This window comes from Sinorhizobium sp. GQ132 (genome assembly GCF_059758575.1).
Genome location: NZ_JCAXDX010000008.1, coordinates 55,419 through 110,263 on the forward strand (window position 1 = coordinate 55,419; position 54,845 = coordinate 110,263).

A 54,845-nucleotide genomic window follows, 5' to 3' on the forward strand; every position below is an offset into this window, starting at 1 on the left:
GTAGACCGTCTCGATCTCTACCGGACGGCCGGCGCCGCGTGGGGGAAAGCGCAGCAGCCACTTGCGCGTGCCGTCGCCCGAAACCTGCTCTTCGACGATCTCCGGCCGTGCGATGGTGAAATGCTCCTTGAGCATCTCGCGCATGTCCTTGGAGACGTTGGACATTTCGTCGAAATCCGAGACGCCGCGAACATAAAGCCAGTGCCAGAGCTGGCTGACGCGCATCTTCACCTGCCGCTCCGGCACGCCCTTTTCGGCGAGCAGCTTCGCGATGTCTTCGCGCAACAGGCCGATCAGCGACGGCTTTTCCGGCTGTGGCGCAAGCCGCACCTGGGGCGCCTTGACGATGTCCGCCCTGTTTAGAATCTCGGTGGCTGCCATGCTCATCTGGTCCTGTCGTAAAGCGACGGCTCGTCCGGAGACGTTTCCGGATCCTGTTCCGATGCTCGAATTGAAATCTGGCGAGCCTCGGTCACGCGCTCAACGGGGGCGCGGGGGCTCCGAATTTGGGGGCGCTTTAGCATTCTTTTGGCGGCGAGTCACCATGGGACATTATTCTGCCCCTGGTCCGCCTGAACACCCGACGCAAAAAGGCCGACCTCATGGCCGGCCCTTGCATCGTCAAGCGCGCTTGGCTCTTACTTGCAGGCCTCGATCTGCTTCAGGGCGGCCGAAATGCCGGAGAGCGAATAGGAGTAGGAGGTTTCCGTGCCGCGCCGCGATTTCGCGTTGACCGACATGGCCTTGCCCGATTTCATCGCAGCGACCAGTGCCGGCTCCTCGGCGGCGTTTTCCACCCAGGCGGAATTGCCCTTGGTGAACATGACGAAGGTGCGGCCGTCGACCACCACGTTGACCTTGGAATTGTCCTGCAGCGGGTACCCCATCATCGCCTGCGGCTCATAGCTGATGTTCTGTCCCGGACGCTGCGAAACGAGGAAGAAGATATCGCCGTGATCGACACCGGCCGGGGCCTTTTCCTTCGGCACGGACAGCACATAGCAGACCTTGCCGTTGCCGGCCTGGTAGGAATATGCGCCCCAGGCGTTGAACTGCTGGATTCGCGTCGGAGATTGAGCGGAAGCCACGCCGGATGCAGCCATTACGAGTGCGAGTGCAGTTGCGATCTTTCTTACAAACATGAGTTCCTGCCGCTTGTCTTGCTTACGGTCGCCCGAAACCGCGTGGGATGGGCAACGCATAATCACGATTTAAGTTTATTTTGACTTAATCCGGGTTACCAAACCGTCAACGATTCGGGAAAACGCCCCTTTTTGCGCCCGAATGCGCCTCAAGGCCCATTCGCACGCGGATTGCCGATCCGGTCGACGTCGATACTGGAGAGCCGCCCCTTGCCTCCCTCTATGTCACAAAGAATCGGGCAAGAGTTTGACTTTCCGGGCGGGATTGCGGCAAGGCGCCTCCGGGGCGGGCGGTATGATCAGACGCGCAAAGGCCGTAGTAGCGGGACAACTCACTGCTCGGCGCTGTCTCGCAGCACTTCGTCGGCCTTCTGGTAATGCCGTTCCTTGATCTGGCCGCTGATCGCGGCGAAGGCGGCCGTCAATACGGCGATGTCGTCGGAGAAGCCGATCATGGCCAGCATGTCCGGTACGAAATCGAGCGGCAGGACGAAATAGCCGAGCGCCGCGAGCAGAATGCCGCGCGTGCGCGTCGGCGTCGCCGGATCCACTGCGCAATAATAGGCGGCGACGAGGTCGCGGCTGAAGGGAATCTGCCGGGCCGCGCGCCGGAAGGTCGGCCAGAACCGGCGGCGCACCTTGTGTTCCTTGCGCTCCTGCTCGGATTCCTCGCCGGGGAGGAGAATTTCACCGATCTTGATATCGTCCATCGCGTCGATTCCGGTCGTTCAGGGTACTGCGCGGCATTGTAGTGCCGCAGCCTGATATGGGAACGGTGGCCGCTATTTCAAATGGCCGGGCATGCGCCTCTTATTCGATATGGTCGGGCATGAGGCCCTTATTTCATATGGTCGGGCATGCGGCCCTCGGCCGCCCGGTCCATCTTTGCCGCCAATTTGAAATCGAGTTCGGTCAGTCCTTCCGCGTCGTGAGTCGACAGGGTCACGTCCACCTTGTTGTAGACGTTGAACCATTCCGGATGATGATTGAGCTTTTCGGCGGCGAAGGCGCATTGCGTCATGAAGGTGAAGGCCTCGGCGAAGGTCTTGAACCGGAAGGTCTTCCATATAGAGCCGCCGTCCTCCGCAAGGACCCAGCCCTCCATCTTGTGCAAATGCTCGGCGATGGCCGCCGCGTCCAATTTTTCCGGCCGCATGCTGTTCCTCCTTGTGCATCCCGTCCTTATCAACGAACTTGCCCGCGACAATGTTCACGCGCAAGCCCGCCGCTCGACGAGGACGTTCCGATCCCTGTCCGGGAGCCGGCGGAGGCCTTCGGGCGCTTTACCAGACGCTCGAAGCAGGATGCTCCTCATTGCTCGCGAGGTTCGAGCGCTCTTCGTGAAGCGGGAAGACCTCTTCCGTGAGATAAGGGCCGCCGCCGACCGAATCGCGTGACGACAGGAGCACGAAGCGGGAGACGGTGAAGGGAGCGGTGACGAAATTACCGCGCCCGGAGAGATATTCGACGACATCCTCGACGCGCGAGGAGCGCAGGCGCGCCAGCGTCACATGCGGGGTGAACTTTCGCGGATCCGAGGGCAGCCCTATGCGCTGGCAGATGCGCTCGATTTCGGCCTGAAGGGCGAACATTTCGGAAGCCATGCTGACGCCGGCCCAGACGGAGTGCGGTTTCTTGGAACCGAAGGCGCCGGTGCCCGACAGCTGCAGCTGAAACTCGGGCCGTTCGATGCGGTCAAGCCTGTCGATGATCTCGTCGGCGGTTCGCCAGTCGACGTCGCCGATGAAGCGGAGCGTGATGTGGTAATTCTCCACATCGATCCAACGAGCTCCGGGAAGACCTCCGCGCAGCAAGGAAAGACTCATTGCTGCATTGCGCGGAATTTCGAGGGCGGTGAATAGTCTCGGCATGGCGAGCTCCCCGAATCTCTTGCAGATGCTTGAAGCGAATCACGCATCGCATCTGCACGCAACCATTATTTGTCCCGTCGGAACGTTTACTTTCCCTTAACTGTGGATGCGCTGTCATTCTCCTTTCGCAAGTGAGCGGACGAAAAGCTCCGCCGTCGGCAGGAAGCGCTCTACCATGACGCCGACACCCCCGCCGTTCGGATGCATGCCGTCGTCGAGCTTAAGGCCGACCTCGGTCACGACGCCGTCGAGGAAGAAAGGGTAGAAGACGAGATTGTGTTCCTTTGCGAGGTCGGGATAGATCGGATTGAAGCGCGCCGCATAATCCGGCCCCATGTTCGGCGGCGCCATCATTCCCGCGAGCAGGACGGCGATGCCGCGCTCCTTGAGGCGCGCGACCATCGCCTCCAGATTCTTGCGCGTCTCTTCCGGCGGGATGCCGCGCAGCGCGTCGTTGGCGCCGAGCTCGAGGATTACGCCGTCTGTTCCGTCGGGGATCGACCAATCGATGCGGGCAAGACCGCTGGAGGTGGTGTCGCCGGATACGCCGGCATTGGCGATCGTGACGGCGAGCCCCTTGTCCTTAAGGGCCTTTTCGAGGCGGGCGGGGAAGGCATCTTCCGGGGGGAGTTGGTAGCCGGCCATCAGGCTGTCGCCGAAGCCGACGAGGCTGACGGGCTCGGCGCGAGCCGCCGCCGATAACACGATTGTCATTGTCAGGCCGAATAAAATGGGCAGAAAGTCTTTTAATGCCATAGGCTCGTTCCTAAATCGGCGGACAATTGTTTGATGATCCGTATCAAATTTCATATAGGGCTCTTTCGCGTGGCAAAAACCATCATCGAGTTGAAAAATGCGGATCTGACGCTGGGCGAAGCCGCGGCGTCCGTGCATGTGCTGAAGGGCGTAAGCCTCGCGATCGATGCCGGCGAATCGGTGGGTATCGTCGGCCCCTCGGGCTCGGGCAAATCGACTCTGCTCATGGTCATGGCCGGGCTGGAGCGGCTCGACGGCGGCGAAATCATCATTGACGGCACGGCGCTCCACCGCCTCGGCGAGGACGCAGTCGCCGATTTCCGCGGCCGCAATGTCGGCATCGTTTTCCAGTCCTTTCATCTCATCCCGAACATGACCGCGCTCGAGAACGTCGCGGTGCCGCTCGAGCTCGCGAATGTCCGCAATGCATTCGACATAGCGCGTAAGGAACTGATCGCCGTGGGGCTCGGCGAACGCCTGACGCACTACCCCGGGCAGCTTTCCGGCGGCGAACAGCAGCGCGTGGCGATCGCCCGGGCGCTCGCGCCCTCTCCGAAGCTGCTGATCGCCGACGAGCCGACGGGCAACCTCGACGCGGAGACCGGCCGACAGATCGCCGACCTCCTCTTTGCCGAACAGCGCGAGCGTGGCATGACGCTCGTTCTCGTCACGCATGATGCGGCGCTCGCCGGACGCTGCGAAAGACAGATACGCGTCCGCTCCGGTGAAATCGTCCCCGACGCTGAACGGCTCTCCGCCTCGGCCCGGCAGGGAGCCGTGTCCGCATGAGCGGGACGGTTGCCGTCCGGCGGCTGCTCCCGACGATTTCCCTGCGCCCTCTGCTCGCGCTTCGCCCGCTGTTCGCGCTTCGTCTGGCGCTCCGGGAAATGCGCGGGGGCCTGAGGGGCTTCTATATTTTCCTCGCCTGCATCGCCCTCGGTACGGCCGCGATCGCCGGGGTCAACTCGCTGTCCCAATCGATCAGCGAAACGATCGCCTCGCAAGGGCAGGAACTGCTCGCCGGCGACATCCGGTTCGAGCTCAACAATCGGGTGGCGACCGCGGACGAGCGTGCCTTCCTCCAGGGTCTCGGCGAGGTTTCGGTATCCGCGGGTCTGCGTTCCATGGCGCGGCTCCCGGACGGCTCCAACCAGGCGCTGGTGGAGCTCAAGGCCGTGGACGGCGCCTACCCGCTTTACGGCAAGCTCGAAAGCGAGCCGGCAAAGCCGCTCCCTGAATTGCTGGCGAAGGACGGCGAGGTGTTCGGCGCAGTCGCCGCACCGCTGCTTCTCGAGCGCCTCGGCATCTCGCCGGGCGCGGAAATTCTCATCGGCAATGCGCGTATCCGGGTCGGCGCGGTACTCGCCAGCGAACCCGACGCTCTTTCCGACGGCTTCGGTTTCGCGCCGCGGCTGATGATTTCCTCCGATGCGCTTGCCGCTTCCGGGCTCGTGCAGACCGGCAGCCTTGTCGAACACACCTACAAGGTCCGCCTGCCGGATCCCGCAGACGTGCCGCTCATTCGCGTGCAGGCCGAGACGCGCTTTCCCTCCGCCGGCTGGTCGATACGGACGAGCGGCAATGCCGCACCCTCCCTCAATGCAAACATCACGCGTTTCTCCCAATTCCTGACGCTCGTCGGGCTGACGGCGCTGATCGTCGGAGGCGTGGGGGTTGCCAACGCCGTACGCTCCTATCTCGACGGCAAGCGCAGCGTCATCGCGACTTTCAAATGTCTCGGCGCTCCGGCGTCGCTGGTCGCGATGATCTACCTTGCGCAGATCCTGATGATCGCCCTCATCGGCATCGCGATCGGCCTCGTGCTCGGCGCTCTCATCCCCTTCGTGGCAGCGCAGTTCCTTGCCGGCCTGCTGCCCGTATCCACCGCATTCGTGCTCTATCCCTCGGCCCTGGGTCTTGCGGCGCTTTTCGGCCTTCTGACGGCGCTGACCTTCGCCATCCTGCCGCTCGGGCGGGCGCGCCGTGTGCCGGCAACCGCGCTTTTCCGGCAGCAGGGTTTCGAGCCGGCCGGCTTGCCTGCGCTGCCCTATCTCGCCGGCGCCTTCATCTGCCTGGCAGGACTTGCCGGGCTCGCGGTCTGGGCCGCCTATGACCGTTCCATTTCGCTGATCTTTCTTGGCGCGATCGCCTTTGCCTTCATCGTGCTGCGCGGGGTTTCGCTCCTCATATCCTGGCTGGCGCGGCGCAGCCCGCGCGTCAATTCGCCGGCGCTGAGACTGGCCATCGGCAACATTCACCGGCCGGGTGCCTTGACGCCGTCGGTGGTGCTGTCGCTCGGCCTCGGCCTCACTCTTCTGGTGACGCTGGCGCTCATCGACGGCAATCTGCGGCGCGAGCTCACCGGCGACATGGCCGAGCGCGCGCCCAACTTCTTCTTTGTCGACATTCAGGGCAGCGAGATCGAAGGCTTCCGCTCCGTGCTCGCGGGAGCGATGCCGGAGGGCAAGATCATCGAAGTGCCGATGCTGCGCGGGCGCATCGTCGCGCTCAACGGCGAGGATGTGAACAGCCGCAACGTTCCCCCCGGCGGCCAATGGGTGCTGCGCGGAGATCGCGGCATCACCTATGCCAAGAACAGGCCGGAAAATTCCAAACTCACCGAAGGCAGCTGGTGGCCCGAGGACTATGGCGGCGAGCCGCTCGTCTCCTTCTCGGCGGAGGAGGCCCGCGAGCTCGGGCTGAAGCTCGGCGATACGGTGACCGTCAACGTGCTCGGCCGCAACATCACGGCCCGGATCGCCAATTTCCGCGAGGTCGAGTGGGAGTCCCTTTCGATCAATTTCGTCATGGTCTTCTCGCCGAACACCTTCGCCGGCGCCCCGCATGCCTGGCTCGCGACCATCATCGATCCCGACGCCTCGGCCGAGGAGGAGGCGGCGGTGTTGAAGAGAGTGACGAATGCCTACCCGACGATCACCAGCGTGCGCGTGAAGGACGCGCTCGACATCGTCAATACGCTGCTCGGGCAGCTTGCAACTGCGGTGCGCGCGGCCGCGGCGGTCGCGCTTGTCGCTTCTATCCTCGTGCTTGCCGGCGCACTTGCCGCCGGCAACCGTGCCCGCATTCACGATGCCGTGGTCCTGAAGACGCTCGGCGCGACGCGGGCGACCCTGATCCGCGCCTTCAGCTACGAATACGTCATTCTCGGCCTGGCGACTGCCGTCTTCGCGCTTTTCGCCGGCAGCGTTTCGGCCTGGTTCGTCGTCAGCCGCATCATGACCCTGCCGTCGAGCTTCCTGCCGGACGTTGCGGTCGCGACCATCGTTCTTGCGCTGGTCGTGACGGTCGGGATCGGCCTCGCCGGAACCTGGCGCGTCCTCGGGCAAAAGGCCGCTCCGGTACTGCGGGAACTCTGATCCTGCCATGCCTGATGCGCGATTTCGGCCATGACGGCCGAGTTAACCGTAAATCACTCCAGTTTGATGGTCCGGCGGGCCGACTTTGTTCGATTCCAAGCGCTTCGCCCTTGTGCATGACGGCGTTCACCATCATATTTGTCCACAGGCATGCTGGAGCCCCGCAGCGGCGCCTGGGCGCGCAAAGGAACGACAAGGTTCGCCGCCCGACACCGTAACTTCAACCGGGGCTTAAATGAGGAAACAATGGCTGATCTGAGAAACTACCAAACCCGAATGTCGCCCGCCGGCGCTCAGGCGGGTGCCGTGATCGACGAAGGCCTTCGCGCTTATATGCTGAAGGTCTACAACCTGATGGCCCTCGGCCTGGCGATTACCGGCGTGGCAGCTTACGGAACCTATGCGCTTGCCGCCTCTAATCCGGCATTCGCCCAGCTTATCTACGGTTCTCCCCTGAAGTGGGTCGTGATGCTGGCGCCTCTTGCGCTGGTGTTCTTCCTGAGCTTCCGCATCAATTCCATGAGCGTTTCCGCGGCGCAGACGACTTTCTGGGTCTATGCGGCGTTGATGGGCCTGTCTCTGTCGTCGATCTTCCTGGTCTTCACCGGCCAGAGCATCGTGCAGACGTTCTTCGTGACGGCTGCTTCGTTCGGTGCCCTGTCGCTTTACGGCTATACGACGAAGAAGGACCTTTCGGGCCTCGGATCGTTCCTGATCATGGGCCTCTTCGGCGTGATCATCGCATCCGTCGTCAACATCTTCCTTGCCTCTTCGGCACTCGGCTTCGCGATCTCGGTGATCGGCGTGCTCATCTTCGCCGGCCTGACCGCCTACGACACGCAGAAGCTCAAGGAAATGTACTTCGAAGGCGATGACGCCTTGGTCGCCGGCCGCAAGGCCATCATGGGTGCGCTGACGCTCTACCTCGACTTCATCAACCTGTTCATGTTCATGCTGCAGTTCCTTGGCAACAGGAACGAGTAGTAGCGAACCGGTTTGACGGAAAAGGCGGCTTCGGCCGCCTTTTTGTTTGCCCGAAACCGGACTTGATCGATCCGGCGCATCCATGCGAGACAGTACATCTCCAGCCATAATGCGCGAAGAATTCCATGACCGCCACGCTCCGCGACGCCGTTGCCGCCGACCTCCGCTCGATCACCGAGATCTATCGCGAGTCCGTTTTGAACGGGGTCGCGACCTATGAGGAGACACCGCCATCCGAAGCCGAGATGGCGCTCCGCTTCTCCACGATCACCGGCAACGGCTACCCCTATGTGGTCGCGCTGGACGAGCGTGGCGCGGTTATCGGCTATGCCTATGCCTCCGCCTTCCGCAACCGCACCGCCTATCGGTTTCTGGTGGAGGATTCGATCTATCTTTCGCCGGAAGCACGGGGCAAGGGCATCGGCAAGGCGCTGCTTTCCGAACTGATCGGGCGCTGTACGGCTCTCGGCTTCCGCCAGATGATAGCGGTAATCGGCGGGGCGCACCCCTCATCAATCGCCCTGCACCGGGCGCTCGGCTTCGAACTGCAGGGGCTGATGAAGGCAACCGGCTTCAAGCATGGCCGGTGGCTTGATACGGCCTTCATGCAGCGGCCGCTCGGAGAAGGAACCGCAACGAAGCCCGCCGAGGGCGTCTATCCGGATACGCTTTATAGGAGCTGAGCCTGCGCAGGTGAGCTTCAAGCGTCAAATTCAGCGCCCAACTCCCGTTCGGTGAGGATGCGGTCGATCAGACCCCACTCCAGAGCTTCTTCCGCCGTCATGAAACGGTCGCGATCCATCGCGCGCTCGAATTCTTCATATGTTCGCCCGCAATGCTCGGCATAAAGCCGCGTCATGCGGTGTTTGGTTCGCCTGATTTCCTCGGCATGGATGAGCATATCGGAGGCCTGTCCCTGAAAGCCGCCCGAAGGTTGATGGACGAGGATGCTTGCATTGGGCAGGGCGGTGCGCTCGCCCGCTTCGCCTGCCATCAGCAGGAACGAACCCATCGAACGGGCCGTCCCCATGCAAAGCGTATGCACGGGCGCCCGGATGTAACGCATCGTGTCGTACATCGCGAAGCCGCTGGTAACGACACCGCCGGGCGAGTTTATATAGAGTTGGATCGGTTTTCTGGGGCTTTCGGCTTCCAGGAACAACAACTGTGCGCAAACGAGAGCAGACACTGCATCGTTCACCTCGCCGTTCAGAAAGATTATTCGCTCACGCAGCAGGCGGGAATAGATGTCGAATGAGCGCTCGCCACGGCTGGATTGCTCGACGACCATAGGGACGAGTTGCATCGCTTCGCGCATAGGCGAACTCCTGTCTGATGAGCTTGTTTTGGTAGAATGAGGCGTCAGGCGGCGCGCATCAGCCAAAGCCGGTTGCTGTTCGCCGCCGGCGGAGTTCGCGGAGCCAGCCGCTCATCCTCCAGCCCATGGATAATTCTCAGAATCGTGCCGCCGTCATTGCTGGGCCTGACCTGGAACGCCACGAGGCTTTCGAGAAAGGGAGGTTCGTCGTCGCGCATTCTGTAGCGAATTTCCTTGCCCGGTGCGGTGGAGACAGGCTCAGCCCCAGCCAGTTCCCGCCTGGGCAGCCATCGCTCACGGAACTCAGGCATGCTGATTGCCCGCCACACCTTTTCGGGCGATTCATCGAGTTCGTATTCGAGCACCAGATTCCTTGCCGGCTCGTTCAGTTCCACATCGTTCATTGATCCATATCCCTCAGCAAGACCTTCAACGCATCGATCCGCGCCGGCCAGTAGGCGCGATATTTCGCCAGCCATCCGGCAACGAGCGCCAGCCCCTCCGGGTCGACCTCGTAGTTCACGAAGCGCCCCTGCCGTTCCTCCCGCACCAGCTTTGCATTACGCAACACGTGGAGATGTTGGGACATGGCCGGCTGGCTGATGTCCATTCCGTTGCGCAAGGCACTGGCGTTCATACTTCCGCTCGCCAGCTTCTCGAAGATTGCACGGCGTGTCGGGTCGGCGAGCGCTTTGAATATGTCGTTCTCAGTCATGACGTCAGATAAGCATACACTTATCTGATTCGCAACACGGATGGCGCGCTTCGATGCAAGCGATTTGGCGCCGCCAACCGATTCAGGGATAAATCCGCACGCGGGAAGAGGGGACCGAGGCGAAGCGCTGCCGCTTGTCCCTTCGCCCCGCCTGCGGGGAGAAGGTGCCGGCAGGCGGATGAGGGGCGGCTCCGAGTGATATGTCGGTCAGGTTTTGACGAGCTTCAGCACCTTGTCGAAGGCCTTGAGCACCTGGGCGAGCTCGTGGCCTCGCTTCAATATCGTCCCGTGAGCGTTGAGCACGCTGAAGGCGCCCTGTTTCGCGGCGAGCTTCGGGTTTTTCTCGATGCGGTAGAGAGGCACTTCTCCGGCGCGCTTGAACACCGAAAAAACGGCCCGGTCCCTCAGGTGGTCGATCGCATAGTCGCGCCACTCCCCTTCGCCCACCATACGGCCGTAGACCTTGAGAATCAGGTCGAGTTCGCGGCGATGGAAGGTGACGGGCGGGGGGTTCTTGGCTTGCTTGTATTCGTGAAGATCGACGACCACATCGGAGGTGGTCCGGCCGTAGTGACGTGCTTCGCCTCGCGGCAAATCCGTTTCATCAGTCATCGGCATTTCGGCCTTCTAATGTGACAGGACCACGACAGTGTGCCTCACACGATCGGAAAAGCAAGCCGGAAGCTGTTGATCAATGTCAGCAATTCTTGGGGCTGCCGCAATTCAGTCAAAACGCCGCCCCAATTCGCCGCAACACTCCGACCGCTGCCGGACAGAGTCGTTGCCACCGTATGTCCGGCCAGCCGTCATGCTGCGGGAGGTTCTCGAACGCAGACATGGCTGGTTCGGTCCGGTAACTTCGAACCCTCAGCCCCAGCCCCTCGATGCTGCCGGGCCGAACCATCCCCTGTTCCGCCGCAAGCGATGCGGAACATTTCTGTCATCAGAGCTTTCCCTGCGGCCCCGCGAGAACCGTTGCGGCGCCGATAATGGCTCCCGGCGTTTCCTTGTCCTTCATCGATTGCAGCAGCACCGCGCAACCGCTGTTGCCCTGGCCTTCGAACAGGACGGAGGCCGGCAGCGTGAACTCCGCGGGCTTGCCCTCCCACATGCCGATGGTCTGGATGTCGCGCACGGCATGCCAATACGCGATCTCCTTGCCGCTGTTCTCGCCCTTCTCGACCTTGACCACCCTTGCCCGGTCGAAATAGACGACGACGACATTCGCCCTGCCTTTGCCGGCACCGACCTTGATCGAGATTTCATCGCCGCCGATCGAGGCGGCGATCGGCACCGACAGCCCCTTGCCCTTCTCGTCCATCAAGGCAAGCCGGTTCCTGATGGCCGGCAGGTCCGCGCCGTTGGCGTGGTCGCGCCCGTTCAGGATCGCCTGCGGCGTATAGACGCCGTAGCGGCCGAGCATGCGCGCATAGGCATATTGCCGCTCGGTATTTTCCTTGGAAGCGAGCGTGTCCGCCCATCCGAGATAGTTCCAATAGTCGACATGATAGGCGAGCGCGACGACCTCGCCTTCATCGACGAGCTTCTTGAGCGCCGCGTCCGCCGGGGGACAGGAGGAGCAACCCTGGCTGGTGAAGAGTTCGACGACGCCTTTGAGCGCCCCGTCCTTGACCGCTCCATCCTTGACCGGCCCGCTCTCGGCCGTCCTGCCGTCATCCGCTGCGGAAGCTCCGCAGAACGCACCAAACAGCCCGATCGCCAGGGCGAGACGTCGGATTGTTGGTGTGCAGGCGGATATCATGGCGTCTTTGTTCGTGCTCGTTAGAGCACTTCCGGGAAAATGTGGAACGTTTCCATCCGGAAGTGCGTCGCTTCAACGCGTTTGCCGCGCGGGGAGACCCCTACATACGACGGGTATTCTTCAACGAAAAGTCACGTTGGAGTGACTGCCGCAAAGCCGGGCAAAACCCTGTGGACCGGACAATAAAAAGCCGGGGCGTCGATGTGGACGCCCCGGCCTTTCTGTTCATACGTCGCCGATCAGGCGGCGAGATCGCGCAGAACCGTCTGCAGGATGCCGCCATTGTTGACGTAGGTGACCTCGTCGAGCGTATCGATGCGGCAAATGAGCGGGACCTCCTTCACCGAGCCGTCGCCATAGGTGATCTTCGCCACGCGCTTCTCGCGCGGCTGGACATTGGCGAGATTCTCGATCGTCACGACTTCGTCGCCCTTGAGAGCCAGAGATTCCCAGGTCGTGCCTTCCTCGAAGACGAAGGGTACGACGCCCATGCCGACCAAGTTCGAACGATGGATGCGTTCGAAGGACTGGGCAATCACGGCCTTGACGCCGAGGAGGTTGGTGCCCTTGGCCGCCCAGTCACGCGAAGAGCCGTTGCCGTATTCGACGCCGGCGAAGATGACGAGCGGAACGCCCTCCTCCTTGTACTGCATGGCCGCGTCATAGATCGACATCTCCTCCTTGGAGGGATAGTGGATCGTATAACCGCCTTCCTTGCCGTTCGGGCCGAGCATGTGGTTGCGGATGCGGATATTGGCGAAGGTGCCGCGCATCATCACCTCATGATTGCCGCGGCGCGTGCCGTATTGGTTGAAGTCGGCAATCCCGACGCCGTGCTCGAGCAGATAGGCGCCGGCAGGCGAGGCCGCCTTGATCGAACCGGCCGGGGAAATGTGGTCGGTGGTGATCTTGTCGCCGAAGAGACCGAGGACACGGGCGTTCTTGATGTCGGAAATGCCGGCGCCCTTCTTGCCCATGCCGACGAAGTAGGGCGGGTTCTGGACGTAGGTGGACCCCTCGTCCCAGGCATAGGTCTGGCCGGCCGGAACCTGGACAGCCTGCCAGTTGGCGTCGCCCTTGAACACGTCCGCATATTTGGTCGCGTAGAGCTCGCGGGTGACGTATTTGAAGATGAACTCCTGGATCTCCTGCGAAGTCGGCCAGATGTCCCTGAGGTAGATGGGCTGCCCGTTCTGATCTTCGCCGATCGGCTCCTTCGTCAGGTCCTTCTGGACTGAACCCGCCAGCGCGTAGGCGACGACGAGCGGCGGCGAGGCGAGATAGTTCGCCTGTACGTCCGGCGAGATGCGGCCTTCGAAGTTGCGGTTGCCGGAAAGCACGCCGGCGGCGATCAGACCCTTGTCGTTGATCGTCTTGGAGATCTCCGTCGGCAGCGGGCCGGAATTGCCGATGCAGGTTGTGCAGCCGAAGCCGACCAGGTTGAAGCCGAGCTTGTCGAGATCTGTCTGGAGGCCGGATTTCGACAGGTACTCGGCGACGACCTGCGATCCGGGCGCCAGTGACGTCTTGACCCAGGGCTTCGTCTTCAGGCCCTTGGCGACCGCCTTGCGGGCAAGCAGGCCGGCGGCGATCAGCACCGAGGGGTTCGACGTGTTGGTGCAGGAGGTTATCGCGGCGATCGCGACGTCGCCATGACCAAGATCGTAGTCGGTGCCCTCGACCGCGTAGCGGTTGGCGAGCTGGCCGGGCTTCTTGTAGTCGTTGTCGAGCGCCGCCGCGAAGCCGGAGGCGATGTTCTCGAGCGCGATGCGGCCCTCGGGGCGCTTGGGGCCGGCCATCGACGGCACGACGTCGCCGAGGTCGAGTTCCAGCGTGTCGGTGAAGACGAGCTCGGAACCATCCCCTTCCCGCCACATGCCTTGGGCCTTGGAATAGGCTTCGACCAGCGCGATGCGGCTCTCTTCACGACCCGAGATGGTGAGATAGTTGATCGTTTCGGCATCGACCGGGAAGAAGCCGCAGGTGGCGCCGTATTCCGGGCCCATATTGCCGATCGTCGCGCGATCCGCGAGCGTCATGTTGTCGAGGCCGGAGCCGAAGAATTCGACGAACTTGGAGACGACGCCCTTCTTGCGCAGCATCTGCACGACGGTAAGCACGAGGTCGGTCGCGGTCACGCCTTCCTTGAGCCTGCCGGTGAGCTTGAAGCCGATGACTTCCGGCAGGAGCATGGAAACCGGCTGGCCGAGCATCGCCGCTTCGGCTTCGATGCCGCCGACGCCCCAACCGAGCACGCCCAGCCCATTGATCATCGTCGTGTGGCTGTCCGTGCCGACGCAGGTATCCGGATAGGCGGTGACTTCGCCGTCCTCTTCCCTGGTCCAGACGGCCTGGCCCAGATATTCGAGATTGACCTGGTGACAGATGCCGGTGCCGGGCGGCACGACGCGGAAGTTCTTGAAGGCCTGCTGGCCCCATTTGAGAAAGCGGTAGCGCTCGCCGTTGCGCTGGTATTCAAGCTCGACATTGCGGGCAAAAGCGGTCGGCGTGCCGAATTCGTCGACGATCACCGAGTGGTCGATGACGAGATCGACGGGAACGAGCGGATTGATCTTTTCCGGGTCGCCGCCGAGCGAAACCATCGCGTCGCGCATTGCCGCGAGGTCTACGACGGCCGGAACGCCGGTGAAGTCCTGCATCAGCACGCGCGCCGGGCGATAGGCGATCTCGTTCTCGGCCGTGCCCTTGTCGCCGAGCCATGCGGCGATGTTTTCGATGTCCTTCTTGGTGACCGAGCGTCCATCTTCATTGCGCAACAGGTTTTCCAGCAGAACCTTCATCGAATAGGGAAGCTTCGAGATGCCGGCGAGGCCGTTCGCCTCCGCCTTCGGCAGGCTGTAATAGACATAGTCCACGCCGTTGACCGTGAGCGTGGAGCGACAATTGAAGCTGTCTAGGGATTTGGACACTGGATGATACCCCGTTCCGTCTGATCGCCAAAAACTGACGTACGAACGCCCGAGCACCTGTGAGGCGCGAAGTGGGATGCGGGTACGGTCATTTCCGCTGTCCGTACGTGGAAGCTCGTTCCATGTTCGGCGCTAGGATGAAATTCACGCCGACCGCTGGCGTGTTGGCCGCCTTATAGATAATTTCTCCAAATCGTGCCAGACCAACCAAGGTTCAATCGGAACTTTTTTTGCTCCGCGAAAAGACACGTCAAGGGAAGCTGGAAATTCATGCGCCTCATGGCTGAAGGTTTGAGTGCGAGGCGCGGCGAGGACCTGATTTTCAACGATATTTCGTTCGCGCTGGCTGCCGGCGAGGCGCTTGTGGTAACGGGTCCGAACGGTGCCGGCAAGTCGACGCTCCTGCGCGTCCTGGCGGGGCTTCTCGAGCCGGAATCGGGCCGCGTCCGGCTGGAGGACGGCCCATCGGGATACGAACATCCGCGCGAACTCAGCCACTATCTCGGCCACCGCAACGCGATGAAGCGCGAGCTGACGGTGGAGGAAAACCTCACCTTCTGGCAGCGCTTCCTTGGCGATTCGCCGGGCGGCTCCGGCATCGGCCTCGTCGAAGCGGCGGAGGCAGTGGGGCTCGCCGACATCATTCATCTGCCCTTCGGCTACCTTTCCGCCGGCCAGCAGCGGCGCATGGCCATGGCGAAGCTCATTGTCGCCTTCCGGCCCATCTGGCTTCTCGACGAGCCGACGGCGGCACTCGACGTCAGCGCCGACAGGCTTTTTGCCGGCCTGGTCGCCGCCCATCTCGACCGCGGCGGCGTCGTCGTCGCGGCCACCCACCAGCCGCTTGGATTCGCGGGGGCGAAAAGCCTTGAAATGACGGGGTTCGTCCATTGATCGCGCTCTTCTTCCGGGATCTCAAGCTTTCGGTGCGCGCCGGCGGCGGCGCGATGATCGGCGTGCTTTTCTTCATGACCGTCGTCGCGGTCATCCCCTTTGGCGTCGGCCCCGATCTGAACCTGCTCGCCCGCATCGGCCCGGCGATCCTCTGGATCGGCGCGCTGCTCGCGTCGCTGCTTGGGCTCGACAGGCTCTTTCAGGCGGAGCGGGAAGACGGTTCGCTCGACCTCATCATGATGCAGGAGACGCCATTGCTCCTGGCCGTCCTCGTCAAATGCGCCGCTCATTGGACCGCCACCGGCCTGCCGCTGGTGATCGCCTCGCCCTTTCTCGGACTGTTCATGAACATGGACGAAGGCGCCATCGGGGCCACCATGGTCACCCTGCTCGCGGGCACGCCGGCGATAACCTTCATCGGCGCGGTCGGCGCTGCGGTCGCGGTTGCGCTGCCGCGCGGCGGGCTGCTCGTCTCGATCCTCGTCCTGCCGCTTGCGATACCGGTGCTCATCTTCGGCGTCAGCGCGGTCTATGCGGCGATCGAGGATCCGGCCCCGTTTCTGCCGCCTTTCATGATATTGATGGCGATAACCCTGTTCTTCGCGGTGATCGGACCGGTGGCGGCCGCGGCGGCACTCAGGCACTCGGCCGACTGACGAGAGCCGGCACCTTAGGATGAATTGCGGAAGCCGGCCTTCCGCGTTAAAGAACCGTCATGAGTGAAAGCAGCCTGGCCATACGGAAATTCAGCGATCTCGCCAACCCCACCCGGTTCCTGGCGCTGACGGATCGCGTGCTGCCCTGGCTTGCTGCTCTCACGCTGCTCGTCTTTGCGGCCGGGCTCTGGCTCTCCTTCACCACCGAGGGCGACTACCAGCAGGGCGAGACGGTGCGCATCATGTATGTGCATGTGCCTTCGGCCTGGCTTTCCATGATGTGCTACACGGTCATGGCGATCTCCGCACTCGGCACGCTCGTCTGGCGTCATCCGCTCGCCGACGTCTCGGCAAGAGCCGCAGCGCCGATCGGCGCCTGCTTCACCTTTCTGGCCCTCGTCACCGGCTCGCTCTGGGGCAAGCCGATGTGGGGCACCTGGTGGGTCTGGGATGCGCGGCTGACCTCGGTCTTCGTGCTCTTCCTCATGTATCTAGGGCTGATCGCGCTGAACCGCGCCATGGAGGAGCCGAGCCGATCGGCGCGCGTCTCGGCCGTGCTTATCCTCGTCGGTTTCGTCAACATCCCGATCATCAAGTTCTCGGTCGAATGGTGGAACACGCTGCATCAGCCTGCAAGCGTCATGCGCCTCGACGGGCCGACGATCGATCCGGAATTCCTGCGGCCGCTCATCGTCATGGCGATCGCCTTCACGCTCCTGTTCTTCACCCTGCATATCGCCGCCATGCGCAACGAGATCTGGCGCCGTCGCGTGGCCTCGCTCAGACGCCAGGCGGCGCGCAATGCCGGCCGGGAGCAGCTTACGCCATGATGAGCCATGCCGCCTATGTCATTGCCAGCTACGCGGTTGCCGCCGCCACGGTAGCCGGACTCATCCTCTGGGTCCTCACCGACGGCCGCGCCCGCAGGCGCGAATTGCAGCAGCTCGAGGCCGCCGGGATCCGCCGCCGCTCCGCGGAACTGCCGGCCGGAGGGGGCAAATGACGAACGCTGAGACGCCGCAGGACGAGCGCAGGCCCGGAGCCTTCCGCTATCTCATGGCGGCGCTTCCGCTCCTCATCTTCGCGGTGCTCGCACTCATCTTCTGGAGCCAGTTGAACTCCGGCAGGGACGTCAGCGAAATCCCCTCGGCGCTGATCGGCACCAAGGCGCCGATGCTCGCCATGCCGCCGCTCGAAGGGGCTGCAACGCCATCGGGCGAACCCATGCCGGCTCTCGACGACACGGCGGTCAAGGGCAAGCTCACGCTCGTCAATGTCTGGGCCTCCTGGTGCGTGCCCTGTCGGCAGGAGCATCCGATCATTCTTCAGCTGTCGAAAGACCCGCGCCTCACCGTCGTCGGCATCAACTACAAGGACCGGAACGAAAACGCGCTGCGCTTCCTCGGCGAACTCGGCAACCCTTTTTCTGCAATCGGCGTCGATCCGAACGGAAAGGCGGCGATAGACTGGGGCGTCTACGGCATCCCGGAATCCTTCCTCGTCGCCGCCGACGGCACGATCCTCTACAAGCGTGCCGGCCCCTTCGACGAAAAGAGCCTCAGGGAAGGGCTGCTGCCGGCGATCGACAAGGCGCTTGCGGGTTCGTAGACCGCGACCGCCCTCATCCGGCCTGCCGGCCACCTTCTCCCGCAAGGGGGGCGAAGGAGACTCGCGACACCTCACTTCCCTATCGAAGGAGCGGCTAAACGCCCGCCTGCCAAGCCTTCACCGCATCGAGCGGCCAGACCAGCATCAGCACGTTGAGCGTCAGGTTGTCGCGCACCATATAGCCGGTGAAGAGTTCGAAAACGATGGCGATCGCGACCGTGGCTGCGACCGGCAGCCGCAAGGCGATGAGAAAGCCGACAGCCATGGCGAGCGTATCCATGGCCGAATTCAGGATGCTGTCGCCGAAATAATCGAGCGAGATCGTCGCGGCCCGGTAACGGTTGATCACCACCGGCGTGTTCTCCGCGATCTCCCAGGCGGACTCGATCACGGTCGCGAGAAGCAGGCGGGCGCTCCAGGGTTTGCCGCGCATGAGAAGGTGACCGAGGCCGTAGAAGAGAAAGCCGTGGATGACATGGGACGGCGTGTACCAGTCGGAAAGGTGCTGGGAGTTGCCGCTGGATTTGACGACGCCTTCCCAGAGCTTGATGTAGCCGCATTCGCAGATCCATAACCGCCCCATCAGGTGCTGCACGAGGACCTGGATCGCCAGCACGCCGAGGCAGGCAAGCAACCAGAGCGCCGCTCGTCGCTGCTTGTCCTCCGAGGCGGCCGCGATCGTCACTCCGCGCTATCCTGTTCGAGCGAATGCTTCATGATCAGCGGCATCTGGGCGAGCGTGAAGAGGATGGTGATCGGCATGGTGCCCCAGACCTTGAAAGCGACCCAGAAATCCGTCGAGAAGGAGCGCCAGATCACCTCGTTGAGCACGGCGAGGAACAGGAAGAACACGCCCCAGCGGATCGTCAGCTTCCGCCATCCCTCCTCGTCCAGCTTGAAGGCGGCGTGGAAGACGTAGCCGAGCAGCGATTTGCCGAAGAGGAGGCCGCCGAGCAGGATCGCGCCGAAGAGCGTGTTGACGATGGTCGGCTTCATCTTGATGAAGGTGTCGTTCTGCAGCCAGAGCGTCAGCGCGCCGAAGACGAAGACGACGATGCCGGAGACGAGCGGCATCATCGGCAGCGTGCGCGTCATGATCCAGGAAGCAATCAGCGCCGCCGCCGTTGCCGCCATGAACAGGCCGGTCGCGATGAAGATCGGCCCGCCGAGCTCGGCCAGCGCGGGAAAACGGCCAGCCAGCCACTCGCCCCGCGAATTGGCGAAGAAGAAGACCATCAGGGGGCCGAGTTCCAGCACGAGCTTGAGCAGCGGGCTTACCTCTGTCTTCGGCTTGGCGGCCTCGATCGTCGACATGTGCGGATCCTGTTCTGTCATCTTCTGCCGCTCATAGCATCAGGATTGCGGCAAAACCATATCAACCGCGGCTTTGGCGCAAACCTCCTCCGCTTCGTCAAGGAGCAGCAACGCCGGCGATCGCCTCGGCGAAGTCCTTGGCTTCGAACGGTTCGAGGTCGTCGATCCCTTCGCCGACGCCGATGAAGTAAACCGGCAGCTTGTGCTTGGCGGAGATCGCCACCAGAATGCCGCCGCGTGCGGTGCCGTCGAGCTTGGTCATGATCAAGCCGCTGACGCCGGCGACGTTGCGGAATATCTCGACCTGCTGCAGGGCGTTCTGCCCGGTCGTCGCGTCGAGCGTCTGCAGCACCGTATGCGGCGCGTCCGGATCGAGTTTTCCGAGAACGCGCACGATCTTTTCGAGCTCCGCCATCAGTTCGGCCTTGTTCTGCAGCCGTCCGGCGGTGTCGATGATCAGCACGTCCGCCTTCTGCTCGCGGGCACGCTGGAACGCCTCGTAGGCAAGCCCGGCCGCATCGGCGCCGAGCTTCGAAGAGACGATTTCGGATTTCGTCCGTTCGGCCCAGATCTTCAGCTGCTCGATCGCCGCCGCCCGGAAAGTATCGCCGGCGGCCAGCATGACCTTAAGTCCCGCGCCGGAAAGCTTTGCGGCAAGCTTGCCGATCGTCGTCGTCTTGCCGGTTCCGTTGACGCCGACGACGAGGATCACGTGCGGCTTGTGGCTGAGATCGAGTTCCAGCGGCCTGGCGACCGGCGCCAGCACCTTGGTGATCTCGCCGGCCATGATGCGCGAAACGTCCTCGCCGGACACATCCTTGCCATAGCGCTCCGAGGCGAGCGTATCGGTGATGCGCATCGCCGTCTCGACGCCGAGGTCCGCCTGGATCAGCAGGTCCTCGAGGTCCTGCAGCGTCGCCTCGTCGAGCTTGCGCTTGGTGAAGAGGCTGGCGATCTGGCCGGTGAGTTGCGACGAGGTGCGCGCAAGGCCCAGGCGAAGGCGCTGGTACCAGTTGAGCTTGGCTGGCGGGGCGGGCGCTTCTTCCCTGGGGCGCCTCTCGGCGGCGGCGAAGCCTTTGGGAAGGCTGGGTGCGAGGGGCTCGGATGGAGGCTCGCCCCCCTCTGCCCTCCCCGGCGTCTCCCCCTCGAGGGGGAGGATTGGGAGAGGCACGCTCTCGTCCTCCGACGCTCCCGTTTCATCTTCCGAAGAGCCTGTGCCTCCCGCACGGTCGTCTGCGGCAATCTCCACCTCTTCGACGTCGGCTGCGGCGGCGGCTTCGCGCTCCTCCTGCTCTCCCGAAGGGACAGAGGCGGGTGCCGAGAGCTCGTCGACAGTCGTCGGGTGTTCGGAAGGCGACTCACCCTCCTCTGCCCTGCCGGGCATCTCCCCCGCAAGGGGAGAGATCGGATGCCGGACGCTCTCGCCCTGCTCCACAGTGTTTTCATCTGCGGTGACAGCAGTGCTTACTGGGCCTTCCTCACGCGTGGTTTCGGTCGTTGGCGTGTCCGGCGCGAAGGAAACATCGCGATCGTCCGTGCTAGCTTCCGTTACCTCGACTGTACTACGATCTTCCTCGACCGGTGCCTGGGTCCCGCCCTGTTCTCCCGAAGGGACAGGGGGGGTTACCGCGACCTCATCGGCAACGGCCGTCTCCTGCGGCGGCGCCGGTTTTTCTTCGACGGCATCCTTGCCGAAGGAGAAGATCTTCTTGATGAAACCAATCGCCATGAGAATGTCCGCTGTCAGGCCGCAGCCATCTGTTTGCGCTCGATCGTCAGATGCTTGCCATTGTGGCCGGTGATTCCGACCGCCACAAGCGACCGCGGCTCAAGGCCGGCCGCATCTACGAGCGTGAAGTTTTCCGTATGGGCCAGACCGTTCATTTCCACAAGGATCGTCTGGCTGCTGCCGATCATGCCCTCGAGGTGGCCCGCATGAAGCTCCGCCCCCTTCGCACGCAGGCGCGCGGCACGCTCCTTGACAAGCGCGCGGTCGAGTTGCGGCATGCGGGCGGCCGGGGTGCCGGGGCGCGGGCTATAGGGGAAGACGTGAAGATGCGCGATGCCGCAATCCTCGGCGAGCCGCATGGCGTTCTCGAACATCGGCTCGGTCTCGGTCGGAAATCCGGCGATCATGTCCGCACCTAAGCTGATCTCGGGGCGCAGGCGCCGGACCTCGTCGCAGAAGGCGCGCGCATCGGCGCTCGAATGCCGCCGCTTCATGCGCTTCAGGATCAGGTCGTCGCCGTGCTGCAGAGAAAGATGCAGATGCGGCATGAAGCGCGGCTCCTCGGCGATGAGGTCGAGGAGGTGGCCGTCCGCCTCGATGCTGTCGATGGAGGAAAGCCGCAGGCGGAGGATTTCCGGCACCTGTTTCAGCAGGGTCTTCCCGAGAAGCCCGAGGGTCGGCGTTCCGGGCAGATCGGCGCCGTAGCTGGTGGCGTCGACCCCGGTCAGAACGATCTCGCGATAGCCGCTTTCGGCAAGGCGTCTCGCCTGGTCGACGACGGCGCCCATCGGCACGGAGCGCGAATTGCCGCGGCCATAGGGAATGATGCAGAAGGTGCAGCGGTGGTCGCAGCCGTTCTGCACCTGGATGAAGGCGCGCACGTGCCCGTCTATGTGCTTCACCATCTGCGGTGCGGTGGCGCGCACGCTCATGATGTCGTTGACACGGAGTTTCTCTTCGGCCGAGACGCCGAAATCCGGCAGCGCGCGATAGGAGGCGCTGGCGAGCTTCTCCTCGTTGCCGAGCACCGCGTCCACCTCCGCCATTTCGGCGAAGGTTTCCTTCTCGGTCTGGGCGGCGCAGCCGGTGACGATGATGCGGGCGTGCGGATTTTCGCGCCGCGCCCGGCGGATCGCCTGTCGGGCCTGGCGCACGGCCTCGGCGGTGACGGCGCAGGTATTGACGAGGATGGCGTTGTTCAGCCCCGCCTTTTCGGCCTCCGCCCGCATCACTTCCGACTCATAGGTGTTCAGCCGGCAGCCGAAGGTTATGACCTCGACCCCGCTCAAAGGGCTCTCGCTCCGTTGTCGCCGCTCTCCGGCTCGTTGCGCGAAAAGGTGCCGGTGACGGGATCGACGGTGCCGGACCATTCCCATTCGGCCGGCCCCGTCATGATGACGTGGTCGTCGCGCTCGCGCCATTCGATCTTGAGCGGACCGCCGGGCACGTTCACGGTAACCATCCGCTCCGTCCGGCCGGTTCTCGCACCGCTGACGGCGGCGGCACAGGCGGCCGAGCCGCAGGCAAGCGTCAGGCCGGCGCCGCGCTCCCAGGTCCGCAGGTCCATCTCCTGGCGGGAGCGGATGCGCGCGATGGAGATATTGGCGCGCTCGGGGAAGATCGGATGGTTCTCGAGGAGTGGTCCGAACCGGTCGAGCTCGTAGCTCCACACATCGTCCTCGACCCAGAAGATCGCATGCGGATTGCCCATGGAGGCGACCGAGGGAGAGTGCAGCACGGGCGCATCGATCGGCCCGATCTGCAGCTCGATGCGCCGCGTGTCGTGGAATTCCTCCGCGAGCGGGATCTGGTCCCAGCCGAAACGGGGCTTGCCCATGTCGACCGAGATCGTGCCGTCGTCGTGTTCCTTGGCTTCGAGAAGGCCCGCGACCGTATGGAAGAGGAAGGCTTTCCTGCCGGTCTCGGCCGCAAGCGCCTGGACGACGCAGCGGGTGCCGTTGCCGCAGGCCTGGGCCATCGACCCGTCGGAATTGACGATGTCGATCCAGGCATCGGTCCCGGCAGACTTCGGGTCATGAATTGCCATGATCTGGTCGAACTCGGTCGCCGGGTCGGCATTGAGCGCGATCGCAGCCTGCGGCGTCACGCGGTCCTTGCGCCCGCGCATGTCGACCACCAGGATCTTGTTTCCAAGCCCGTTCATCCTGGCAAATTGCACCTGATCGGCCATGTCGCGACTGTCCAAACCCTGGCCCCGCTTCGGAGGCGCCCTTCATTCGGGCTGTATATGGCGGAAAAGCCCGGAAATTACCAGTGCCGGCGTCATTCCCGTGCCGTCGGCGGGAGCGGGACGTCGAAGACTTCCCCCGGTCGCAGCGCCCGGAAACGGTTTCGATCGATACCGTGCTTGGCGAGCGCAGTCTCCAGCGCCCGGAGCGGCTCCTCGACCCCCTCGTTGGTCAACCGGAAGGTGCCCCAATGGTGACCCGCCGCGTATTCGGCGCCGCATGCGACCATGCCTAGGACCGCCTCTTCCGGATTCTGGTGCTGAGAGGCCATGAACCAGCGTGGCTCGTAGCTGCCGAAGGGCAGGTTGGCGAGGCGGAAGCATCCGTGTTTTTCGCGCGCCGCACGATAATTGATGCCGTCGTGAAAACCTGTGTCGCCGACATGATAGATCTTGCCGGCCGGCGTCTCGATGACGAAGGCGGCCCAGAGCGCCATGCGCCGGTCGTTCGAGCGGCGAGCCGACCAATGGTGGCATGGCTCCGCATGGATGACCACGCCATCACCGAGGTCGAGCCGGTCGCCCCAGTCGACGACGGAAATCTCGGCACCCGCGACGGCGCGGCGAATGATCGTGTCGTTGCCGAGCGGCGTTACGAGATGCGGCGCATGCTTGGTGTGGAGCGAGCCGAGCGTGGCGAGATCGAGGTGGTCGTAGTGGTTATGGGTGACGAGCACGATATCGATCCGCGGCAGGTCGTCCATGAGAATGCCTGGCGGGTTGCGGCGGCGGGGTCCAGCAAACGTAAAGGGGCTGGCGCGATGCGACCAGACCGGGTCGGTCAGGATGTTGAGGCCCGCGACCTGGATCAGCAGCGTTGCGTGACCCACCATGGTGACGCGGAGCCGCTCGCCGTCGACACTGGTATCCGGCCTCGCCTGCGGAAAGGGGCTGTCATAGTGGCGCGGCCATTGCTCGCGTCCACCGCCGGACTGCCAGCGCAGGAGGTCGGCGAAGCCGCGCGGCGGTGTGCCGCCCGGATTGTAGAAGCGAATGCCGTCGAAGTGGTCCGAAACGGGCCCGCTATAGTAGGGATTGCCGCTTTTCTTCATCGCTGCCTCGGTTGAGGGACACCTGCAGAGAAATAGGCGCATTTGCCGCCGGATCACAGGGCTCGGGCAGGAGCGGCCGACAATTTCCTGATGATGCGACCGGACGGAGGTGGTGGTCCTGCTCGCGTGTGGGATCACAGGTGGAGCCCGAGCGCAGCGTCTCCGCGGTCGATCCTTGACTTTTCTCCCGGTTTCCTGTTTATCGCGGCGAATTCCTTCGCAAGTGATGACTTCCGAAGCCACCGACCGGGCCCCGCAAAGGTATAAAGAGAGCCCGGAGGTCAACACCCGACAGCGCGCTGCGCCCTCGGGTGGTTTTTGGCTTTGCGCCTTGTTTTCCGCGCGAAGGGACCCACGTTTCCGGACGAGCCGATCTATCGCAATCCGGAGACAAGAAGGAAGAGAATATGTTCGAGAGCCTCCAGGACCGTCTTGGTTCCATATTGAATGGACTGACCGGCCGCGGCGCCCTGTCGGAAGCCGATGTTTCCGCAGCGCTTCGGGAGGTTCGCCGTGCGCTGCTCGAAGCGGACGTGGCGCTCGATGTGGTGCGGTCCTTCACGGAGAAGGTTCGCGAAAAGGCGGTCGGCGCCGAAATCGTAAAGTCGATCAAGCCCGGCCAAATGGTCGTCAAGATCGTTCATGACGAGCTCATAGCGATGCTCGGCTCCGAGGGCGTCACGATCGATCTCAATGCGGCGGCTCCGGTCGTCATCATGATGGTCGGCCTGCAGGGCTCGGGCAAGACGACGACGACCGGCAAGATCGCCAAGCGGCTGACCTCGCGGGACAAGAAGAAGGTCCTGATGGCCTCGCTCGATACCCGCCGCCCGGCCGCGCAGGAACAGTTGCGCCAGCTCGGCATGCAGACCGGCGTCGATACGCTTCCGATCATCGCCGGCCAGTCGCCGACCGATATCGCTGCGCGCGCCGTGCAGGCGGCCAAGCTCGGCGGCCACGACATCGTCATTCTCGACACCGCCGGCCGCACCCATATCGACGAGCCGCTGATGATCGAGATGGCGGAGATCAAGCGGAAATCCAACCCGCATGAGATCCTGCTGGTCGCCGATGCGCTGACCGGACAGGACGCCGTCAACCTCGCCCGCAACTTCGACGAACGCGTCGGCATCACCGGCCTGGTGCTTACGCGCATGGACGGCGACGGCCGCGGCGGTGCGGCGCTTTCCATGCGCGCCGTCACGGGCAAGCCGATCAAGCTCATCGGCGTCGGCGAGAAGATGGACGAACTCGAGGAGTTTCATCCGCGCCGCGTCGCCGACCGCATCCTCGGCATGGGCGACATCGTCTCGCTCGTCGAAAAGGCGGCGGAGAACATCGACGCCGAAAAGGCGGCCGCCATGGCCGCCAAGATGGCCAAGGGCAAGTTCGATCTCAACGACCTCGCCGATCAGCTGCAGCAGATGCAGAAGATGGGCGGCATGGGCGGCATCATGGGTCTGATGCCCGGCATGGCCGGCATGAAGGACAAGATGTCCGCCGCCGGCCTGGATGACTCGCTCTTCAAGCGCCAGCTCGCGATCATCTCCTCGATGACCAGGGCGGAGCGCGCCAATCCGGATATTCTCAAGCATTCGCGCAAGAAGCGCATCGCCAGCGGCTCCGGCACCGATGCCTCCGACATCAACAAGCTTCTGAAAATGCACCGCCAGATGGCGGACATGATGAAGATGATGGGCGGCAAGGGCAAAGGCGGCATGATGAAGCAGATGATGGGCGGCCTCGCCGGCAAGATGGGCCTCGGCGGCCTGGGCGGCGGAATGCCCGATCTTTCGAAAATGGATCCGAAGCAGCTCGAGGCCCTGCAGAAGCAGGCCCAAGCCGCCGGTCTCGGCAAGCCTGGCGGCGGCCTGCCTGGCCTTGGCGGTGGTTTGCCCGGTCTGGGCGGCGGTTTTCCCGGCCTCCCCGGCCTACCGAAGAAGAAGTGAGGATCGCGACGAATGCTTGATCCCGAGATCAAAGAGGAATTGGCGAGCTACCGGCAGTCGATCGACAATATCGATGCCGCGCTCGTCCACATGCTGGCCGAACGCTTCCGCTGCACCAAGGCGGTTGGCGTGCTCAAGGCCAAGCACCAGCTGCCGCCGGCCGATCCGGCGCGCGAAGAATACCAGATCGAACGCCTCCGCCACCTGGCGAAAGACGCCAATCTGGATCCGGATTTCGCCGAGAAGTTCCTGAACTTCATCATCAAGGAAGTCATCCGGCATCATGAAGCCATCGCCGCCGATTGCTCGCAGAACGCGGGCAGCGCCGGCACCACCCATTCCGCTTGAGTCAAGCGGTCAAGAAAGCCTGCAAGGAGTAAATTGAAATGGCACTGAAAATTCGTCTCGCCCGCGGCGGTTCCAAGAAGCGTCCCTACTACCAGATCGTCGTTGCCGACGCGCGCAGCCCGCGTGACGGCCGCTTCCTCGAAAAGCTCGGCTCCTGGAACCCGATGCTTGCCAAGGACGACGAAAAGCGCATCGAACTGAACGCCGAGCGCGTTCAGCACTGGATCGCCCAGGGCGCCCAGCCGACCGACCGCGTCATGCGCTTCCTCGACCAGGCCGGCCTTGCCAAGCGTCCGGCCCGCAACAACCCGACCAAGGCGCTGCCCGGCAAGAAGGCACAGGAACGTGCCGCTGAAGCCAAGCAGAAGGCGGAAGAAGCAGCCGCCGCGGCTGCGGAAGCTGCCGCGGAATAATTTCGGCGGAATGGCATTGAGAACGGGCGGCATTTCCATGCCGCCCGTTTTGCTTTATGTGCACCGGAAAATCGCATGTTCTCATCCCGATGTGGTTCGGGAGACATGCAGCAAGTTCACCCTGGATGCCCGACGATGACACAGCTGAAGAACCCTGTCCTGATGGCGACGATCGGCGCGGCGCAAGGGCTGCGCGGCGAGGTGCGGGTAAAGTCCTTCACCGACGATCCGGCCGCACTCGGCGACTATGGCAAACTCCACAGCGAGGACGGCCGCGTCTTCGAGGTGCTTGAAATCCGCGAGGCCAAGAACGTCGTCGTCGTGCGGTTTCGGGGCATCAACGATCGGACTGCTGCCGAAGCGCTCAACGGTCTCGAACTCTTCATCGAGCGCGACAATCTCCCCGACGACGATCTCGACGAGGACGAATTCTTCTACGCAGACCTCGAGGGCCTGGAAGCGGTCGATCGCACCGGAAAGAGCTATGGTTCGGTGACCGGCGTCTTCGATTTCGGCGCTGGCGATCTCCTCGAACTGAAAGGCCCGGGCCTCAGGCCGGTGCTTATTCCCTTCACGGAATGGTCGGTACTCGAAATCGATCTCGAAGCGGGCAAGCTCGTCATCGACCCGACCGCCGCCGGGCTCGTCGACGACGAGAAGAGCGGGCCTGGCAAGCCCTTTCCGACCAAGCGCAAGTGAGCCCACGGCAATGCCCTATCGCGCGACTGTCCTGACGCTCTACCCGGAGATGTTTCCGGGGCACCTCGGCGTTTCGCTCGCCGGAAAGGCGCTGGAGCGCGGAGACTGGTCGATGGAGGCCGTGCAGATTCGCGACTTTGCCGGTGACAAGCACCGCACCGTCGACGATACGCCGGCGGGGGGCGGTGCCGGAATGGTATTGAAGCCCGACGTTCTTGCCCGCGCCATCGATCATGTCGCTGCAGACGACGGGCGGCCGCGGCTTCTGATGAGTCCGCGCGGACGGCCGCTGACACAGGAACGGGTGCGGGCGCTGGCCGCCTGTCCCGGCGCTGTCATCGTTTGCGGACGTTTCGAGGGCGTCGACCAGCGGGTCATCGACACGCGTGGACTCGAGGAAGTCTCGATCGGCGACTACATTCTTTCCGGCGGCGAGCCGGCAGCGCTCGTTCTGCTCGACGCCGTGGTGCGTATCCTGCCGGGCGTGATGGGCAATCAGCTGTCAGGCGTCCACGAGAGCTTCGAGGGAGGGCTCCTCGAACACCCCCACTACACGCGTCCCCAGATCTTCGAAGGTCACGAAATCCCGGCCGTCCTCACCTCCGGCAACCACGCGGCCATTGCGCAATGGCGGGAAGCGGCGGCGCGCCGGCTGACGGCGGAACGCCGGCCGGATCTTCTGGAGCGTGATCCGGCTCAGCCCGTGAAGAAATAATAGGCCGCGAGCAACAGACCCACCGCCACCACCACGGCTCGGATGACCGCCTGCGGGACGCGTCGTGCCGCCCAGACGCCCATGTAGCCGCCAAGCGCTGCGCCCGGCACCATGATTGCCGCGTGCAGCCAGGAGACGACGCCGCCCGCAGCGAAAACCACGATGGCGATTGCGGCGATGACGATGGAGATGAAGTTCTTGAGTGCATTCAGCCGGTGATAGCCGCCGCCGGTGGCAAGTCCGAGCACGGCGAGCATCATGATGCCCATGCCGGCGCCGAAAAAGCCGCCATAGACGGAGGTCGCCAGCTGGCTCGCAACGCCCAGCGGTCCGATGCGATGCTCGTCACTGCGCGCCTTCGGCTTCAGGAGGGGGCCGGCGGCGAAGATCGCCGTTGCCGCGATCAGCAACCAGGGCACCATCGCACGGAAGGCCGGATTGGAGAGCGACAGAAGCAGGAGGGCGCCGGCGAGCCCGCCGATCGCCGAAATGATGCCAAGGACGATGGCGTTCTTCCGGTCGGCGCGGATCTCCTTGGCATAGGCAAGCGTCGACGTGATATAGCCGGGGAACTGGATGATGGACGAGGTCGCGTTGGCGACGATCGGCGGGAGCCCGCCAAGCGTCATCGCTCCGAAAGTCAGGAAGGTGCCGCCACCGGCAATGGCATTGACGACGCCGGACAGGAAGCCGGCGACGAAGAGCAAAAAGACCTGGAGCAACGTCATGACTTTCCCCCGAAACGCGTGAATCGGGATAGCCGGTGGCGCGGTCGACCGCAAGTCCGTGGGGAGGGGCATTCTTGAGGCGGGAGCGCGACAAAATCCGCTTTCGGGGATGACAAGGCCGGCCATATGGTGTATGTGCCGGCCCGGTTCGGGTTCCTTGCCCGTCGACCGTCAACAAAGAATGGCGAATACGCTCCTGCCGCAAATGCGGCAAGGCCTGAAGGAAAGTCCGACAGGCCGATAGAGAGCGCTCTGGCTGTTTCAGAAAAACGCAAAGGTTAGACCGATGAACATCATCCAGCAGCTGGAAGCCGAACAGGCCGCCAAGATCGCCGCAAAGCGCACCCTTCCCGAATTCTCCCCGGGCGACACCGTCCGCGTCAATGTACGCGTTGTCGAAGGCAACCGCACCCGCGTACAGGCTTACGAAGGCGTCTGCATCGCCCGCTCCGGCGGCGGCATCAACGAGAGCTTCACCGTTCGCAAGATTTCCTACGGTGAAGGCGTCGAGCGCGTATTTCCCGTCTACTCCCCGCTCGTCGAGAGCGTCGACGTGGTTCGCCGCGGTAAGGTGCGCCGCGCCAAGCTCTACTATCTGCGCGACCGCCGCGGCAAGTCGGCTCGTATCGTCGAGAACACCGGCACCCGCGCCCGCAAGCTGAACGACGCCGAGCGTCAGGCCGTTGTCGAGGAGAAGGCACGCATCGAGGCTGAAAAGGTCGCAGCCGCCCAGGCTCTGGCCGCCGAGAAGGCAGCAGCCGAAGCCGCTGAGGCAAAGGCGGCGGAAGAAGCAAAGGCTGCGGAAGCTGCAGCAGAATAAGTTTTCAACTCTTCGGAGTTGTGCGGAAAGGCGGCCCTCGGGCCGCCTTTCTTTTTGGTTATCGGCCGCTTGTGTTCCCCATAGATTTTATGACATTTTCTGTCGCCACAATCTGGGAGTTCCTCAATGACAATTCTTCGCCACGTGCTTGCAGGCATTGCCGCAGTTCTTGCCGTTCCATTCGCAGTCCCGGCGCCCGTTTTCGCCAGCGACCTGCCCGACCTCGGTGGCAAGACGGTCGTCGTGGTGACGGAGAACGCCTATCCGCCGCTGCAGTTCGTCGATCCGAAATCCGGTCAGGCCATCGGTTGGGAATATGACGCGATGAACGAAATCGCCAAGCGCTTGAATTTCAAGGTCGAGTATCAGAACACGAGCTGGGACGCGATGATCCAGGCGGTTTCCGACAGTCAATACCAGATCGGCATGACCGGAATCACCATCAAGGACGACCGCAAGGAGAAGGTCGATTTTTCGGATCCCTATATGCGCTCGCAGCAGTTCATGCTGGTGCGCGGCGACGAGACCCGGTTCGACGACGCCAAGAGCTTCGCCGCGCTCGAAAGCGGTCTGGTCGGCGCCCAGCCCGGCACTTCGCCTTTCTACACGGCCGTCTACGAGGTTCTCGACGGCAACGAGCAGAACCCGCGCATCAAGCTGTTTGAAACCTTCGGTGCGACGGTGCAGGCGCTGAAGGCCGGCGACGTCGATCTGGTCTTGACCGACAGTGTCGCGGCCAAGGGGTATGTCGAATCCTCCGACGGCCAGCTCAAGGTGGTCGGCGAGCCGCTCGGCACCGAGGATTTCGGCTTCATCTTCCCGAAGGGATCGGAACTCGTGGCGCCGGTCAATGCCGCCATAAAGGCGCTCAAGGAGGACGGCACCTTCGACGCGCTCAACAAGAAGTGGTTCCTCGACTACAAGATGGGCGGCTGACCGCGGAACGGGATAAACACATGGGCGGTTTTCCGCCCATGTCCCGCTTCCCCTTATTGGAATTGCAATGACGCCGATCCAATCATCCGACGCTTCCGGGAAGGGCGATTATCCCTGGTGGCTTATTGCCCTTCTCGTGATCGCTGCGGCACTGGCCGTGGTCATCGCCGCCAATGATATCTTCACGCAGGTGTTCACCGTCGTCCTGAAGGGGTTGGGCGTCACCGTTTTCGTCACTCTCGTCGGTTTCGTGCTCGCAACGGTGCTCGGCCTCGGCGTGGCCCTGATGGCACTTTCCGAGCACGTGGTCCTGCGTCAGATCGCGCGCTTCTATACGGAAGTCATCCGCGGCGTACCGATTCTCGTGCTGCTGTTCTATATCGCCTTCGTCGGCGCGCCTGCGCTGGTGACGATCGCGAATTTCCTGTCGGCGCCGCTGATTTCGGCGGGCTGGATCGAGCCGTTCGTCGTTCGCGACGTGTCGCTGATGTGGCGGGCAATCATGGCACTGATGATCGGCTACTCGGCCTTCATCGCCGAAGTCTTCCGCGCCGGCATCCAGTCGGTCGACAAGGGCCAGGTGGAGGCGGCAAAGGCGCTCGGGCTCTCCCGCTACCAGCGCTTTCGCCTCGTCGTCTTTCCGCAGGCGATACGCGTCATCCTGCCGCCGCTCGGCAACGACTTCGTGGCAATGGTGAAGGATTCCTCCCTCGTCTCGGTGCTCGGCGTCGCCGACATTACCCAGATGGGCAAGGTCTATGCCTCGGGTTCCTTCCGCTTTTTCGAGACCTATTCCATCGTCGCCTATGTCTATCTCGTGCTGACGATAGGACTGTCGCTGGCCCTTCGGGCGGTCGAGCGGCGGTTGAGGCGGTCGCAAGTCCGGTAGGCAGAAGGGGTACCGCACCTCCGACGCTGCCGTCACAGTTCCGCCCGCTCAGCCCTCGATCTCCTCGCGCAGCATTTCCAGTTCGAGCCATTCCTCTTCCATGCGCGTGAGGTCCGTCCTGAGCTTCTCGAGCTCGGCGGCGAGCCTGGCAAAGCCGTTCGGGTCGCGCGAGAATAGGTCGGGATCCGCCATCTTCTCTTCTCGCTTCGCGATCTCCGCCTCCGATCTGGCAATCTCCTTCGGCAGGTTCTCGAGTGCGAATTTCTGCTTGAAGGAGAGCTTGGCCTTCGCCTTCTGAGGTTCGCTCGGCAAGGGGGAGGCGCCGCTCGATCTGGCCTTTTCGGCTTTTTCGTTCCGGCGCCTTTCCTCGACTGCGCCGCGGCGCTGCGCCATCATGTCGGAGTAGCCGCCGGCATATTCGATCCAGCGACCATCGGGCGCCTCCGGGTTGGCCGGCGCGATGGTCGAGGTCACGGTCCGGTCGAGGAAATCGCGGTCGTGGCTGACCAGGATCACCGTTCCGGAAAATCCGGCAACGATCTCCTGCAGCAGATCCAGCGTCTCGATATCGAGATCGTTGGTCGGTTCGTCGAGGATCAGGAGGTTGGTCGGGCGTGCCAGGATGCGGGCGAGCATGAGACGCGCGCGTTCGCCGCCGGACAGATCGCGGATGGGCGTTCGCGCCTGCTCCGGCTGGAAGAGGAATTCCTTCATGTAGCCGGTGACATGGCGCTGCTCGCCATTGACGAGGAGGGTCTCGCCGCGCCCGTCGGTCAGATAATGCGCCAGCGTCTCGTCGAGGTTCAGTTCCTCGCGTTTCTGGTCGAGCGTGGCGATCTCCAAATTGGTGCCCAGTTTGACGCTGCCCGTGTCCGGCGCGAGCTGACCGGTCAGGAGCTTCAGCAGCGTCGTCTTGCCGGCGCCGTTCGGCCCGACGAGGCCGATGCGGTCGCCGCGGTGGACACGGATCGAGAACGCCGCGACGATCGTGCGATCGCCATAGGCCTTGGTGATCTTTTCCGCCTCGATGACGAGCTTGCCCGATTCCCTGGCGTCGGCAACGGTGGCCTGGACCGTACCCTGCGGCCCCTTGTGCCCGCGATGGCGGGCGCGCATGTCCTGCAGCTCCCCGAGCCGACGCATGTTGCGCTTGCGCCTTGCGGTCACGCCGTAGCGCAGCCAGTGCTCTTCGCGCTCGATCGCCTTACCGAGCTTGTGCTGCTCGAGCTCTTCCGCCTCCAGCACCTCGTCGCGCCAGGCCTCGAAATGCGCAAAGCCGCGATCGAGGCGGCGCGATTGGCCGCGGTCCAGCCAGACCGTCGCCGTCGATACCTTTTCGAGGAAGCGACGGTCGTGCGAGATCAGCACCAGCGCCGAACGGCTGCGGACGAGCTCGTCTTCCAGCCATTCGATCGTCGGCAGATCGAGATGGTTCGTCGGCTCGTCGAGAAGCAGAATGTCGGGCTCCGGCGCAAGCACACGGGCAAGGGCGGCACGACGTGCCTCGCCGCCGGAAAGGCGCGTCGGCTCTTCCTCCCCGGTCAGCCCCAGATGCTGCAGCAGGTAGGCGACCCGGTAGGGATCGTCGCCTGGCCCGAGGCCGGCTTCGGCATAGGCCTGAACCGTATCGAAGCCGTCGAAGTCGGGCGCCTGGTGCAGATAGCGGATCGTCACCGATGGATGCCGGAAGATCTCGCCCGACTGGGGTTCTGCAATTCCGGCGGCGATCTTCATCAGCGTCGATTTGCCCGAACCATTGCGGCCTACGAGGCAGATGCGATCGCCGGGCTCGACCTGCAGGCCCGCACCCGCAAGCAGCGGCGTGCCGCCGAAGGTCAGTAGAATGTCGTCAAGCTTCAGGATGGGAGGCGCCAAGGCATCAGGCTCCGGAAAGATCATAGGGGCGGGCGAGAACGACGGCCCGGCCGGATTTCAGGGTCAGGCGGACCGTGCCATCCGCGATGTTCGAAATGGTGCGCGACGAGCCGAAGGGCAAATGAAAATCCTTCAGCGGGTAGCGCACGTTCTCGATCGAAAGACCGTCAAGATCGGCAAAGCCGAGGATCGAGAAGAGGCTGCCTTTCGGCAGCTCGATCTCCTGCGAGCCGGGCAGCAGCGGATAGGCCTCCTCCTCGCCGGAGGTCATCATCACCGCAACGCCGCTCTGGGCAAGCGCGACGGTACCGAGGAGATGCAGGAAAGCATGGTCGCTGCGCGCGCCGCCGAGTCCGCCCGCGAAGACGAGCGAGGTCGCGCCACGCTCGAGGGCTGCCTCGACGGCGATCTCCCCGTCGGTCGCGTTCTTGGCAGCTGGATGGCGTTCGCGCGGGACGCCGGCAAACTCCGCCAGAAGCGCCTCATCCGTGGAATCGAAATCGCCGACCCAGAGATCGGGAACGATCCCCAGCGTCCTTGCATGGCGCATGCCGCCGTCGGCGGCGACGAAGCGGCTGCCTTCGAGCTGTCGAGCGAGCCGGTCTGTCGGCGTCAGCGCGCCGCCGAGCAGGATGGTGAAGGGTGATCGGGTCATGGCAGAAGCCCATAGCGCAAAGCAGCGGCGAAGGAAAAGGGCTCCGGCTGCTGTTTTGCGAACGCATGCTGCGCGGATCAGGTTCCGGACGCCGGATCCCCGGGAAAGAGCATGCCGTCGTAGATGCCGGGCGTCGACCCGGCGATCTCCACCGCACCCACCGCACGGGCATAGAATTCGGCAGGGCCGACGCCGCCGATGATCGCATATGCATAGCCGGCGGCGCGCATGGATAGCAGGCTTTCGACGAGCAGGGCCTCGCCGATGCCCTTGCCGCGCATAGTCGCGTCGACTCCGGTCGGACCGAAGAAGCCGAGCGCGGTTACGTCATGGCAGGCAAAGCCCACGATCCGGTCCCGATGGTGAGCGACATGGATGCGCGCCGGCGTCGAGGAGAAGGCGGTTTCGGCCTCGCCGGCCCACCCGGTCCCGAAGCGCTCCTCGATCCAGGGAATGACGGCCCGCCGCTCGGCCGCAAGCGCCCGGCGGATGCGGATGTCGGGGTCGAGACGCGATGGGCGGCCCTCGGGCAAGGCATAGAGGCGGACGAGCATGTCTGGCATGAAATTGTCTCCGCTTTCGGCGAACAAACTGCGCCGGCAATTGTTTGACTTTTAATAGCGCGGCTGACGCGGACGGCAAACGCCCCTGCTGAAACTCAGCTTGCCTAAGCCGTCGCCGGAAGCTAAATCTCTTGCTGCTCTAACGGGGTGCCCTGGTCGGCTTTTGCGACCGTGGCTGAGAGGCTTCGAGCCAACCCGCGGAACCTGATCCGGCTCATACCGGCGGAGGGATTAGAAGCGATCGGACCGATACGCGCTTTTCCCATGCAGCAACAACAAAGGGAGAGGTGCCAGAATGTCCAATTCACTCCATCGAAAGATCCTTGGCCGGCTTGCGATCGCCGCAGCTTCGATCGCGGTATTTTCCGTGAGCGCGGCGGCCGCGGAAAAAACCCTGACGGTCTATACCTATGAGAGCTTCATCACCGAATGGGGGCCGGGCGCCAAGGTGGCGGAAGCGTTCGAGAAGACCTGCGACTGCAAGGTCGACTATGTAGGCGTTGCCGACGGGGTCGAACTCCTGACGCGGCTGAAGCTCGAAGGTCAGGGATCCAAGGCCGACATCGTACTCGGTCTCGACACCAATCTGGTGGCGGAGGCGAAAGCGACCGGCTTCTTCGCGCCGCACGGCGCCGATACCGCCTCCGTCAAGGTCCCGGGCGGCTTCTCCGACGACACCTTCATACCGTATGACTACGGCCATTTCGCCGTTGTCTACGACACCGAGACGCTGAAGGATCCACCGAAGAGCCTCAAGGAACTGGTCGAGGGCGATCCGTCGCAGAAGATCGTCATCGAGGACCCGCGGACCTCAACCCCCGGCCTCGGCCTCCTGCTGTGGGTGAAGTCGGTCTATGGCGACCAGGCCGGCCAGGCCTGGGCGAAGCTCAAGGACCGCGTCCTGACGGTCACGCCGGGCTGGTCGGAAGCCTATGGCCTCTTCACGAAGGGCGAGGCCCCGATGGTTCTCTCCTACACGACCTCGCCCGCCTATCACATGGTGGCGGAAAACACCGAGCGCTACCAGGCGGCCCCCTTCGCCGAAGGCCATTATATCCAGATCGAAGTCGCCGCATTGACGAAGAACGCGAAGGACCCGGAGCTCGCGCGGAACTTCCTGACCTTCATGATCGGTCCGGAATTCCAGTCGATCATCCCGACGACCAACTGGATGATGCCGGTGACCGCGACCAAGGAGCCGCTGCCGGAAGCCTTCAGCAAGCTCGTCGACCCGCAAAAGACGCTCCTCATTCCCTCCGAGGAGGTCGCCGCCAACCGCAAGGCCTGGGTCGACGAATGGCTGGCCGCCATGAGCCGGAACTGAGGCCGGATTGTCCGGCACGAAGGAAAGCAAGATGACAATCGCCGCCGGGGCCTTCGCCTTCGGCGGCATCCTGCTTTTCGTCGGCCTCGCCGGCGCGGCACTGCTTGCCCAGTCGGTCGGCAGCGCCGGCGCCGGTCCGCTTTTCGATGCCTATATCTGGCGCATCACACGCTTCACGCTGCTGCAGGCCAGCCTCTCGACGCTTCTTGCCATCCTTTTCGCGATACCGGTGGCCCGGGCACTTGCCCGCCAGGCTTCGTTCCCCGGCCGCATCTGGGTGCTGCGGCTTCTGGCGCTGCCACTCGGCCTGCCGGCGATCGTCGCCGCACTCGGGCTGATCGAAATCTGGGGCCGGCAGGGGCTCTTGAACAGGGTGCTTTCGGCAGGCGGGCTGGAGCAGCCGGTCAGCATCTATGGCCTCTCCGGCATTCTCATTGCCCATGTCTTCTTCAACATGCCGCTCGCCGCACGCTTGATGCTTGCCGGCATCGAGCGCATTCCGGCCGAATACTGGCGCAGCTGCGCCAATCTCGGCATGGGTTCCTTCGCCACCTTTCGCTTCATAGAGTGGCCGGTGATCCGTGGATTGCTTCCCGGCATCGCCGGGCTCATCTTCATGCTCTGCGCCACCAGCTTCACGCTCGTGCTGACGCTTGGCGGGGGGCCGGCCGCGAGCACGCTCGAAGTGGCGATCTACCAGGCGCTGCGCTTCGACTTCGACCCGCCGCGGGCGATCGCCCTTTCGGCGCTTCAGGTCGCCCTTACCGGAGCGCTGCTTCTCGTCTTGAAATTGATCGCGCCGCCGCCGCTGGAGGGAGAGACGAGCGGCAGTGCCATCCGGCGTTTCGACGGCGCGAGCGGTCTGTCGCGGCTTGCCGACCGCATCTGGCTGGTGCTCGCCGTCGTCCTCATCGGCCTGCCCTTTGCGGCTATCGCCTATAGTGGATCGAAGGCCGACCTCGTCCGTCTCGTGAACGAGCCGGCATTCCGTCGGGCGCTCGCCATGAGCGCGACGATCGCCCTTGTCTCCGCCACGATTTCGGTCGTCATCGCGGCGCTGATGATCCGTACCGAACGCCTCGCGCTGGCGCGCCGGCGCCCGGGGCCGGCGGCTCGCCTCTTTGCCGGAGGGATCGGCGCAAGCACCTCCTTCATACTGCTCGTGCCTCCCGTCGTGCTCGGCGCCGGATGGTTCCTGCTCCTGAGGCCGTTCGGCGACGTCGCCCGTTTCGCGCCGGCCGTCGTCGTCGCCATCAATGCGCTGATGGCGCTTCCCTTCGTTCACCGGGTGCTGGCGCCGGCCATGGCGACGCATGCCGCTCGCACCGCGCGCCTTGCCGCGAGCCTCGGCATCGGGGGCTTCCACCGCCTGCTGTGGATCGACTGGCCGGGTCTGCGCAAACCTCTCTTCGTCGCCTTTTCCTTTGCCATGGCCCTCTCGCTCGGCGATCTGGGAGCCGTCGCTCTTTTCGGCTCCGAGGACATGGTAACCCTCCCTTATCTGCTCTATAGCCGGATGGGCAGCTATCGCACCGCGGATGCGGCCGGACTGGCGCTGGTTCTCGGCCTTCTCTGCCTTGTCCTGACGGTGCTCGGCACGGCGGGAGAGGAGAGGCGGCCGGAGGGTAAATACACATGAGTTCCACCGCTCTCGCCGTAAAGGGCATCGAGATAAGCTTCGAAACAACGACGCTCGCCTTCGACTGCACGGTTCCCGCGGAGCGGATCGTCGCCGTGGCCGGCGCCTCCGGCTCGGGCAAGTCGACGCTCTTCAACGTCATCGCCGGCTTCGAGCAACCGGAGCGCGGGGAAGTCCGCATCTTCGGCGAGGAAATGACCGGTCGCCCGCCTGCGGAACGGCCGGTATCGATCATATTTCAGGAACATAACCTCTTCGCACATCTCGACGCCGCCACCAATGTCGGCTTTGGCATCAGCCCGGCGCTGCGACTGGATGCGGCCGACCGCATGAAGGTGGAGGACGCACTGGCCCGTGTCGGGCTCGCCGGCTTTGGCAAGCGGCTGCCGCCGACGCTTTCAGGCGGCGAACGCCAGAGGGTCGCGCTCGCCCGCGCCTTCGTACGGCACCGCCCGATCCTCCTGCTCGACGAGCCTTTCGCTGCGCTCGACCCAGGCATGCGCGCCGAGATGCGGACACTCATCAGCGATCTGCACGAGGAGGAAGGCAACACGATACTGATGATCACGCATCATCCCGATGACGTGAGGGCGCTCGCCGACAGCGTTCTTTTCCTCGACCGGGGCCGGATTGTCGCCCATGATGAAGTCGATCGGTTTCTCAAGCGCCGCGACATCACGGCCATCAACCGGTTCCTCGGCAAGGAGGGATGACGAACTGTTCGCGGCGACCGATCCGACGCCGGACGAACTAAATTCGCCGGACGCCACAATTTGACCGCCGCGCCGTGCGAGGCGCGGGAGACACCAGCGGGTATCTCGCAAAATTCGCGCATCCGTTGCTGCGATACCACGGGGCAACTATTTCTACTGGGGTCGGCTAGGCAGGCGGCGCTGAAATCGGATACAGCAGAATCCTGGCTGAAACACCCGCGCCGGTGCGCCGCATCCGGCTGAAAAAGTAGGACTTTTCGCCGATTGCGATGAATGGCTTCGAGCCGCGGGTCGCGCCGGCGGATGGGGACGGGCTGAGGCATGATAAGGCAGGCAGTCATGAATGGCTGGTTTCCGCGGCGGCATGGAGCCGTTCGCGCACGAGCGCTGGTCGCATTGGCTGCCACGACGCTGCTGGCTGGCTGCCAATCCGTGATCGAGCAGACCTACGAGCCCACCGTTTCGCCATCCTCCAATCCGCAGATCGTCGAGGAAGTGCAGAAGAACGACCCGCGGGCCCAGCTCGGCGCGCGCGAGCATCCACGCATCGTGGCGAGCTACGGCGGAGAATACCGCGACGCCAAGACCGAGCGGCTGGTCGCCCGGATCACCGGCGCCCTGACGGCGGTTTCGGAAAACCCGCAGCAATCCTACCGCATCACCATTCTCAACTCGCCGGCAATCAACGCTTTCGCGCTTCCGGGCGGCTATCTCTACGTGACCCGCGGCCTGCTGGCGCTCGCCAACGACGCCGCGGAAGTGGCCGCCGTGCTCTCGCACGAGATGGCGCATGTGACGGCCAATCACGGCATCCAGCGCCAGCAGCGCGAGGAGGCGGAGGTGATTGCGAGCCGCGTCGTGTCCGAGGTGCTCTCCTCCGATCTTGCCGGCAAGCAGGCGCTTGCCCGCGGCAAGCTGCGCCTTGCCGCCTTCTCGCGCAATCAGGAACTGCAGGCCGACGTGATCGGCGTCCGCATGCTGGGCGAGGCGGGGTACGACCCCTATTCGGCGGCGCGCTTCCTCGATTCCATGGCCGCCTATAGCCGCTTCAGCGCGGTCGATCCGGAGGCGGACCAGAGCCTGGACTTCCTGTCGAGCCACCCCAACGCGCCGCAACGCGTCGACCTCGCGCGCCGGCATGCCCGTGCCTTCGGTCCCGAGGGGACGAGCGGCGATCGCGGGCGCGACTATTATCTCGCCGGCATCGACGGTATCCTCTATGGCGACAGTCCGCAGGAGGGCTATGTCCGCGGACAGACCTTCCTGCACGGCCAGCTCGGCATACGCTTCGACGTGCCCACCGGCTTCCAGATCGACAACAAGGCCGAGGCGGTGCTTGCCACCGGCCCGGGCGAGGTCGCCATTCGTTTCGACGGCATCGCCGATACGAGCCGGCGCAGCCTCACCGACTACATTGCCAGCGGCTGGGTAACGGGCCTCAAGCCCGATACGATCCGCCCGATCACCGTCAACGGCCTCGAAGCCGCAACGGCGCGCGCATCGGCCGACCGCTGGGATTTCGACGTCACGGTGATCAGGTTCGGCGAGCGCATCTACCGCTTCCTCACGGCCGTTCCGAAGGGCTCGAGCGCACTCGAGCCGACGGCAAACCAGTTGCGAACCTCCTTCCGCCGCATGACGCCCGGCGAGGTCCAGTCGTTGAAGCCGCTGCGCATTCGGGTTGTCACGGTCAGGTCCGGCGATACGATCGCGACCCTTGCGGCCCGGATGATGGGTACGGATCGCAAGCTCGACCTTTTCCGGCTGATCAATGCGATGCAGATCACATCGACGGTCAGACCCGGCGACAAGGTGAAGATCATATCCGAGTGAGGGGGGCGTAACGGCCGCCCTTGCCGCAGCCGCGACCTTCTCCCCGCTCGCGGGGAGAAGAGGACTCACGGTGCCGTTTCGCTCAGTCGCTCAGTTTAGATCGGCCGAGCGCGAGGCTCGTCCCCCGGGCCCGTTTGCGGGGAGAAGGCGCCGGCAGGCGGATGAGGGGCAAATGGCCTTGCTAAGCATCGCGCTTCAATGCATCGCCGCCGTCAGTGCGGGTGCCTTGGCGGTGAGCGCCGCACGAAGCTTCTCGAGCGCGCGCGTTTCGATCTGCCGCACCCGTTCCTTCGATATGCCAAGCGCGACGCCGAGCTCCTCCAGCGTGGCGCCATCCTCCGTCAGGCGGCGGGCGCGAATGATCTTCATTTCGCGTTCGCTGAGTTCTCCGAGCGCGATCTGCAGCCATCGGCGGGCGCGCTCGCCGTCGATCAGATCGCTCACCTGCTCGTCGGGCAGAGGTGCTTCGCTCGCCAGAAAATCCAGCCGGGCGCCGGCATCCGGGTCGCCGCCGCCGATCGGCGCCTGCAGCGACGCGTCGTTTCCGGAAAGGCGCGCATCCATTGTCTGCACGTCGGCAAGGCTGACGCCGAGCGCCGCGGCTATCTCTTCGTGCATCGCCTGAGAGGTCAATTGTCTGTCCCCCTGGGCGAGCCTCGCGCGCAACCGGCGCAGGTTGAAAAACAGCGCCTTCTGCGCCGAACTGGTGCCGCCGCGTACGATCGACCAGTTGCGCAGCACGTAATCCTGCATCGATGCGCGGATCCACCAGGTCGCATAGGTCGAGAAACGCACCTCCCGGCTCGGCTCGAAACGCGCTGCGGCTTCCAGGAGCCCTATGTGACCCTCCTGCACGAGATCTCCCATGGGCAGCCCGAAACTGCGGAACTTCGCCGCCATCGAAATCACCAGGCGCATGTGCGACATTGCGATCTTGTTGCGCGCCTCCTGGTCGTTATCGTTCCGCCAGGCCTGTGCGAGCGCATGTTCCTCGTCCCGCTCGAGATAGGGCGCTTCCATGGCAATCTTGATCATACGCCTGTCTGCTGTGAGGGTCTTCATCGATTGCTCCGTAGCTGGCGGCGAGCGCCATTTCACGATTGAACTCCAAACGCCGAGCGCTCTCTTGCTGCGTTCGGCAACGGGACGGATGGCGCTGGTTGACGAAATGACAGGGCGCCCTAGATGGAAGAATACGAACCTGAGGCGTGAGGAAATCACGGGGCCAAGATCGCTCGGCAGCACAGGCGAAGACCTCCCTACCGGGAGTGTTAAACGTGCGCGGGCGCGAAAAGTTCCGCGGGCGACAGCGATTCTTGATTGTGAGGCCGCCGCGATACGCCCCAACGATTGTAACGCGGCTTCGCCGCGCCCCGGCTCCCGCCTTCTTGCGCAATCCAGCGCTCAGCTTCCGGGAATATACGACAACAAAAAAGCCCGGCCTTTGTGAAGGCCGGGCCTGTCTGGTTGATTGACGCAAGGAGCGCTTAAGCGGCTTCGTCCTGTGCGTCGTCTTCTTCGATAGCCTTGCCGCGCTTCGGACCCTTGTTGAGATTGGCCTCGACGAGGCGAACGGCCTCCGTTTCCGACATCCTGTTCACGGCAGCGATTTCGCGCGCCATCCGGTCAAGCGCGGCTTCATAGAGCTGGCGCTCGGAATAGGACTGTTCCGGCTGGTTCTCGGCGCGATAGAGGTCGCGTACGACTTCCGCGATGGAAATGAGATCGCCGGAATTGATCTTGGCATCGTATTCCTGAGCGCGACGCGACCACATGGTCCGCTTCACGCGCGCCTTGCCCTGCACGACCTTCAACGCGCGGTCGACGAAATCGGTTTCGGACAGCTTACGCATGCCGATGCCCACGGCCTTCGCCACCGGCACCTTGAGACGCATCTTGTCCTTCTCGAAGTCGATGACAAAGAGTTCGAGCTTCATGCCCGCGACTTCCTGCTCCTCAATCGCGACGATCTGGCCAACGCCATGGGCCGGGTAAACGATCGATTCACCGGTCTTGAAGCCTTGGCGCGTTGAAGATTTCTTCTGCTGGGTGGTCATTCGTTTCAAACACTCCCTAGTGCGCACCCGGCCTTCACAGGGGCCGGGGCCGGGTCAGTCAGGCCCGGGATAGACGGGGGTACCGCCGGGTGGGTCCACCTGGTCCTCCAACGAAACGCAAACAAGCTCTTAGGGCGCAGTCACAAGCAACGGGCCGTTGCATATCTCAAAAGTGCCGCGCGGTGGAGATCGTTTGCTTTCGTGCTGGTTTTCGGGCGCGCAAAAGCACCCTCTGTGGATCAGTGCGTGAAAACTATCACAAAAAAGAGCGGAAATCAATAATTTGCTGCACGGCAACGATCAAGTCGCCGCGCTCGCAAGCGCGAAGTGCCGGCGGGATTTCCCCAGCTTTCCGGCCTCGCCATCTGTCGTCCGTCAGCATCGACGAACCGAGCGGCCGAAGCCCGCCTCAGTCGCCCTGTCCCGGTTCGGAAGAAAAATACTTTTCGTATTTTTCTTCTACGCCATCCATCTCCTTGGCCTCCGGCAGCGGGTCGCGCTTAACGGTGATGTTCGGCCACTGCGTGGAAAATTCCGCGTTCAGTTTCAACCACATATCGAGCCCCGGCTCGGTATCCGGCTTGATTGCACCCGCGGGACATTCCGGCTCGCATACGCCGCAGTCGATGCATTCATCCGGATGGATGACGAGGAAGTTCTCCCCCTCATAGAAACAATCCACCGGGCAGACTTCAACGCAGTCCGTGTACTTGCAGCGAATGCAGTTATCGGTCACGACATACGTCATGAGGTACTCCAGCCAATGCTCACATTTGACGGCAGACGGCAATCAACGGTGATACTCGATCGCCCGCGCATGCTAGGCATGTCCGGCACGCATAGCTGCCGGTGCAGACCCGAATGCCATCCTCAGCATGGCTTCGTGAATCGGAATCGATCCGGTGAAACCACACATCGGTTCAAGCTGCTACACCAACCTTCGCCCCTCGAACTGGACGTTCGGCACTGTAGCGTTGCTTGTCACGTAAAGGCTTTGACTGGCCTTTGCAAGAATTATCCATGCGCGATTTGCCCCTGTGGGGGCACAGTTTTCCAGCCTCGGGACGGGCGTGCCGAAATCGGTTGCAGGCCGCCTGCGACAGTGTACGGCGCCGGGTTCAAAGTCTGAAAATCAGTCGTCTTCGGGGTCCGGCCCCGGCCGCAAGCGGTCCGTCTCGCGGCGCTCCCGCTTTGTCGGCCGCCCCGCGCCGCGGTCGCGCGTCGCCTGCTCGAAAAGCGTGGGTCTGACGGCGGGTACGGCGGGGGTCAGATCCTCGTAGAGGAGGCGCGCTTCCTCATAGGGACCGCGGCGGGACCCGGGCAGCAGCACGCGCACGACGAGATCACGCCGCTCCAGCGACACCTCGAGCATGTCGCCGGTCCTGATCTGGGCGGACGATTGCGTCTCACGCTTGCCGTTGACGGCCACATGGCCCGCCTCGATCGCCTTCTGGGCGAGCGAGCGCGATTTGATCAGCCGGGCGAAGAACAGCCACTTGTCGAGCCGCTGGCGCATTGCAGGGGCGGACGGCGGCTGTTTTTCCATGGGCTTGACCTACTTCTTCATCTGCTCCTTCAGAGCAGCGAGTTTGGCGAAAGGCGAATCCGGATCGATCGGCTTTTCCTTGCGGGGTGGGCGCCCTTCGAACTTGGAGGGAGACGACTTGTTTCGATCGTGCCGGTCGCCGCGGTCCTTTCGCTGACCGCCCGGCCTTCCTTCGGACCCCTTGCCTTCCTGCGGCTTGCCTTCCCAGGGCTTGCCCTGCGACTTGCCATGAGGAGCCTGCCTGCGACCGCCCTCGCGGCCTTCGGTCTGGCCATGGCGCTGGCCCCCTCGGCGCTGTTCGCCCTGGCGGCCGCCCTGTCGCTGATTGTCCTGACGGGTGCCCGGACGCCACAGGAGCACCGGCTTGGCTTCAACCGGGGCCTCCGGCTCAGCCGGTGCCGCTGCATCGTCTCTTGCCGGCGCCGCCGGCGTCGTTGCAGTGGCGGTATCGACGGCGGCTTCCGTCTCTGCGGCAGGCGTCTCGGCAGCCGCGGTTCCGGCCGTTTCCGGCTCTGCGGCAGGCGCATCCGCGGCCTCGGCCTCGACGCCCGCATCCGCTACGCTCGCACCGGCCTCTTCGGCAGACGCCGCGTCCCCATTCTGGCTTGCCAGGAAAGCTGCCGCCTCCTCGGCCGGCACGGCGTCGGCGCGATAGCCGAGACCCTTGAGGATTTCCTCCATGTCATCCGGCGTCGCCCCGAGGATGGACAACATCGACGTCGTCGCGACGAAACGGCGGCCGTCATAGGCGCCTTCCGGACGCGGCGACGTCCCCGGCTTCCACTGCAGGAGCGGACGGATGAGATCGGCAAGCCGCTCGAGGATATCGATCCGCACCGCGCGCTTGCCGAGGAAGCGGAAGCCCGCGAGCTTGTAGAAGGTCCGCTCGAAAGACGGATCGGTGACGACCGAGGTACGGCCGGCAGCCAGCATCGGGATGAGCTCGCCGTAACCGGGCTTGTCCAGCCCGTCGTTCTTCAGTGCCCAGAGAAGCGTGATCAGCTCCGCCGGAGCCGGCTTCAAAAGCGCGGGGAGGAAGATGTGATAGGCGCCGAAGCGTACACCGTATCTGCGAATCGACGCGCGGCTCTCCTGATCGAGCGACTTCACGTCTTCGGCGACGTCGCGACGGAAGAGCACGCCGAGATTCTCGACGATCTGGAAGGCGAGACCCTTGGCGAGACCCTCCAGATCCTCGGCGCGCGAAATGTCGTCCAGCGGCTTCAGCACCGTGCTGATGTGATGGTTCACGAAACGCTCGATCCGCGCCAGGACATGTTCGCGGGCATTAGCCTGAAGCTGATCGTCGGCAAGCAGGATGACGCGGGGACGCATGACGTGGTCGCTCGCCGTGAGCCGCGCGACCGGATCGCCGAGCCAACGGACAAGACCGTCCGACGACAGAGCCAGGTCGCCATTGCCGGCCGCATGGAGACGAGCGGCGCGCGCTTCGAATTCCAGCGCGAGCGCCTTATGGGCGGCACCCTGAACGGCCTTCGCGTCCGTTCCCTCGCTGCCCGCGGCGAGCGTGAACCGGAAACCGGCTAGCTGACCCACATGGTGTCCCTCGACGAAGACATCACCATTCACACTGATTTCTGCTTCCAGCATCGCATTCTCTCTCAGGCGCTTCATGAGCACAGATGTCCTGCGATCAACAAAGCGTTTCGTCAACCTTTCATGTAGCGCGTCGGACAATCGATCTTCGATTTCCCGCGTCTTTTCTTGCCAGTGTGTCGGATCGGCAAGCCACCCGGGCCGGTTGGATACATAGGTCCAGGTCCTGATCTGCGCAATTCGCGCCGAAAGTGTGTCGATTTCGCCGTCCGTATGATCGGCGCGCCGGACCTGTTCGGCCATGAAATCTTCGTTGACCGTGCCATGGCGAACGAGGTCCGCATAGATGGTCGAGATCAGATCCGCATGCTGAGCCGGCGTGATGCGACGATAATCCGGGAGCGCGCAGGCTTCCCAGAGCTTCTCGACGCGCTCGGACGCCGTGGCGACGTCGACGATCTCCGGGTAGCGGGTCAGATGCTCGAGAGCCTGCTGATCGACGGCCGGGAGCGCCCGCGCCAGGCCGGATACCGCCGGTGCGGCCTCGAGGCTCTTTTTCAGTGCCTTCAGCGAAGAAAAGTCGAGCGCCTTGGAGCGCCATTGCAGCACGCGGACCGGGTCGAACTCATGCGATTCGATGCGGTGCACCAGCTCCTCGTCGAACGGATCGACGCGTCCGGTCACGCCGAAGGTCCCGTCCCGGACGTGCCTGCCCGCGCGCCCCGCGACCTGGGCGAGCTCCGCCGGATTGAGGTTACGGTACTGGTAGCCGTCGAACTTCCTGTCCTGAGCGAAGGCGACATGATCGACGTCGAGGTTCAGCCCCATGCCGATGGCGTCGGTCGCCACGAGGTAGTCGACGTCCCCCTCCTGATAGAGCGCCACCTGGGCATTGCGGGTTCGCGGCGAAAGCGCGCCCAGTACGACGGCCGCGCCGCCGCGCTGGCGCCGGATGAGCTCCGCGATCGCATAGACCTCGTCGGCCGAAAAGGCGACGATTGCCGAGCGGTTCGGCAGGCGGGTGATTTTCTTGGAGCCGGCATAGAGAAGCTGCGACATGCGCGGCCGCTCGACGACGGTGATGCCGGGCAGCAGATATTCGAGGATCGGCCGCATCGTCGCGGCGCCGAGCAGCAGCGTCTCGCCGCGGCCGCGCAGGTGCAGTATCCGGTCCGTGAAGATATGGCCGCGTTCGAGATCGCCCGCCAGCTGAACCTCGTCGATCGCCACGAAGGAGGCCGTGGTCTCGCGCGGCATCGCTTCCACCGTGCAGACCGAAAAGCGGGCGCGATGCGGGGCGATCTTTTCCTCGCCCGTGATCAGCGCGACATTGTGGTGGCCGACCTTCTCCACGAGACGGGTATAGACCTCGCGTGCGAGCAATCTCAGCGGCAGCCCTATGACGCCGCTGTCATGCGCGATCATGCGCTCGATCGCATAATGGGTCTTGCCGGTATTGGTGGGTCCGAGCACCGCGGTCACGCCGCGGCCGCTCAGGATCATGGATTGAAAAGACAAGGTCTCGATCCCGGACAGTCTCTACAGCACCGCGCTTCCTTGGTCGCGCAAAGCTCGCTGCAGTGCTGATTTGGCGTATGTATTATCCTTAAAACGGCTCCGATTTAAGGAACACGTATGGTGAGCCGGCGCGCGTTCACGCTCCGGCGGGAAACAGATGCCTATGCGGCATGCCAAACGCAAGGGTTCACGGGGAATAAATGCACCAAACGGCCAACCATATCTTGCGGCTCCCCTTTCAACTGCAGTTCAGGATTCTGGAACAGCGACGGAACGAATCAGAGACGAATCGCTGACTCCCGCTGATTCACTTTATGTTCACGGCTATATATAGATATCAACATCTAGTTACGCACCAGATGCTGAATCCAAGGGAGGATCACCCCTCAGAAGCTGCCGATCGGCTTCGGCTGTGGTCACTGCAGCCTTTGACTACGCAAAGGATTCCGAATCCAAGAGTCTGGAAAGATTGAAAAATTTTAACGGGATTCGCCGCCGATCGGCCGAGTCCGGAAATAGGAATCGCTTCACAGGCACCCGCTCCTGCCTGGGAAGAGCGACGCCGACTCGCCCGGAGGAACGTTTTCCCCTTTCGTTCGCCACAACATCTAGTGGCACCTGTAGAGATCGGGGGGCGGCTTCAGGATGGACACGGATGCGAGATCGAAGGCCAAAACGAATCCGGCGCCCCGAAGGGCGCCGAAAAAAGCCGCAGGCACCACGCCTCAGGCGAAGTACTGGCCCCCATTGGCCGAAATCGTCGAGCCGGTGATGAAGCCCGCGTCGTCGGAAGCGAGAAACACGACGCAGCGTGCCACTTCCTCCGGCTCGCCCAGGCGTCCCACCGGTATCTGCGGAATGATCCGCTCGTTGAGCACCTTTTCCGGAACGGCGCGCACCATCTCGGTGCCGATATAGCCGGGGCAAATCGCGTTGACGGTGATCCCCTTCGCCGCCCCTTCCTGGGCCAGCGCCTTGGTCAGGCCGAGATCGCCGGCCTTGGCGGCGGAATAGTTCACCTGGCCCATCTGCCCCTTCTGGCCGTTGATCGACGAGATGTTGACGATGCGCCCGAAACCGCGGTCGCGCATGCCCGACCAGACCGGATGCGTCATGTTGAAGACGCCGGTGAGATTGGTGCCGATCACTTCGCCCCACTGTTCCGGCGTCATCTTGTGGAACATGGCGTCACGGGTGATGCCGGCATTGTTGACGAGGATGTCGACCGGTCCGAGGTCCGCCTCGACCCTGGCGATGCCATCGACGCAGGCCTGATAACTCGATACGTCCCATTTGTAGACGGGAATGCCGCTTTCCTGCTCGAAGGCCTTGGCCCTCTCGTCATTTCCGGCGTAGTTTGCGGCCACCTTGTAGCCCGCAGCCTTCAACGCCACGCAAATTGCGGCGCCAATGCCGCGGGATCCGCCCGTTACCAGTGCTACCCTGCTCATACTCGCCTCCCGCTCGGTTGATTCAAATTCGCAAAAGCACACCCCTGCAGCCCGGCGAGCCCGGGCCGCTGATTTCCATCGTCTGATCCGAAACTTGCCCGCATTGCAGGCGGCCGGTTACAGGCGTTCCACGCACATGGCGACGCCCATGCCGCCGCCGATGCACAGGGTGGCAAGCCCCTTGGAGACGCCGCGCCGCTTCATTTCGAAAAGAAGCGTGTTCAGCACGCGGGCACCGGAGGCACCGATCGGATGGCCGATGGCGATCGCTCCGCCATTGACGTTGACGATCGAAGGATCCCAGCCGAGGTCCTTGTTGACGGCGCAGGCCTGAGCCGCGAAAGCCTCGTTCGCTTCCACGAGCTCGATGTCGGCGACCGACCAGCCGGCTTTTTCGAGGGCCTTGCGCGATGCGGGGATGGGGCCGGTGCCCATGATCTGCGGGTCGACGCCTGCCGTCGCCCAGGAGACGATGCGGGCAAGCGGCTGGATGCCGCGCCGGGCCGCCTCGGCCTCGGTCATCAAGAGCGCCGCGGCGGCGCCGTCGTTGAGACCCGAAGCATTGCCCGCGGTCACGGTACCTTCCTTGTCGAAGGCCGGGCGGAGCTTTGCGATCGAATCGAGCGTGGCACCGTGGCGGATGTACTCGTCCTGATCCACGGTTACGTCGCCCTTGCGCGTCTTCACGACGAAAGGCACGATCTCGTCGGCAAAACGCCCGGCCTTCTGGGCCGCTTCCGCCTTGTTCTGGGAGGCAAGCGCGAATTCGTCCTGTTCCTCGCGCGTCAGCTGCCATTTCCGCGCAACGTTCTCGGCGGTGATGCCCATGTGGTAGCCGTAGAAGGCATCCGTCAGGCCGTCCTTGATCATCGTGTCGATCATCTTGTAGTCGCCCATCTTCACGCCGCCGCGCAGGTGCGCGCAATGCGGCGCCATGGACATCGACTCCATGCCGCCGGCAACGATGACCTTCGCATCGCCGGTTGCGATCTGCTGCATGCCGAGCGCCACGGCGCGCAGGCCCGAGCCGCAAAGCTGGTTCATGCCCCAGGCGGTCTTTTCCTGCGGGAGGCCGGCCTTCATCGCCGCTTGCCGTGCAGGATTCTGCCCCTCGCCCGCCGGCAGCACCTGGCCGAGGATCACCTCGTCCACCTCGCCCGCTTCGACGCCCGCCCGCTCGAGCACCGCCTTGATGGCGGCCGCGCCCAGTTCGTGCGCGGGAGTGTTGCCGAAGGCGCCATTGAAGGAGCCGACGGCCGTGCGGGCCGCGCTGGCGATGACGATCGAGGGATTGCTCATGGGACGTTCCTCATATTTGCTTTGCCTGATGGAGGCAGACTGGCAAAGGGAGGAGCGCGAGTCAAACGGCTAGTTGCACTGCCGCAAAAGCTTCACGGTGACTTGTCGGCGCCTGTTCGCAGCTGCGTCGCCGCATTGCACAAAGAGATTGTCAGTGGCGCTCTTTTGCGGATACTCTGAAAAATACAATAAAGACGGGACCATGGGTAAGAGGAGACCCTGATGGGGAAAAACGAAGGCCAGATCGTCATCAAGAAATACGCGAACAGGCGCCTCTACAATACCGGTACGAGCACTTACGTGACCCTCGACGACCTGGCTGTCATGGTGAAGAGGGGCGAGGACTTCATCGTGCAGGATGCCAAGTCCGGCGAAGACATAACCCATTCCGTGCTGACGCAGATCATCTTCGAGCAGGAGTCGAAGACCGGCAACACGCTTCTGCCGATTTCCTTTCTCCGCCAGTTGATCTCCTTTTATGGCGACCAGATGCAGATGGTCGTACCGAGCTATCTCGAGCACTCGATGCAGGCCTTCACCGAACAGCAGGCGCAGATGCGCGAGCAGATCACCAAGGCCTTCGGCGACACGCCGATCGGCAAGAACCTGAAGGTGCCGCTGCAGCTCGTCGAGGAACAGGTCCGGCGCAACACCGAAATGTTCCATCAGGCCATGCAGATGTTTTCGCCCTTCATGGCCGCCCCGCCGGCCAAGGAAACCAGGAAGGCCGAGGCGAAGGACATCGACGAACTGAAGGAACAGCTTCGCGCCCTTCAGACGAAACTGGACAATCTGGGCTGAACTTCCGCGATGCTTCTCCGCGATTGCAGGGGCTCAGCCCCTCGCCCTGGCCCTCTCCCCGCAGGGGGAGAGGGGACTTGAGCCGCCTCGAGTCCCCTTCGCCCCGCTTGCGGGGAGAAGGTGGGCGGCAGGCCGCATGAGGGGCGCGCTCGTCCAAGCCATCAGACATTCGCACCAAAAGAAAAAGGGCCGGCAATGCCGACCCTTCGAACTTCATCCGCAGGCGGAAACGCTTATGCGTTTTCCTTCGGCGTCAGAACCTGGCGGCCGCGATACATGCCGGTCTTCAGGTCGATGTGATGCGGGCGGCGCAGTTCGCCGGAGTTCTTGTCTTCGATGTAGGTCGGAGCCTTGAGGGCGTCAGCGGAACGGCGCATGCCACGCTTGGACGGGCTCGTTTTTCTTTTCGGTACAGCCATTTCATTCTCCACTTATCGGGCAAAACACTGTTCAGCAGCCGAAAATGGCCGGGTCAAACAGATGTCGATCTCGGAATTTCGCGCGCTTATACATGTCGAACCGCACTTTGACCAGTCCCCGCGCGCAAATTTTCGACTCCCCGCGGGAAGCCTCAATCCGCTTCAGGCCTCGTCCTCCGGCACAATCCAGGGTTCGGCTCTTGCGGCCTCCTCCCACCTGCGGAAGGCCGGATGCGCCTTGACGGCGTCCATATAGGCGAGCGTCGCCGGGTCCGTCACGAGCTCATAGGTCTCGAAACGGTTGACGACCGGGGCGAACATCGCGTCGGCCGCGGTGAACCGGCCGAAAAGGAACGGTCCCCCTGATCGCTCGACCGACTCCCGCCAGATCGTCTCGATCCGCGCCACATCCTCACTGACGCCATCCGGCAGAGCGATCGACTTTCTCGGCCGGCGGATATTCATCGGGCAGGCGCCGCGCAGCGCCCGGAAGCCGGAGAGCATCTCCATCGAGTAGCTGCGCGCACGGGCACGATCCGCGCGCTCCTCCGGCCAGAGACCCGCATCCGGGAAAAGCTCCGCCGCGTATTCGATGATCGCGAGCGACTCCCAAACGCGGTTTTCGCCATGGTGGAGCACCGGAACGCGCCCTGTCGGCGAGATTTCGCGGAACCGCGGATTGCCGGCCGCGAAATCGAAGGGAATAACGACATCCTCGAACGGAATGCCGCAAGCCGTGAGCGCGAGCCAGGGGCGCATCGACCAGGACGAATAGTTCTTGTTGCCGACATAGAGGACGAGCTTGGTCATGATCTGTCTCCGCTGAAACCGAGGGCAGACTTGCCACATCGGCACCGGACAAACCAATGAATTGGTTTCATCTTAATCATAAAGGCAGGTGATGTAACCGCCGGAGCGGCTGGCACGGCGCTCGATCACGCCGGCGAGGCGCCTGAGACCGCGCCCCGGCTTTCCCGCATTGCGGTTGATCGGGTTGGGCAGCGAAACGGCGAGGAGAGCGGCCTGCCGGCGCGAAAGCTTCGCCGCCGAAACGCCGAAATGATGACGGGCGGCGGCCTCGATCCCGTAGATGCCCTCGCCCCATTCGGCGACGTTCAGGTAGATCTCCATCAGGCGCCGCTTGCTCCAGGCGAAATCGGCTGCGATCGCCAGCGGCAATTCCATAGCCTTGCGCACGAAGGAGCGGCCGTTCCAGAGGAACAGGTTCTTGACCGTCTGCATCGGGATCGTGCTGGCGCCGCGCGTCTGTTCGCCGTCGAGCGCGTCCTCGACGACGCCACGCATCTGCGCCCAATCGATGCCGGCATGAGCGCAGAACTGCCCGTCCTCCGACATCATCACCGACTGGACGAGCACCGGCGCGATATCTTCGAATTCCACCCACTGCCGGTCATAGCCCCGCAGCAGCACGAGGTCGCGCAGCATCAGTGTCGAGACCGGGTGAATGAACTCCAGAAGATAGAGGCCGATCAAGGCATAAGGCAGGATGAGAACGGAGAGGACGACGAGAACGAGCCGACGCCGCCACGAGCGCCACGTCCTGCGCGTGGCTGCCCGGCGACCGGCGGGCAACTCCGCCTCCTCGCGTTCTTCCGAAACGATCTCCACGCCCCGTCCGTCCACCTCTTTTCCGCCCGCCTCTTGTCCCATTCACCCTCTCATATGCGATGGCGAGCGAAAGTTGAACGGCCTTTCTCGCAAAAGGCAAGGCTCTGCAGCGCCGTCGTCCCCGGACCGGCCCTGTGCGCGCGACGCAAAACCCCGTTGAAAGCCGCTCCGCCGCATGTCAAAGAGCCTCTATGACAGACGAAAGATCATCCTTTCCGGCGCGCCTCAGGACCAACGCGGCCGCAGTCGAAGCGCTGCTCGAGACGTTGCTCGGCCCGGCTGTGGGCGTGGGCGAAATCGCCCGCCCGGAAAACCTGCTCGGCGCCATGCGCCATGGCGTGCTCAACGGCGGCAAGCGGCTGCGGCCTTTTCTCGTCGCCGAAAGCGCGGCCCTCCTCGGCGGCGATGCGGAAGCGGCGCTCAGAACAGGCGCCGCGCTCGAATGCATCCACTGCTACTCGCTCGTCCATGACGACCTTCCGGCCATGGACGACGACGACATGCGCCGCGGAAAGCCGACGGTGCACGTCGCCTTCGACGAGGCAACGGCGATCCTCGCGGGCGACAGCCTGCTGACCTTCGCCTTCGACATCATCGCGGCGCCGGAAACGGCGCTCTCCGACCGCCAGAAGACGACGCTCGTGCTGGCGCTCGCGCGCGCAGCGGGGCATGGCGGCATGGCCGGCGGTCAGGCGCTCGACCTTGCCGCCGAAAAGAGTGCTCCCGACGAAGCGGGCATCGTCCTCTTGCAGTCGATGAAGACAGGGGCCCTCATCCGCTTCGCCTGCGAGGCGGGCGCAATCATCGCCGATGCGCCGGCAGAGGACCGCCGACGCCTGCGCGCCTTCGGAGAGAAGATCGGCCTCGCCTTTCAGCTCGCCGACGACCTTCTCGACCTCACCGCCGATGCAGCAATCGTCGGCAAGGCGACCGGCAAGGATGCGGCACGGGGGAAGGGTACGCTTGTCTCCCTGCACGGCCAGCCCTGGGCCGAGCGCCGGCTCGAAAGCCTGGTGGCCGAGGCGGAAGGCCTGCTCGAACCCTACGGGCCAAGCTCGGCGATCCTTGCCGAAACCGCCCGCTTCATCGCCAATCGCAGGAACTGAGCTCATGAGCAAATTCTGGTCGCCGATCGTGGCCGCGCTGAAACCCTACGTTCCCGGTGAACAGCCGCGCATGGCCGATCTCGTCAAGCTCAACACCAATGAGAGCCCCTATGGGCCCTCGGAAAAGGCGCTGGAGGCGATCCGGGCGGCGGCGGACAAGGATCTCCGCCTCTATCCGGATCCCGTCGCTCTCGGGCTGCGGGAGACGATCGCCGCGCGCCACAAGGTATCGGTCGGGGAGGTCTTCGTCGGCAACGGTTCCGACGAGGTCCTGGCACACGCTTTCGCCGCGTTGCTGAAGCACGACGGGCCGCTGCTTTTTCCGGACATCTCCTACAGCTTCTACCCGACCTATGCGGGCCTTTTCGGCATCGAGGCGGTGGAGGTGCCGCTCGACGCCGCATTCCGCATCGACATCGCCGATTATCGCCGTCCCGCGGGCGCGGTCATCCTGCCGAACCCGAACGCCCCCACCGGCATCGGCCTGCCGCTTGACGATATCGAAAGGCTGGTGGCCGAGCATCCCGATCAGCCGGTGGTGATCGACGAGGCCTATATCGATTTCGGCGGCGCATCCGCAATCGCGCTCGTTCCGAAATACGACAATCTGCTCGTCGTTCAGACCTTCTCCAAGTCACGCGCCCTGGCCGGCCTGCGCGTCGGCTTCGCGATCGGCCAGCGCCCGCTGGTCGAGGCGCTGGAGCGCGTCAAGGACAGCTTCAACTCCTATCCGCTCGGACGCACCGCCCAGGCGGGTGCAACGGCCGCGATGAAGGACGAGGCATGGTTCGAGGCTACCCGTGGCAAGATCATCGCCTCGCGGGCGAAGCTGACGAGCCAACTCGAAAAGCGCGGCTTCGAGGTCCTGCCGTCGCAGACAAACTTCGTCTTCGCCCGCCACCCCCGACATGCGGGCCAGACGCTGGCGGCGAAACTGCGCGAAAGGGCTGTGATCGTCCGCCATTTCGCCAAGCCCCGAATTGCGGATTTCCTGCGCATCACCATCG

The 54,845-nt window shown here is 63.7% G+C and carries 56 protein-coding genes and 1 riboswitch (2 of these 57 cut by a window edge); of the genes, 24 read left to right on the forward strand and 32 right to left on the reverse strand.

The features are described 5' to 3' along the window. From rlmN to AC6CIG_RS20310, 6 genes are all read right to left on the reverse strand, one after another. Nucleotides 1–381, reverse strand: partial view of a dual-specificity RNA methyltransferase RlmN gene (rlmN, locus tag AC6CIG_RS20285; protein WP_127711475.1) — the start only. 855 nt of this gene lie to the left of the window's left edge; the window shows 381 of its 1,236 coding nt (coding positions 1–381); it begins with the start codon at nt 379–381; its stop codon lies off the left edge, out of view. A gap of 257 nt (nt 382–638) precedes the next feature. Next, on the reverse strand, nt 639–1,142 hold the full coding sequence (locus AC6CIG_RS20290) for an invasion associated locus B family protein (protein WP_018097381.1): 504 nt from the start codon (nt 1,140–1,142) through the stop codon (nt 639–641). 332 nt (nt 1,143–1,474) lie between these two features. Then, complete coding sequence (locus tag AC6CIG_RS20295) at nt 1,475–1,852, reverse strand: YkvA family protein (RefSeq protein ID WP_018097382.1); 378 nt, start codon at nt 1,850–1,852, stop codon at nt 1,475–1,477. Between the two features lie 128 nt (nt 1,853–1,980). Continuing rightward, on the reverse strand, nt 1,981–2,298 hold the full coding sequence (locus AC6CIG_RS20300; RefSeq protein ID WP_018097383.1) for a 4a-hydroxytetrahydrobiopterin dehydratase: 318 nt from the start codon (nt 2,296–2,298) through the stop codon (nt 1,981–1,983). Nucleotides 2,299–2,425: 127 nt separating this feature from the next. Next, nucleotides 2,426–3,013: an RNA 2',3'-cyclic phosphodiesterase gene (gene thpR, locus AC6CIG_RS20305; RefSeq protein WP_018097384.1), complete on the reverse strand. Its 588-nt coding sequence runs from the start codon at nt 3,011–3,013 to the stop codon at nt 2,426–2,428. A 114-nt stretch (nt 3,014–3,127) separates the two neighbouring features. Further along, entirely contained in the window at nt 3,128–3,769 is a 642-nt protein-coding gene (locus tag AC6CIG_RS20310; RefSeq protein WP_018097385.1) for an arylesterase, read from the reverse strand. Between the two features lie 69 nt (nt 3,770–3,838). Here AC6CIG_RS20310 and AC6CIG_RS20315 point away from each other — a divergent pair, with 69 nt between their 5' ends. From AC6CIG_RS20315 to AC6CIG_RS20330, 4 genes are all read left to right on the forward strand, one after another. Beyond that, nucleotides 3,839–4,558, forward strand: a complete 720-nt coding sequence (locus AC6CIG_RS20315; protein WP_018097386.1) for an ABC transporter ATP-binding protein — start codon at nt 3,839–3,841, stop codon at nt 4,556–4,558. After that, nucleotides 4,555–7,146, forward strand: coding sequence for an ABC transporter permease (locus AC6CIG_RS20320; protein ID WP_275597159.1), 2,592 nt, complete (start codon nt 4,555–4,557; stop codon nt 7,144–7,146). The genes AC6CIG_RS20315 and AC6CIG_RS20320 overlap by 4 nt, the downstream gene beginning before the upstream one ends. Nucleotides 7,147–7,392: 246 nt before the next feature. After that, nucleotides 7,393–8,130 (forward strand): Bax inhibitor-1/YccA family protein, encoded by a 738-nt coding sequence (locus AC6CIG_RS20325; RefSeq protein WP_018097388.1) that lies wholly within the window; start codon nt 7,393–7,395, stop codon nt 8,128–8,130. A 125-nt stretch (nt 8,131–8,255) separates the two neighbouring features. Then, entirely contained in the window at nt 8,256–8,813 is a 558-nt protein-coding gene (locus tag AC6CIG_RS20330) for a GNAT family N-acetyltransferase (RefSeq protein WP_018097389.1), read from the forward strand. A gap of 17 nt (nt 8,814–8,830) precedes the next feature. Here the strand turns inward: AC6CIG_RS20330 and AC6CIG_RS20335 are convergent, their stop codons facing one another. From AC6CIG_RS20335 to acnA, 6 genes are all read right to left on the reverse strand, one after another. Beyond that, on the reverse strand, nt 8,831–9,448 hold the full coding sequence (locus AC6CIG_RS20335) for an ATP-dependent Clp protease proteolytic subunit (protein ID WP_100672709.1): 618 nt from the start codon (nt 9,446–9,448) through the stop codon (nt 8,831–8,833). A 44-nt stretch (nt 9,449–9,492) separates the two neighbouring features. After that, entirely contained in the window at nt 9,493–9,852 is a 360-nt protein-coding gene (locus AC6CIG_RS20340; RefSeq protein WP_127711471.1) for an SRPBCC family protein, read from the reverse strand. Then, a complete protein-coding gene (locus AC6CIG_RS20345) occupies nt 9,849–10,163 on the reverse strand; it encodes an ArsR/SmtB family transcription factor (protein ID WP_018097392.1) in 315 nt (104 codons plus the stop codon). The genes AC6CIG_RS20340 and AC6CIG_RS20345 overlap by 4 nt, the downstream gene beginning before the upstream one ends. A 207-nt stretch (nt 10,164–10,370) precedes the next feature. Next, the gene (locus tag AC6CIG_RS20350) at nt 10,371–10,781 is read right to left on the reverse strand and encodes a DUF2794 domain-containing protein (protein ID WP_027993216.1); all 411 of its coding nucleotides are present in this window, start codon (nt 10,779–10,781) and stop codon (nt 10,371–10,373) included. Between the two features lie 325 nt (nt 10,782–11,106). Then, nucleotides 11,107–11,925, reverse strand: a complete 819-nt coding sequence (locus AC6CIG_RS20355) for a DUF1223 domain-containing protein (RefSeq protein ID WP_127711469.1) — start codon at nt 11,923–11,925, stop codon at nt 11,107–11,109. 239 nt (nt 11,926–12,164) lie between these two features. Continuing rightward, nucleotides 12,165–14,855, reverse strand: a complete 2,691-nt coding sequence (acnA, locus tag AC6CIG_RS20360; protein WP_127711467.1) for an aconitate hydratase AcnA — start codon at nt 14,853–14,855, stop codon at nt 12,165–12,167. 279 nt (nt 14,856–15,134) lie between these two features. Between acnA and ccmA the strand changes: the two genes are divergently transcribed. Genes ccmA through AC6CIG_RS20385 form a run of 5 tightly spaced genes read left to right on the forward strand, consistent with a single transcriptional unit; the run spans nt 15,135 to nt 18,013 of the window. After that, complete coding sequence (ccmA, locus tag AC6CIG_RS20365; RefSeq protein WP_411932396.1) at nt 15,135–15,749, forward strand: heme ABC exporter ATP-binding protein CcmA; 615 nt, start codon at nt 15,135–15,137, stop codon at nt 15,747–15,749. After that, the gene (ccmB, locus tag AC6CIG_RS20370) at nt 15,746–16,405 is read left to right on the forward strand and encodes a heme exporter protein CcmB (RefSeq protein ID WP_003529714.1); all 660 of its coding nucleotides are present in this window, start codon (nt 15,746–15,748) and stop codon (nt 16,403–16,405) included. Before ccmA ends, ccmB begins: the two co-directional genes overlap by 4 nt. 59 nt (nt 16,406–16,464) lie before the next feature. Beyond that, on the forward strand, nt 16,465–17,235 hold the full coding sequence (locus tag AC6CIG_RS20375) for a heme ABC transporter permease (RefSeq protein WP_127711465.1): 771 nt from the start codon (nt 16,465–16,467) through the stop codon (nt 17,233–17,235). After that, nucleotides 17,232–17,408, forward strand: a complete 177-nt coding sequence (gene ccmD / locus AC6CIG_RS20380) for a heme exporter protein CcmD (RefSeq protein ID WP_018097399.1) — start codon at nt 17,232–17,234, stop codon at nt 17,406–17,408. Before AC6CIG_RS20375 ends, ccmD begins: the two co-directional genes overlap by 4 nt. Continuing rightward, nucleotides 17,405–18,013 (forward strand): DsbE family thiol:disulfide interchange protein, encoded by a 609-nt coding sequence (locus AC6CIG_RS20385; protein ID WP_018097400.1) that lies wholly within the window; start codon nt 17,405–17,407, stop codon nt 18,011–18,013. The genes ccmD and AC6CIG_RS20385 overlap by 4 nt, the downstream gene beginning before the upstream one ends. Nucleotides 18,014–18,107: 94 nt before the next feature. Here AC6CIG_RS20385 and AC6CIG_RS20390 read toward each other — a convergent pair whose 3' ends face one another. The 6 genes from AC6CIG_RS20390 to AC6CIG_RS20415 form a co-directional block, all read right to left on the reverse strand. Further along, on the reverse strand, nt 18,108–18,698 hold the full coding sequence (locus tag AC6CIG_RS20390) for a DUF2585 domain-containing protein (RefSeq protein ID WP_127711463.1): 591 nt from the start codon (nt 18,696–18,698) through the stop codon (nt 18,108–18,110). Beyond that, nucleotides 18,695–19,327 (reverse strand): septation protein A, encoded by a 633-nt coding sequence (locus AC6CIG_RS20395; RefSeq protein ID WP_010970512.1) that lies wholly within the window; start codon nt 19,325–19,327, stop codon nt 18,695–18,697. Before AC6CIG_RS20395 ends, AC6CIG_RS20390 begins: the two co-directional genes overlap by 4 nt. 97 nt (nt 19,328–19,424) lie before the next feature. After that, complete coding sequence (gene ftsY / locus AC6CIG_RS20400) at nt 19,425–21,056, reverse strand: signal recognition particle-docking protein FtsY (protein WP_018097402.1); 1,632 nt, start codon at nt 21,054–21,056, stop codon at nt 19,425–19,427. Nucleotides 21,057–21,070: 14 nt separating this feature from the next. Then, complete coding sequence (gene mtaB, locus AC6CIG_RS20405; RefSeq protein WP_018097403.1) at nt 21,071–22,345, reverse strand: tRNA (N(6)-L-threonylcarbamoyladenosine(37)-C(2))-methylthiotransferase MtaB; 1,275 nt, start codon at nt 22,343–22,345, stop codon at nt 21,071–21,073. Then, a complete protein-coding gene (gene dapF / locus AC6CIG_RS20410; protein WP_201269686.1) occupies nt 22,342–23,247 on the reverse strand; it encodes a diaminopimelate epimerase in 906 nt (301 codons plus the stop codon). The genes mtaB and dapF overlap by 4 nt, the downstream gene beginning before the upstream one ends. 92 nt (nt 23,248–23,339) lie before the next feature. Beyond that, the gene (locus tag AC6CIG_RS20415; protein WP_127711457.1) at nt 23,340–24,356 is read right to left on the reverse strand and encodes an MBL fold metallo-hydrolase; all 1,017 of its coding nucleotides are present in this window, start codon (nt 24,354–24,356) and stop codon (nt 23,340–23,342) included. A gap of 407 nt (nt 24,357–24,763) precedes the next feature. On the opposite strand from AC6CIG_RS20415, the gene ffh reads away from it, so the two are divergent. The 5 genes from ffh (at nt 24,764) to trmD (ending at nt 28,480) form a co-directional block, all read left to right on the forward strand. Continuing rightward, the gene (gene ffh / locus AC6CIG_RS20420) at nt 24,764–26,305 is read left to right on the forward strand and encodes a signal recognition particle protein (RefSeq protein WP_437412415.1); all 1,542 of its coding nucleotides are present in this window, start codon (nt 24,764–24,766) and stop codon (nt 26,303–26,305) included. Between the two features lie 12 nt (nt 26,306–26,317). Then, nucleotides 26,318–26,653 (forward strand): chorismate mutase, encoded by a 336-nt coding sequence (locus tag AC6CIG_RS20425; RefSeq protein ID WP_003529740.1) that lies wholly within the window; start codon nt 26,318–26,320, stop codon nt 26,651–26,653. Nucleotides 26,654–26,691: 38 nt separating this feature from the next. Continuing rightward, nucleotides 26,692–27,066 (forward strand): 30S ribosomal protein S16, encoded by a 375-nt coding sequence (gene rpsP, locus AC6CIG_RS20430; RefSeq protein ID WP_018097407.1) that lies wholly within the window; start codon nt 26,692–26,694, stop codon nt 27,064–27,066. Nucleotides 27,067–27,201: 135 nt separating this feature from the next. Further along, nucleotides 27,202–27,765 (forward strand): ribosome maturation factor RimM, encoded by a 564-nt coding sequence (gene rimM, locus AC6CIG_RS20435; RefSeq protein ID WP_018097408.1) that lies wholly within the window; start codon nt 27,202–27,204, stop codon nt 27,763–27,765. 10 nt (nt 27,766–27,775) lie between these two features. After that, a complete protein-coding gene (gene trmD, locus AC6CIG_RS20440) occupies nt 27,776–28,480 on the forward strand; it encodes a tRNA (guanosine(37)-N1)-methyltransferase TrmD (protein WP_018097409.1) in 705 nt (234 codons plus the stop codon). Here the strand turns inward: trmD and AC6CIG_RS20445 are convergent. Beyond that, nucleotides 28,462–29,208 (reverse strand): sulfite exporter TauE/SafE family protein, encoded by a 747-nt coding sequence (locus tag AC6CIG_RS20445; protein ID WP_010970518.1) that lies wholly within the window; start codon nt 29,206–29,208, stop codon nt 28,462–28,464. The two genes, trmD and AC6CIG_RS20445, sit on opposite strands and share 19 nt — an antisense overlap. Before the next feature lie 286 nt (nt 29,209–29,494). On the opposite strand from AC6CIG_RS20445, the gene rplS reads away from it, so the two are divergent. From rplS to AC6CIG_RS20460, 3 genes are all read left to right on the forward strand, one after another. Beyond that, nucleotides 29,495–30,028, forward strand: a complete 534-nt coding sequence (gene rplS, locus AC6CIG_RS20450; RefSeq protein WP_003529750.1) for a 50S ribosomal protein L19 — start codon at nt 29,495–29,497, stop codon at nt 30,026–30,028. Nucleotides 30,029–30,154: 126 nt separating this feature from the next. After that, the gene (locus AC6CIG_RS20455; protein ID WP_018097410.1) at nt 30,155–30,964 is read left to right on the forward strand and encodes a basic amino acid ABC transporter substrate-binding protein; all 810 of its coding nucleotides are present in this window, start codon (nt 30,155–30,157) and stop codon (nt 30,962–30,964) included. Between the two features lie 67 nt (nt 30,965–31,031). Further along, complete coding sequence (locus AC6CIG_RS20460; protein ID WP_018097442.1) at nt 31,032–31,853, forward strand: amino acid ABC transporter permease; 822 nt, start codon at nt 31,032–31,034, stop codon at nt 31,851–31,853. A gap of 48 nt (nt 31,854–31,901) precedes the next feature. Here AC6CIG_RS20460 and AC6CIG_RS20465 read toward each other — a convergent pair whose 3' ends face one another. The 3 genes from AC6CIG_RS20465 to AC6CIG_RS20475 all read right to left on the reverse strand — a co-directional run bounded on the left by AC6CIG_RS20465 (nt 31,902) and on the right by AC6CIG_RS20475 (nt 34,946). Next, nucleotides 31,902–33,728 carry an ABC-F family ATP-binding cassette domain-containing protein gene (locus tag AC6CIG_RS20465; protein WP_127711453.1) on the reverse strand — a complete coding sequence of 609 codons (1,827 nt, stop codon included), beginning with the start codon at nt 33,726–33,728 and terminating at the stop codon, nt 31,902–31,904. A gap of 4 nt (nt 33,729–33,732) precedes the next feature. Next, nucleotides 33,733–34,383 carry a thiamine diphosphokinase gene (locus AC6CIG_RS20470; RefSeq protein ID WP_018097411.1) on the reverse strand — a complete coding sequence of 217 codons (651 nt, stop codon included), beginning with the start codon at nt 34,381–34,383 and terminating at the stop codon, nt 33,733–33,735. Nucleotides 34,384–34,460: 77 nt separating this feature from the next. Continuing rightward, nucleotides 34,461–34,946, reverse strand: coding sequence for a GNAT family N-acetyltransferase (locus tag AC6CIG_RS20475; RefSeq protein WP_127711451.1), 486 nt, complete (start codon nt 34,944–34,946; stop codon nt 34,461–34,463). 133 nt (nt 34,947–35,079) lie between these two features. Then, nucleotides 35,080–35,194, forward strand: a riboswitch (TPP riboswitch). Nucleotides 35,195–35,241: 47 nt separating this feature from the next. On the opposite strand from AC6CIG_RS20475, the gene thiB reads away from it, so the two are divergent. From thiB to AC6CIG_RS20495, 4 genes are all read left to right on the forward strand, one after another. Beyond that, nucleotides 35,242–36,270, forward strand: a complete 1,029-nt coding sequence (gene thiB / locus AC6CIG_RS20480; protein WP_127711449.1) for a thiamine ABC transporter substrate binding subunit — start codon at nt 35,242–35,244, stop codon at nt 36,268–36,270. A gap of 7 nt (nt 36,271–36,277) precedes the next feature. Continuing rightward, complete coding sequence (gene thiP / locus AC6CIG_RS20485) at nt 36,278–37,909, forward strand: thiamine/thiamine pyrophosphate ABC transporter permease ThiP (protein ID WP_437412414.1); 1,632 nt, start codon at nt 36,278–36,280, stop codon at nt 37,907–37,909. Further along, nucleotides 37,906–38,622, forward strand: a complete 717-nt coding sequence (gene thiQ, locus AC6CIG_RS20490; RefSeq protein WP_127711445.1) for a thiamine ABC transporter ATP-binding protein — start codon at nt 37,906–37,908, stop codon at nt 38,620–38,622. The genes thiP and thiQ overlap by 4 nt, the downstream gene beginning before the upstream one ends. Nucleotides 38,623–38,943: 321 nt before the next feature. Next, on the forward strand, nt 38,944–40,455 hold the full coding sequence (locus AC6CIG_RS20495; RefSeq protein ID WP_127711443.1) for a M48 family metalloprotease: 1,512 nt from the start codon (nt 38,944–38,946) through the stop codon (nt 40,453–40,455). Between the two features lie 195 nt (nt 40,456–40,650). On the opposite strand, the gene AC6CIG_RS20500 is transcribed toward AC6CIG_RS20495, so the two are convergent. The 7 genes from AC6CIG_RS20500 to AC6CIG_RS20530 all read right to left on the reverse strand — a co-directional run bounded on the left by AC6CIG_RS20500 (nt 40,651) and on the right by AC6CIG_RS20530 (nt 49,883). Then, nucleotides 40,651–41,517, reverse strand: a complete 867-nt coding sequence (locus AC6CIG_RS20500) for an RNA polymerase factor sigma-32 (RefSeq protein ID WP_018097417.1) — start codon at nt 41,515–41,517, stop codon at nt 40,651–40,653. A 425-nt stretch (nt 41,518–41,942) separates the two neighbouring features. Next, nucleotides 41,943–42,512: a CarD family transcriptional regulator gene (locus tag AC6CIG_RS20505; protein WP_003535785.1), complete on the reverse strand. Its 570-nt coding sequence runs from the start codon at nt 42,510–42,512 to the stop codon at nt 41,943–41,945. Between the two features lie 409 nt (nt 42,513–42,921). Next, complete coding sequence (gene fdxA / locus AC6CIG_RS20510; protein ID WP_003535779.1) at nt 42,922–43,260, reverse strand: ferredoxin FdxA; 339 nt, start codon at nt 43,258–43,260, stop codon at nt 42,922–42,924. Nucleotides 43,261–43,644: 384 nt separating this feature from the next. Beyond that, on the reverse strand, nt 43,645–44,058 hold the full coding sequence (locus AC6CIG_RS20515) for an RNA-binding S4 domain-containing protein (RefSeq protein WP_127711441.1): 414 nt from the start codon (nt 44,056–44,058) through the stop codon (nt 43,645–43,647). A 9-nt stretch (nt 44,059–44,067) separates the two neighbouring features. Continuing rightward, nucleotides 44,068–47,118, reverse strand: coding sequence for a helicase-related protein (locus AC6CIG_RS20520; protein ID WP_437412423.1), 3,051 nt, complete (start codon nt 47,116–47,118; stop codon nt 44,068–44,070). Between the two features lie 740 nt (nt 47,119–47,858). Continuing rightward, entirely contained in the window at nt 47,859–48,584 is a 726-nt protein-coding gene (locus tag AC6CIG_RS20525; RefSeq protein WP_018097420.1) for a beta-ketoacyl-ACP reductase, read from the reverse strand. A gap of 117 nt (nt 48,585–48,701) precedes the next feature. Then, nucleotides 48,702–49,883, reverse strand: a complete 1,182-nt coding sequence (locus tag AC6CIG_RS20530) for an acetyl-CoA C-acetyltransferase (RefSeq protein WP_018097421.1) — start codon at nt 49,881–49,883, stop codon at nt 48,702–48,704. Nucleotides 49,884–50,105: 222 nt separating this feature from the next. On the opposite strand from AC6CIG_RS20530, the gene phaR reads away from it, so the two are divergent. Then, nucleotides 50,106–50,684 (forward strand): polyhydroxyalkanoate synthesis repressor PhaR, encoded by a 579-nt coding sequence (gene phaR / locus AC6CIG_RS20535; protein ID WP_003535770.1) that lies wholly within the window; start codon nt 50,106–50,108, stop codon nt 50,682–50,684. Nucleotides 50,685–50,917: 233 nt separating this feature from the next. Here the strand turns inward: phaR and rpmF are convergent, their stop codons facing one another. The 3 genes from rpmF to mtgA all read right to left on the reverse strand — a co-directional run bounded on the left by rpmF (nt 50,918) and on the right by mtgA (nt 52,774). After that, a complete protein-coding gene (gene rpmF, locus AC6CIG_RS20540) occupies nt 50,918–51,103 on the reverse strand; it encodes a 50S ribosomal protein L32 (RefSeq protein WP_003535764.1) in 186 nt (61 codons plus the stop codon). A gap of 162 nt (nt 51,104–51,265) precedes the next feature. Further along, nucleotides 51,266–51,913, reverse strand: a complete 648-nt coding sequence (locus AC6CIG_RS20545) for a glutathione S-transferase family protein (protein ID WP_127711437.1) — start codon at nt 51,911–51,913, stop codon at nt 51,266–51,268. Nucleotides 51,914–51,985: 72 nt separating this feature from the next. Next, nucleotides 51,986–52,774, reverse strand: coding sequence for a monofunctional biosynthetic peptidoglycan transglycosylase (gene mtgA, locus AC6CIG_RS20550; protein ID WP_127711435.1), 789 nt, complete (start codon nt 52,772–52,774; stop codon nt 51,986–51,988). Nucleotides 52,775–52,923: 149 nt separating this feature from the next. Here mtgA and AC6CIG_RS20555 point away from each other — a divergent pair, with 149 nt between their 5' ends. Both AC6CIG_RS20555 and hisC read left to right on the forward strand, forming a co-directional pair. Then, a complete protein-coding gene (locus tag AC6CIG_RS20555; RefSeq protein WP_127711433.1) occupies nt 52,924–53,838 on the forward strand; it encodes a polyprenyl synthetase family protein in 915 nt (304 codons plus the stop codon). A 4-nt stretch (nt 53,839–53,842) separates the two neighbouring features. Next, nucleotides 53,843–54,845, forward strand: partial view of a histidinol-phosphate transaminase gene (gene hisC / locus AC6CIG_RS20560; RefSeq protein WP_127711431.1) — the 5' portion only. It continues 53 nt past the right edge of the window; 1,003 of the gene's 1,056 nt are visible here — the first part of the coding sequence; its start codon is at nt 53,843–53,845; its stop codon lies off the right edge, out of view.

Excerpts from the sequence above, each read along its gene's own strand:
- AC6CIG_RS20500 (WP_018097417.1), bottom strand. The coding sequence starts at position 41,517 with ATGAAGACCCTCACAGCAGACAGGCGTATGATCAAGATTGCCATGGAA.
- AC6CIG_RS20555 (WP_127711433.1), top strand. The coding sequence starts at position 52,924 with ATGACAGACGAAAGATCATCCTTTCCGGCGCGCCTCAGGACCAACGCG.
- rimM (WP_018097408.1), top strand. The coding sequence starts at position 27,202 with ATGACACAGCTGAAGAACCCTGTCCTGATGGCGACGATCGGCGCGGCG.
- ccmD (WP_018097399.1), top strand. The coding sequence starts at position 17,232 with ATGATGAGCCATGCCGCCTATGTCATTGCCAGCTACGCGGTTGCCGCC.
- AC6CIG_RS20300 (WP_018097383.1), bottom strand. The coding sequence starts at position 2,298 with ATGCGGCCGGAAAAATTGGACGCGGCGGCCATCGCCGAGCATTTGCAC.
- rpmF (WP_003535764.1), bottom strand. The coding sequence starts at position 51,103 with ATGGCTGTACCGAAAAGAAAAACGAGCCCGTCCAAGCGTGGCATGCGC.
- AC6CIG_RS20475 (WP_127711451.1), bottom strand. The coding sequence starts at position 34,946 with ATGCCAGACATGCTCGTCCGCCTCTATGCCTTGCCCGAGGGCCGCCCA.
- AC6CIG_RS20460 (WP_018097442.1), top strand. The coding sequence starts at position 31,032 with ATGACGCCGATCCAATCATCCGACGCTTCCGGGAAGGGCGATTATCCC.
- dapF (WP_201269686.1), bottom strand. The coding sequence starts at position 23,247 with ATGGCCGATCAGGTGCAATTTGCCAGGATGAACGGGCTTGGAAACAAG.
- AC6CIG_RS20345 (WP_018097392.1), bottom strand. The coding sequence starts at position 10,163 with ATGACTGAGAACGACATATTCAAAGCGCTCGCCGACCCGACACGCCGT.
- rplS (WP_003529750.1), top strand. The coding sequence starts at position 29,495 with ATGAACATCATCCAGCAGCTGGAAGCCGAACAGGCCGCCAAGATCGCC.
- AC6CIG_RS20335 (WP_100672709.1), bottom strand. The coding sequence starts at position 9,448 with ATGCGCGAAGCGATGCAACTCGTCCCTATGGTCGTCGAGCAATCCAGC.
- AC6CIG_RS20530 (WP_018097421.1), bottom strand. The coding sequence starts at position 49,883 with ATGAGCAATCCCTCGATCGTCATCGCCAGCGCGGCCCGCACGGCCGTC.
- AC6CIG_RS20495 (WP_127711443.1), top strand. The coding sequence starts at position 38,944 with ATGATAAGGCAGGCAGTCATGAATGGCTGGTTTCCGCGGCGGCATGGA.
- ftsY (WP_018097402.1), bottom strand. The coding sequence starts at position 21,056 with ATGGCGATTGGTTTCATCAAGAAGATCTTCTCCTTCGGCAAGGATGCC.
- AC6CIG_RS20525 (WP_018097420.1), bottom strand. The coding sequence starts at position 48,584 with ATGAGCAGGGTAGCACTGGTAACGGGCGGATCCCGCGGCATTGGCGCC.
- AC6CIG_RS20350 (WP_027993216.1), bottom strand. The coding sequence starts at position 10,781 with ATGCCGATGACTGATGAAACGGATTTGCCGCGAGGCGAAGCACGTCAC.
- AC6CIG_RS20325 (WP_018097388.1), top strand. The coding sequence starts at position 7,393 with ATGGCTGATCTGAGAAACTACCAAACCCGAATGTCGCCCGCCGGCGCT.
- AC6CIG_RS20445 (WP_010970518.1), bottom strand. The coding sequence starts at position 29,208 with ATGACGTTGCTCCAGGTCTTTTTGCTCTTCGTCGCCGGCTTCCTGTCC.
- ccmA (WP_411932396.1), top strand. The coding sequence starts at position 15,135 with ATGGCTGAAGGTTTGAGTGCGAGGCGCGGCGAGGACCTGATTTTCAAC.
- AC6CIG_RS20375 (WP_127711465.1), top strand. The coding sequence starts at position 16,465 with ATGAGTGAAAGCAGCCTGGCCATACGGAAATTCAGCGATCTCGCCAAC.
- AC6CIG_RS20295 (WP_018097382.1), bottom strand. The coding sequence starts at position 1,852 with ATGGACGATATCAAGATCGGTGAAATTCTCCTCCCCGGCGAGGAATCC.
- AC6CIG_RS20520 (WP_437412423.1), bottom strand. The coding sequence starts at position 47,118 with ATGATCCTGAGCGGCCGCGGCGTGACCGCGGTGCTCGGACCCACCAAT.
- AC6CIG_RS20455 (WP_018097410.1), top strand. The coding sequence starts at position 30,155 with ATGACAATTCTTCGCCACGTGCTTGCAGGCATTGCCGCAGTTCTTGCC.
- rpsP (WP_018097407.1), top strand. The coding sequence starts at position 26,692 with ATGGCACTGAAAATTCGTCTCGCCCGCGGCGGTTCCAAGAAGCGTCCC.
- AC6CIG_RS20320 (WP_275597159.1), top strand. The coding sequence starts at position 4,555 with ATGAGCGGGACGGTTGCCGTCCGGCGGCTGCTCCCGACGATTTCCCTG.
- AC6CIG_RS20385 (WP_018097400.1), top strand. The coding sequence starts at position 17,405 with ATGACGAACGCTGAGACGCCGCAGGACGAGCGCAGGCCCGGAGCCTTC.
- AC6CIG_RS20415 (WP_127711457.1), bottom strand. The coding sequence starts at position 24,356 with ATGAAGAAAAGCGGCAATCCCTACTATAGCGGGCCCGTTTCGGACCAC.
- AC6CIG_RS20470 (WP_018097411.1), bottom strand. The coding sequence starts at position 34,383 with ATGACCCGATCACCCTTCACCATCCTGCTCGGCGGCGCGCTGACGCCG.
- AC6CIG_RS20355 (WP_127711469.1), bottom strand. The coding sequence starts at position 11,925 with ATGATATCCGCCTGCACACCAACAATCCGACGTCTCGCCCTGGCGATC.
- fdxA (WP_003535779.1), bottom strand. The coding sequence starts at position 43,260 with ATGACGTATGTCGTGACCGATAACTGCATTCGCTGCAAGTACACGGAC.
- AC6CIG_RS20505 (WP_003535785.1), bottom strand. The coding sequence starts at position 42,512 with ATGACCACCCAGCAGAAGAAATCTTCAACGCGCCAAGGCTTCAAGACC.
- thiB (WP_127711449.1), top strand. The coding sequence starts at position 35,242 with ATGTCCAATTCACTCCATCGAAAGATCCTTGGCCGGCTTGCGATCGCC.
- mtgA (WP_127711435.1), bottom strand. The coding sequence starts at position 52,774 with ATGGGACAAGAGGCGGGCGGAAAAGAGGTGGACGGACGGGGCGTGGAG.
- AC6CIG_RS20425 (WP_003529740.1), top strand. The coding sequence starts at position 26,318 with ATGCTTGATCCCGAGATCAAAGAGGAATTGGCGAGCTACCGGCAGTCG.
- AC6CIG_RS20395 (WP_010970512.1), bottom strand. The coding sequence starts at position 19,327 with ATGTCGACGATCGAGGCCGCCAAGCCGAAGACAGAGGTAAGCCCGCTG.
- AC6CIG_RS20330 (WP_018097389.1), top strand. The coding sequence starts at position 8,256 with ATGACCGCCACGCTCCGCGACGCCGTTGCCGCCGACCTCCGCTCGATC.
- AC6CIG_RS20310 (WP_018097385.1), bottom strand. The coding sequence starts at position 3,769 with ATGGCATTAAAAGACTTTCTGCCCATTTTATTCGGCCTGACAATGACA.
- phaR (WP_003535770.1), top strand. The coding sequence starts at position 50,106 with ATGGGGAAAAACGAAGGCCAGATCGTCATCAAGAAATACGCGAACAGG.
- ffh (WP_437412415.1), top strand. The coding sequence starts at position 24,764 with ATGTTCGAGAGCCTCCAGGACCGTCTTGGTTCCATATTGAATGGACTG.
- thpR (WP_018097384.1), bottom strand. The coding sequence starts at position 3,013 with ATGCCGAGACTATTCACCGCCCTCGAAATTCCGCGCAATGCAGCAATG.
- trmD (WP_018097409.1), top strand. The coding sequence starts at position 27,776 with ATGCCCTATCGCGCGACTGTCCTGACGCTCTACCCGGAGATGTTTCCG.
- AC6CIG_RS20545 (WP_127711437.1), bottom strand. The coding sequence starts at position 51,913 with ATGACCAAGCTCGTCCTCTATGTCGGCAACAAGAACTATTCGTCCTGG.
- AC6CIG_RS20290 (WP_018097381.1), bottom strand. The coding sequence starts at position 1,142 with ATGTTTGTAAGAAAGATCGCAACTGCACTCGCACTCGTAATGGCTGCA.
- thiQ (WP_127711445.1), top strand. The coding sequence starts at position 37,906 with ATGAGTTCCACCGCTCTCGCCGTAAAGGGCATCGAGATAAGCTTCGAA.
- AC6CIG_RS20340 (WP_127711471.1), bottom strand. The coding sequence starts at position 9,852 with ATGAACGATGTGGAACTGAACGAGCCGGCAAGGAATCTGGTGCTCGAA.
- AC6CIG_RS20515 (WP_127711441.1), bottom strand. The coding sequence starts at position 44,058 with ATGGAAAAACAGCCGCCGTCCGCCCCTGCAATGCGCCAGCGGCTCGAC.